The 57,442-nt window shown below is 49.2% G+C and carries 51 protein-coding genes, 3 tRNA genes and 9 pseudogenes (2 of these 63 cut by a window edge); 43 read left to right on the forward strand and 20 right to left on the reverse strand.

The window, feature by feature from the left end:
- From ACH0WD_RS15255 to ldtA, 21 genes are all read left to right on the forward strand, one after another.
- Window positions 1–989 carry the 3' portion of a cobyrinate a,c-diamide synthase gene (locus ACH0WD_RS15255; RefSeq protein ID WP_000741255.1) on the forward strand. It extends 391 nt beyond the left edge of the window, so the window shows 989 of its 1,380 coding nt (coding positions 392–1,380); its start codon lies beyond the left edge, outside the window; its stop codon occupies window positions 987–989.
- Window positions 986–1,945, forward strand: coding sequence for an adenosylcobinamide-phosphate synthase CbiB (gene cbiB / locus ACH0WD_RS15260; protein WP_000153653.1), 960 nt, complete (start codon window positions 986–988; stop codon window positions 1,943–1,945). The genes ACH0WD_RS15255 and cbiB overlap by 4 nt, the downstream gene beginning before the upstream one ends.
- Window positions 1,946–1,955: 10 nt before the next feature.
- Window positions 1,956–2,588, forward strand: coding sequence for a cobalt-precorrin-8 methylmutase (locus ACH0WD_RS15265; RefSeq protein WP_000558987.1), 633 nt, complete (start codon window positions 1,956–1,958; stop codon window positions 2,586–2,588).
- On the forward strand, window positions 2,588–3,727 hold the full coding sequence (gene cbiD / locus ACH0WD_RS15270; RefSeq protein WP_000504293.1) for a cobalt-precorrin-5B (C(1))-methyltransferase CbiD: 1,140 nt from the start codon (window positions 2,588–2,590) through the stop codon (window positions 3,725–3,727). The genes ACH0WD_RS15265 and cbiD overlap by 1 nt, the downstream gene beginning before the upstream one ends.
- Window positions 3,721–4,326, forward strand: coding sequence for a cobalt-precorrin-7 (C(5))-methyltransferase (locus ACH0WD_RS15275; RefSeq protein ID WP_000958847.1), 606 nt, complete (start codon window positions 3,721–3,723; stop codon window positions 4,324–4,326). Before cbiD ends, ACH0WD_RS15275 begins: the two co-directional genes overlap by 7 nt.
- Complete coding sequence (locus ACH0WD_RS15280) at window positions 4,316–4,894, forward strand: decarboxylating cobalt-precorrin-6B (C(15))-methyltransferase (RefSeq protein ID WP_000650985.1); 579 nt, start codon at window positions 4,316–4,318, stop codon at window positions 4,892–4,894. The genes ACH0WD_RS15275 and ACH0WD_RS15280 overlap by 11 nt, the downstream gene beginning before the upstream one ends.
- Complete coding sequence (locus ACH0WD_RS15285) at window positions 4,878–5,651, forward strand: cobalt-precorrin-4 methyltransferase (RefSeq protein ID WP_000004860.1); 774 nt, start codon at window positions 4,878–4,880, stop codon at window positions 5,649–5,651. Before ACH0WD_RS15280 ends, ACH0WD_RS15285 begins: the two co-directional genes overlap by 17 nt.
- On the forward strand, window positions 5,632–6,687 hold the full coding sequence (gene cbiG / locus ACH0WD_RS15290) for a cobalt-precorrin 5A hydrolase (RefSeq protein WP_001098923.1): 1,056 nt from the start codon (window positions 5,632–5,634) through the stop codon (window positions 6,685–6,687). The genes ACH0WD_RS15285 and cbiG overlap by 20 nt, the downstream gene beginning before the upstream one ends.
- Window positions 6,687–7,412 carry a precorrin-3B C(17)-methyltransferase gene (locus ACH0WD_RS15295; RefSeq protein WP_000953639.1) on the forward strand — a complete coding sequence of 242 codons (726 nt, stop codon included), beginning with the start codon at window positions 6,687–6,689 and terminating at the stop codon, window positions 7,410–7,412. The genes cbiG and ACH0WD_RS15295 overlap by 1 nt, the downstream gene beginning before the upstream one ends.
- Window positions 7,409–8,200, forward strand: a complete 792-nt coding sequence (locus tag ACH0WD_RS15300; RefSeq protein ID WP_001001990.1) for a cobalt-precorrin-6A reductase — start codon at window positions 7,409–7,411, stop codon at window positions 8,198–8,200. The genes ACH0WD_RS15295 and ACH0WD_RS15300 overlap by 4 nt, the downstream gene beginning before the upstream one ends.
- A 2-nt stretch (window positions 8,201–8,202) precedes the next feature.
- Complete coding sequence (locus ACH0WD_RS15305) at window positions 8,203–8,997, forward strand: sirohydrochlorin cobaltochelatase (protein WP_000709775.1); 795 nt, start codon at window positions 8,203–8,205, stop codon at window positions 8,995–8,997.
- Window positions 8,994–9,707 carry a cobalt-factor II C(20)-methyltransferase gene (locus tag ACH0WD_RS15310; protein WP_001013548.1) on the forward strand — a complete coding sequence of 238 codons (714 nt, stop codon included), beginning with the start codon at window positions 8,994–8,996 and terminating at the stop codon, window positions 9,705–9,707. Before ACH0WD_RS15305 ends, ACH0WD_RS15310 begins: the two co-directional genes overlap by 4 nt.
- Window positions 9,704–10,441, forward strand: coding sequence for a cobalt ECF transporter S component CbiM (cbiM, locus tag ACH0WD_RS15315; RefSeq protein ID WP_000764336.1), 738 nt, complete (start codon window positions 9,704–9,706; stop codon window positions 10,439–10,441). The genes ACH0WD_RS15310 and cbiM overlap by 4 nt, the downstream gene beginning before the upstream one ends.
- 1 nt (window position 10,442) lies before the next feature.
- Window positions 10,443–10,724 (forward strand): energy-coupling factor ABC transporter substrate-binding protein, encoded by a 282-nt coding sequence (locus ACH0WD_RS15320; RefSeq protein ID WP_000753212.1) that lies wholly within the window; start codon window positions 10,443–10,445, stop codon window positions 10,722–10,724.
- Window positions 10,711–11,388 carry an energy-coupling factor ABC transporter transmembrane protein gene (locus ACH0WD_RS15325; RefSeq protein ID WP_000147126.1) on the forward strand — a complete coding sequence of 226 codons (678 nt, stop codon included), beginning with the start codon at window positions 10,711–10,713 and terminating at the stop codon, window positions 11,386–11,388. The genes ACH0WD_RS15320 and ACH0WD_RS15325 overlap by 14 nt, the downstream gene beginning before the upstream one ends.
- 8 nt (window positions 11,389–11,396) lie before the next feature.
- A complete protein-coding gene (locus ACH0WD_RS15330) occupies window positions 11,397–12,212 on the forward strand; it encodes an energy-coupling factor ABC transporter ATP-binding protein (protein WP_000881543.1) in 816 nt (271 codons plus the stop codon).
- Complete coding sequence (locus ACH0WD_RS15335; RefSeq protein WP_000189654.1) at window positions 12,209–13,729, forward strand: cobyric acid synthase; 1,521 nt, start codon at window positions 12,209–12,211, stop codon at window positions 13,727–13,729. Before ACH0WD_RS15330 ends, ACH0WD_RS15335 begins: the two co-directional genes overlap by 4 nt.
- Entirely contained in the window at window positions 13,726–14,271 is a 546-nt protein-coding gene (cobU, locus tag ACH0WD_RS15340; RefSeq protein WP_000973193.1) for a bifunctional adenosylcobinamide kinase/adenosylcobinamide-phosphate guanylyltransferase, read from the forward strand. Before ACH0WD_RS15335 ends, cobU begins: the two co-directional genes overlap by 4 nt.
- The gene (gene cobS / locus ACH0WD_RS15345; RefSeq protein ID WP_000040012.1) at window positions 14,268–15,011 is read left to right on the forward strand and encodes an adenosylcobinamide-GDP ribazoletransferase; all 744 of its coding nucleotides are present in this window, start codon (window positions 14,268–14,270) and stop codon (window positions 15,009–15,011) included. Before cobU ends, cobS begins: the two co-directional genes overlap by 4 nt.
- A gap of 26 nt (window positions 15,012–15,037) precedes the next feature.
- Window positions 15,038–16,108, forward strand: a complete 1,071-nt coding sequence (gene cobT / locus ACH0WD_RS15350) for a nicotinate-nucleotide--dimethylbenzimidazole phosphoribosyltransferase (RefSeq protein WP_001193986.1) — start codon at window positions 15,038–15,040, stop codon at window positions 16,106–16,108.
- Between the two features lie 77 nt (window positions 16,109–16,185).
- Window positions 16,186–17,115 carry a L,D-transpeptidase gene (gene ldtA / locus ACH0WD_RS15355; RefSeq protein ID WP_001252817.1) on the forward strand — a complete coding sequence of 310 codons (930 nt, stop codon included), beginning with the start codon at window positions 16,186–16,188 and terminating at the stop codon, window positions 17,113–17,115.
- 191 nt (window positions 17,116–17,306) lie between these two features.
- Here the strand turns inward: ldtA and ACH0WD_RS15360 are convergent.
- Window positions 17,307–17,450, reverse strand: a pseudogene (locus ACH0WD_RS15360) (Arm DNA-binding domain-containing protein); the annotation flags it as partial.
- A 100-nt stretch (window positions 17,451–17,550) separates the two neighbouring features.
- Between ACH0WD_RS15360 and ACH0WD_RS15365 the strand changes: the two are divergent.
- From ACH0WD_RS15365 to gapA, 5 genes and pseudogenes are all read left to right on the forward strand, one after another.
- Window positions 17,551–17,814 (forward strand): annotated as a pseudogene (locus ACH0WD_RS15365) (integrase domain-containing protein); the annotation flags it as partial.
- Between the two features lie 456 nt (window positions 17,815–18,270).
- Complete coding sequence (locus ACH0WD_RS15370) at window positions 18,271–19,653, forward strand: aminotransferase class I/II-fold pyridoxal phosphate-dependent enzyme (protein WP_000992186.1); 1,383 nt, start codon at window positions 18,271–18,273, stop codon at window positions 19,651–19,653.
- Between the two features lie 34 nt (window positions 19,654–19,687).
- Window positions 19,688–21,184 (forward strand): class I adenylate-forming enzyme family protein, encoded by a 1,497-nt coding sequence (locus tag ACH0WD_RS15375; RefSeq protein WP_000631807.1) that lies wholly within the window; start codon window positions 19,688–19,690, stop codon window positions 21,182–21,184.
- Window positions 21,185–21,334: 150 nt separating this feature from the next.
- Window positions 21,335–22,267, forward strand: coding sequence for a DMT family transporter (locus ACH0WD_RS15380; protein ID WP_223601996.1), 933 nt, complete (start codon window positions 21,335–21,337; stop codon window positions 22,265–22,267).
- Window positions 22,268–22,354: 87 nt separating this feature from the next.
- Window positions 22,355–23,350 carry a glyceraldehyde-3-phosphate dehydrogenase gene (gene gapA, locus ACH0WD_RS15385; RefSeq protein WP_000985847.1) on the forward strand — a complete coding sequence of 332 codons (996 nt, stop codon included), beginning with the start codon at window positions 22,355–22,357 and terminating at the stop codon, window positions 23,348–23,350.
- Window positions 23,351–23,499: 149 nt separating this feature from the next.
- Here gapA and ACH0WD_RS15390 read toward each other — a convergent pair whose 3' ends face one another.
- Entirely contained in the window at window positions 23,500–24,378 is an 879-nt protein-coding gene (locus ACH0WD_RS15390; RefSeq protein WP_000365361.1) for a LysR family transcriptional regulator, read from the reverse strand.
- A 700-nt stretch (window positions 24,379–25,078) separates the two neighbouring features.
- Window positions 25,079–26,334 (reverse strand): annotated as a pseudogene (locus ACH0WD_RS15395) (tyrosine-type recombinase/integrase).
- Between the two features lie 413 nt (window positions 26,335–26,747).
- On the opposite strand from ACH0WD_RS15395, the gene ACH0WD_RS15400 reads away from it, so the two are divergent.
- The 5 genes and pseudogenes from ACH0WD_RS15400 (at window position 26,748) to arsB (ending at window position 30,855) form a co-directional block, all read left to right on the forward strand.
- Window positions 26,748–27,122, forward strand: a complete 375-nt coding sequence (locus tag ACH0WD_RS15400; protein ID WP_001041816.1) for a helix-turn-helix transcriptional regulator — start codon at window positions 26,748–26,750, stop codon at window positions 27,120–27,122.
- On the forward strand, window positions 27,119–27,595 hold the full coding sequence (locus ACH0WD_RS15405) for an arsenate reductase ArsC (RefSeq protein WP_001101537.1): 477 nt from the start codon (window positions 27,119–27,121) through the stop codon (window positions 27,593–27,595). Before ACH0WD_RS15400 ends, ACH0WD_RS15405 begins: the two co-directional genes overlap by 4 nt.
- 33 nt (window positions 27,596–27,628) lie before the next feature.
- On the forward strand, window positions 27,629–27,991 hold the full coding sequence (gene arsD, locus ACH0WD_RS15410) for an arsenite efflux transporter metallochaperone ArsD (protein WP_000849418.1): 363 nt from the start codon (window positions 27,629–27,631) through the stop codon (window positions 27,989–27,991).
- A 43-nt stretch (window positions 27,992–28,034) separates the two neighbouring features.
- Entirely contained in the window at window positions 28,035–29,795 is a 1,761-nt protein-coding gene (gene arsA, locus ACH0WD_RS15415; RefSeq protein WP_000928878.1) for an arsenical pump-driving ATPase, read from the forward strand.
- 17 nt (window positions 29,796–29,812) lie between these two features.
- Window positions 29,813–30,855, forward strand: a pseudogene (gene arsB / locus ACH0WD_RS15420) (ACR3 family arsenite efflux transporter).
- Window positions 30,856–30,873: 18 nt separating this feature from the next.
- On the opposite strand, the gene ACH0WD_RS15425 reads toward arsB, so the two are convergent.
- Window positions 30,874–31,176, reverse strand: a complete 303-nt coding sequence (locus tag ACH0WD_RS15425; protein WP_001219034.1) for an Arm DNA-binding domain-containing protein — start codon at window positions 31,174–31,176, stop codon at window positions 30,874–30,876.
- A gap of 165 nt (window positions 31,177–31,341) precedes the next feature.
- Window positions 31,342–31,417 (reverse strand) — tRNA-Asn (locus ACH0WD_RS15430).
- 159 nt (window positions 31,418–31,576) lie between these two features.
- Here ACH0WD_RS15430 and ACH0WD_RS15435 point away from each other — a divergent pair.
- The 4 genes from ACH0WD_RS15435 (at window position 31,577) to ACH0WD_RS15450 (ending at window position 34,455) form a co-directional block, all read left to right on the forward strand.
- A complete protein-coding gene (locus ACH0WD_RS15435; RefSeq protein WP_001538409.1) occupies window positions 31,577–33,034 on the forward strand; it encodes an EmmdR/YeeO family multidrug/toxin efflux MATE transporter in 1,458 nt (485 codons plus the stop codon).
- A 140-nt stretch (window positions 33,035–33,174) separates the two neighbouring features.
- Window positions 33,175–33,250 (forward strand) — tRNA-Asn (locus tag ACH0WD_RS15440).
- 420 nt (window positions 33,251–33,670) lie between these two features.
- A complete protein-coding gene (locus ACH0WD_RS15445) occupies window positions 33,671–34,135 on the forward strand; it encodes an STM2901 family protein (RefSeq protein WP_000381833.1) in 465 nt (154 codons plus the stop codon).
- Window positions 34,129–34,455: a DUF1493 family protein gene (locus ACH0WD_RS15450; protein WP_000228158.1), complete on the forward strand. Its 327-nt coding sequence runs from the start codon at window positions 34,129–34,131 to the stop codon at window positions 34,453–34,455. The genes ACH0WD_RS15445 and ACH0WD_RS15450 overlap by 7 nt, the downstream gene beginning before the upstream one ends.
- Here ACH0WD_RS15450 and ACH0WD_RS15455 read toward each other — a convergent pair.
- Window positions 34,444–34,605 carry a hypothetical protein gene (locus ACH0WD_RS15455; protein ID WP_031602446.1) on the reverse strand — a complete coding sequence of 54 codons (162 nt, stop codon included), beginning with the start codon at window positions 34,603–34,605 and terminating at the stop codon, window positions 34,444–34,446. The two genes, ACH0WD_RS15450 and ACH0WD_RS15455, sit on opposite strands and share 12 nt — an antisense overlap.
- Window positions 34,606–34,650: 45 nt before the next feature.
- Here ACH0WD_RS15455 and ACH0WD_RS15460 point away from each other — a divergent pair, with 45 nt between their 5' ends.
- Window positions 34,651–36,105 (forward strand): AMP nucleosidase, encoded by a 1,455-nt coding sequence (locus ACH0WD_RS15460; RefSeq protein ID WP_000428200.1) that lies wholly within the window; start codon window positions 34,651–34,653, stop codon window positions 36,103–36,105.
- 526 nt (window positions 36,106–36,631) lie between these two features.
- Here ACH0WD_RS15460 and ACH0WD_RS15465 read toward each other — a convergent pair.
- On the reverse strand, window positions 36,632–36,805 hold the full coding sequence (locus tag ACH0WD_RS15465) for a hypothetical protein (protein WP_000957535.1): 174 nt from the start codon (window positions 36,803–36,805) through the stop codon (window positions 36,632–36,634).
- Between the two features lie 47 nt (window positions 36,806–36,852).
- Here ACH0WD_RS15465 and ACH0WD_RS15470 point away from each other — a divergent pair.
- Window positions 36,853–36,957: pseudogene (locus ACH0WD_RS15470) on the forward strand (DUF520 family protein); the annotation flags it as partial.
- Window positions 36,958–37,014: 57 nt separating this feature from the next.
- On the opposite strand, the gene ACH0WD_RS15475 reads toward ACH0WD_RS15470, so the two are convergent.
- The 7 genes and pseudogenes from ACH0WD_RS15475 to ACH0WD_RS15505 form a co-directional block, all read right to left on the reverse strand.
- On the reverse strand, window positions 37,015–38,745 hold the full coding sequence (locus ACH0WD_RS15475) for a hypothetical protein (protein WP_000669115.1): 1,731 nt from the start codon (window positions 38,743–38,745) through the stop codon (window positions 37,015–37,017).
- A gap of 56 nt (window positions 38,746–38,801) precedes the next feature.
- Window positions 38,802–40,496: an SEL1-like repeat protein gene (locus tag ACH0WD_RS15480; RefSeq protein ID WP_077905768.1), complete on the reverse strand. Its 1,695-nt coding sequence runs from the start codon at window positions 40,494–40,496 to the stop codon at window positions 38,802–38,804.
- A gap of 681 nt (window positions 40,497–41,177) precedes the next feature.
- Window positions 41,178–41,456: pseudogene (locus ACH0WD_RS15485) on the reverse strand (transposase); the annotation flags it as partial.
- Window positions 41,457–41,479: 23 nt separating this feature from the next.
- Window positions 41,480–42,351: pseudogene (locus tag ACH0WD_RS15490) on the reverse strand (integrase domain-containing protein).
- 474 nt (window positions 42,352–42,825) lie between these two features.
- Window positions 42,826–43,350, reverse strand: coding sequence for a peptidase (locus tag ACH0WD_RS15495; protein ID WP_001219022.1), 525 nt, complete (start codon window positions 43,348–43,350; stop codon window positions 42,826–42,828).
- A gap of 163 nt (window positions 43,351–43,513) precedes the next feature.
- Window positions 43,514–43,589: transfer RNA gene (locus ACH0WD_RS15500), tRNA-Asn, on the reverse strand.
- Between the two features lie 421 nt (window positions 43,590–44,010).
- Window positions 44,011–44,316: pseudogene (locus tag ACH0WD_RS15505) on the reverse strand (Arm DNA-binding domain-containing protein); the annotation flags it as partial.
- A gap of 455 nt (window positions 44,317–44,771) precedes the next feature.
- Between ACH0WD_RS15505 and ACH0WD_RS15510 the strand changes: the two are divergent.
- Window positions 44,772–48,632 carry a hypothetical protein gene (locus ACH0WD_RS15510; RefSeq protein ID WP_000963921.1) on the forward strand — a complete coding sequence of 1,287 codons (3,861 nt, stop codon included), beginning with the start codon at window positions 44,772–44,774 and terminating at the stop codon, window positions 48,630–48,632.
- 126 nt (window positions 48,633–48,758) lie between these two features.
- The gene (locus ACH0WD_RS15515; RefSeq protein ID WP_000385043.1) at window positions 48,759–50,720 is read left to right on the forward strand and encodes a tetratricopeptide repeat protein; all 1,962 of its coding nucleotides are present in this window, start codon (window positions 48,759–48,761) and stop codon (window positions 50,718–50,720) included.
- Window positions 50,721–50,932: 212 nt separating this feature from the next.
- Here the strand turns inward: ACH0WD_RS15515 and ACH0WD_RS15520 are convergent, their stop codons facing one another.
- The 3 genes and pseudogenes from ACH0WD_RS15520 to ACH0WD_RS15530 all read right to left on the reverse strand — a co-directional run.
- Window positions 50,933–51,727, reverse strand: coding sequence for an RES domain-containing protein (locus tag ACH0WD_RS15520; protein ID WP_001747606.1), 795 nt, complete (start codon window positions 51,725–51,727; stop codon window positions 50,933–50,935).
- A 209-nt stretch (window positions 51,728–51,936) separates the two neighbouring features.
- On the reverse strand, window positions 51,937–52,809 hold the full coding sequence (locus ACH0WD_RS15525) for an integrase domain-containing protein (RefSeq protein ID WP_000517119.1): 873 nt from the start codon (window positions 52,807–52,809) through the stop codon (window positions 51,937–51,939).
- Between the two features lie 193 nt (window positions 52,810–53,002).
- Window positions 53,003–53,281: pseudogene (locus tag ACH0WD_RS15530) on the reverse strand (Arm DNA-binding domain-containing protein); the annotation flags it as partial.
- Window positions 53,282–53,823: 542 nt separating this feature from the next.
- Between ACH0WD_RS15530 and ACH0WD_RS15535 the strand changes: the two are divergent.
- From ACH0WD_RS15535 to ACH0WD_RS15550, 4 genes are all read left to right on the forward strand, one after another.
- Complete coding sequence (locus tag ACH0WD_RS15535) at window positions 53,824–54,699, forward strand: DUF6387 family protein (protein WP_000166882.1); 876 nt, start codon at window positions 53,824–53,826, stop codon at window positions 54,697–54,699.
- Window positions 54,700–54,849: 150 nt separating this feature from the next.
- Complete coding sequence (locus ACH0WD_RS15540; RefSeq protein ID WP_000240779.1) at window positions 54,850–55,068, forward strand: AlpA family transcriptional regulator; 219 nt, start codon at window positions 54,850–54,852, stop codon at window positions 55,066–55,068.
- A gap of 81 nt (window positions 55,069–55,149) precedes the next feature.
- Window positions 55,150–55,440 (forward strand): hypothetical protein, encoded by a 291-nt coding sequence (locus ACH0WD_RS15545; RefSeq protein WP_000687682.1) that lies wholly within the window; start codon window positions 55,150–55,152, stop codon window positions 55,438–55,440.
- A gap of 52 nt (window positions 55,441–55,492) precedes the next feature.
- The gene (locus ACH0WD_RS15550; protein ID WP_001091325.1) at window positions 55,493–55,789 is read left to right on the forward strand and encodes a hypothetical protein; all 297 of its coding nucleotides are present in this window, start codon (window positions 55,493–55,495) and stop codon (window positions 55,787–55,789) included.
- Between the two features lie 48 nt (window positions 55,790–55,837).
- On the opposite strand, the gene ACH0WD_RS15555 is transcribed toward ACH0WD_RS15550, so the two are convergent.
- The 3 genes from ACH0WD_RS15555 to ACH0WD_RS15565 form a co-directional block, all read right to left on the reverse strand.
- Window positions 55,838–56,320, reverse strand: a complete 483-nt coding sequence (locus ACH0WD_RS15555) for a DUF4756 family protein (protein ID WP_001747607.1) — start codon at window positions 56,318–56,320, stop codon at window positions 55,838–55,840.
- 78 nt (window positions 56,321–56,398) lie between these two features.
- Window positions 56,399–57,199: a hypothetical protein gene (locus tag ACH0WD_RS15560; protein ID WP_000735920.1), complete on the reverse strand. Its 801-nt coding sequence runs from the start codon at window positions 57,197–57,199 to the stop codon at window positions 56,399–56,401.
- A gap of 27 nt (window positions 57,200–57,226) precedes the next feature.
- Window positions 57,227–57,442, reverse strand: the final stretch of a protein-coding gene (locus ACH0WD_RS15565) for a replication/maintenance protein RepL (RefSeq protein WP_001095254.1). It continues 519 nt past the right edge of the window; only the last 216 of its 735 coding nucleotides appear in the window; the start codon falls outside the window, past its right edge; its stop codon occupies window positions 57,227–57,229.

Consider the following 57,442-nt stretch of genomic DNA (forward strand, 5'->3'; position numbering starts at 1 on the left):
CGCTTGCGGCTACCGTTATGGGATTTCAGCACTTCGACCCGACCCTCAACCTCGCGGGCGTGATTGTGAATCGCGTCACTAGCGACGCCCACTATCAGCTCCTCAAAAATGCCATTGAACATTATTGCTCACTGCCGGTACTGGGGTATGTCCCTCCTTGCGACGGCGTCGCATTACCTGAACGCCACCTGGGGTTGATTACCGCCAGAGAATCCCTCGTCAATCAGCAATCATGGCATGATTTTGCCGCCTCGCTGGAACAAACAGTGGATGTGGATGCGCTACTCTCGCTGAGCGTGTTATCAGCGCTTCCGACGGGAATGTGGCCTGAGCGCCCCGATAACACAGCGGGGGCAGGGCTGACGCTTGCTCTGGCGGATGATGAGGCCTTTAACTTTTATTACCCCGATAACATCGATTTGCTGGAGCGCGCCGGCGTTAACATTGTGCGTTTTAGCCCACTGCATGACCGCGCATTGCCTGATTGTCAGATGATCTGGCTGGGCGGTGGATATCCTGAATTATACGCCGCGGATCTGGCGGCAAATACGGCGATGTTAAAACATTTGCGGGCGGCGCATCAGCGCGGCGTGGCGATTTACGCGGAGTGTGGTGGTCTGATGTATCTGGGGAGCACTCTGGAGGATAGCGGTGGGGAAATTCATCAGATGGCGAATATTATCCCCGGTCACAGCAAAATGGGTAAGCGACTTACCCGCTTTGGTTACTGTGAGGCGCAGGCTATGCAGCCAACGCTATTGGCGGTGCCTGGCGAGATAGTGCGCGGCCATGAATTTCACTACTCAGATTTTATTCCCGAAACACCCGCCGTTATGGCCTGTCGTAAGGTTCGCGATGGTCGCGTGTTACAGGAATGGGCTGGCGGCTGGCAGACAGGCAACACGTTTGCCAGCTATCTGCACGTCCATTTCGCCCAGCGTCCGGAAATGTTGCAGCACTGGCTGGCGGCGGCGAGGCGCGTATTATGACGATTCTTGCCTGGTGTATCGCCTGGGTGCTGGATTTTATCATCGGCGACCCTCAACACTGGCCCCATCCGGTACGCTGGATAGGTCGTTTAATCACGTTTGTGCAGCGTATTGTGCGTCGCTATTGTCCCGGCGATAAAGCGCTGCGGATTGGCGGCGGCGTAATGTGGGTTGTGGTTGTCGGGGCGACCTGGGGCGTGGCATGGGGCGTACTGGCGCTGGCGCAGCGGATTCACCCCTGGTTTGGCTGGAGCGTCGAAGTCTGGATGATCTTTACCACGCTGGCCGGACGCTCTCTGGCCCGTGCCGCGCAGGAGGTTGAACGACCGTTACGGGAGAACGACCTTGCGGAAAGCCGAATAAAACTCTCCTGGATCGTCGGGCGCGATACGTCGCAACTTCAGCCAGCGCAGATCAATCGCGCCGTGGTGGAAACGGTTGCAGAAAACACCGTTGACGGCATTATCGCGCCGCTCTTTTTCCTCTTTCTCGGCGGCGCGCCGCTGGCGATGGCCTACAAAGCCGTCAATACCCTGGATTCAATGGTGGGCTACAAACATGAAAAATACCGGGCGATTGGTATGGTCAGCGCCCGTATGGACGACGTAGCGAACTATCTTCCTGCCCGACTGAGCTGGCTGTTGCTGGGCATTGCGGCAGGACTGTGTCGCCTGAGTGGTTGGCGGGCGCTGCGTATTGGCTGGCGTGACCGTTATAACCACAGTAGCCCAAATTGCGCCTGGTCGGAAGCGTGTGTGGCCGGCGCCTTAGGTATCCAGCTCGGTGGCCCAAATAACTACTTTGGCGAGCGTGTGGACAAGCCCTGGATAGGCGACGCGCAGCGCGATATTTCCGTGGACGATATTTCCCTAACGATTCGATTGATGTGGGTCGCTTCAACCCTGGCGCTGGCGCTGTTTATTGCGGCGCGGTGCGGGTTATCTGGCGTGGCCTGAGGACGACAGTATGCATTATATCCAGCAGCCCCAAACCATTGAGGCCAACAGTTTCACCATTATTAGCGACATTATTCGCGAAACGCGTCCTGATTACCGTTTCGCCAGTCCGCTCCATGAGGCCATTATCAAGCGGGTTATTCATACCACCGCCGATTTCGACTGGCTGGACATTTTGTGGTTCTCTGCCGATGCCCTGGAGCAGCTTTGTGATGCGTTACGCCATCCGTGCATTATTTATACCGATACCACGATGGCGCTGTCCGGCATTAATAAAAGATTACTGGCGACGTTTGGCGGCGAGTGTCGCTGTTATATCAGCGATCCGCGCGTGGTGCGTGCCGCAAAAACGCAGGGGATTACCCGTTCAATGGCCGCCGTCGATATCGCTATCGCCGAGGAGGAGAAAAACAAGCTCTTTGTTTTCGGTAATGCGCCGACGGCCCTGTTCCGTTTGCTTGAACATAACGTGACGGTGAGCGGCGTGGTGGGCGTACCGGTAGGCTTTGTCGGCGCGGCAGAGTCCAAAGAGGCGCTCACCCATAGTCATTTTCCCGCGGTTGCCGCGTTAGGGCGTAAAGGCGGCAGTAACGTGGCTGCCGCTATCGTCAATGCGCTGCTCTATCACCTCCGGGAGGCCTGATGGGCGAGCTTTCTTTTGACGCGCCGGTCTGGCACCACGGTAAAGCGTTACGTAAAGGATATACCACCGGTTCCTGCGCGACGGCGGCGGCAAAAGTCGCCGCGCTGATGGTATTGCGTCAACATCTGATTCATCAGGTCTCCATCGTCACGCCGTCGGGCGTCACGCTATGCCTGAACGTGGAGTCGCCGCACATTGAAGGCCAGCAGGCGATAGCCGCAATTCGTAAAGATGGCGGCGATGACGTGGATGCCACGCACGGAATGCTGATTTTTGCCCGCGTTACGCTCAACGACAGCGGTGAGATTACGCTCACTGGCGGCGAAGGTATTGGTACGGTAACGCGTAAAGGGATTGGACTGCCGCTCGGGAGCGCCGCCATCAATCGTACGCCGCGCCATACCATTGAGTCAGCGGTGCGCGAAGCGATAGGCCCGGCGCGTGGGGCCGATGTGGAGATTTTTGCCCCGGAAGGCGAAGCGCGGGCGCAAAAAACGTATAACTCGCGGCTTGGCATTCTTGGCGGCATTTCCATTATTGGCACTACCGGCATTGTGACGCCGATGTCGGAAGAAAGCTGGAAACGCTCGCTATCGCTGGAACTGGAGATCAAACGGGCGTCAGGATTAACGCGGGTGATACTCGTGCCGGGCAACCACGGCGAACGGTTTGTTCGCGAACAAATGGGCGTCGACACACAGGCAGTCGTCACCATGAGCAATTTTGTCGGCTACATGATTGAAGAGGCGGTACGGCTGGGATTTTGCCAGATAGTGCTGGTGGGTCATCCTGGAAAATTGATCAAAATCGCCGCCGGGATCTTTCATACCCATAGCCATATTGCCGATGCGCGCATGGAAACGCTGGTCGCGCATTTAGCTTTACTGGGCGCGCCGCTGGAGTTACTCACCCTGGTCAGCGATTGCGATACCACCGAAGCGGCAATGGAGCACATTGAAGCATATGGCTTCGGGCATATCTATAACCATCTTGCCAGGCGTATTTGTTTGCGAGTCATGCAGATGCTGCGTTTTACCAAAACGCCGCCTGTCTGCGACGCCATCCTGTTTTCTTTTGATAACCATATTCTCGGCAGTAATCGTCCCGTCGACGAGATTGCTAAGGAGCTGCAATGCTAACGGTCGTGGGAATGGGGCCCGCTGGACGGCATTTGATGACGCCTGCGGCGCTGGAAGCGATAGACCACGCCGATGCGCTGGCAGGCGGTAAACGCCATTTGGAGCAGTTTCCGGCGTTTGGCGGCGAACGATTTACGCTGGGCGCGGATATTGGCGCGTTGTTGTCATGGATTGCCGCCCGTCGGGATAAAGGGATCGTGGTGCTGGCCTCCGGCGATCCGCTGTTTTATGGCATCGGTACACGCCTGGTGGCGCATTTTGGTATCGAACAGGTTCGCATTATCCCTGGCATCAGCGCCGTACAGTATCTGTGCGCACAGGCTGGAATTGATATGAATGACATGTGGTTGACCAGTAGCCACGGTCGTTGCGTCAGCTTCGAGCAGGTAGCGAACCATCGCAAAGTGGCGATGGTCACGGATGCCCGCTGCGGGCCGCGAGAAATCGCGCGGGAACTGGTCGCGCGCGGTAAAGGGCATCGCTTAATGGTGATTGGTGAAAATCTGGCGATGGAAAATGAGCGGATCCACTGGCTACCCGTCAGTGCGGTCAACGCCGACTATGAAATGAATGCAGTGGTGATCCTGGATGAAAGATGAGCTTTTTCTGCGCGGCGAGAACGTGCCAATGACCAAAGAGGCGGTACGGGCGCTGGCACTGTCGAAACTTGAGCTCCACCGCGCCAGTCACCTGATTGACGTCGGGGCGGGAACGGGAAGCGTCTCAATTGAAGCGGCGCTGCAATTTCCTTCGTTGCAGGTGACGGCTATCGAGCGTAATCCTGCCGCGCTACGGCTGCTTGATGAGAATCGTCAGCGCTTTGCCTGCGGCAATATCGATATTCTCCCCGGCGAGGCGCCAATGACCATAACCGGGAAAGCCGATGCGGTGTTTATGGGCGGCAGCGGCGGGCATCTGACGGCGCTGATTGACTGGGCGATGGGCCATCTGCATCCCGGTGGCCGTCTGGTGATGACCTTTATCTTGCAGGAAAACCTCCATAGCGCGCTGGCGCATCTTGCGCACATCGGCGCATGCCGAATGGACTGTGTACAGCTTCAGCTTTCATCGTTAACGCCGCTGGGGGCGGGACACTATTTCAAACCGAACAACCCTGTTTTTGTTATCGCCTGTCAGAAGGAAGAAAACCATGTCAGAGACATTTGATCCACGCTGTGTATGGTTCGTCGGCGCCGGGCCGGGCGATCGCGAGCTGATCACGCTTAAAGGCTACCGCCTGCTGCAACAGGCGCAGATAGTTATCTATGCCGGTTCGCTGATCAATACCGAACTGCTGGATTACTGCCCCGCGCAGGCAGAACGCTACGACAGCGCCGAACTGCATCTTGAGCAGATTATCGAGCTGATGGCTGCGGGCGTGAAAGCGGGAAAAACGGTGGTGCGGTTGCAAACGGGCGATGTCTCGCTGTACGGCTCCGTACGTGAGCAAGGCGAAGAGTTAACCCGCCGTGGTATCGACTGGCAGGTAGTGCCTGGCGTCAGCGCGTTTCTCGGCGCTGCGGCGGAGCTGGGTGTGGAGTATACCGTACCGGAGGTATCGCAGAGTCTCATTATTACCCGTCTGGAAGGGCGCACGCCAGTACCGGCGCGCGAACAACTGGAGGCGTTCGCCAGTCACCAGACGTCAATGGCGATTTATCTTTCCGTTCAGCGTATTCATCGGGTGGCGGAACGTCTCATTGCCGGCGGTTATCCGGCAACTACGCCTGTCGCAGTCATCTATAAGGCTACCTGGCCGGAAAGCCAGACCGTTCGCGGCACGTTAGCGGATATTAGCGACAAAGTACGTGATACTGGCATCCGTAAGACGGCGCTAATCCTGGTCGGGAATTTTCTGGGTAAGGAGTATCACTACTCAAGACTTTATGCAGCGGACTTTAGCCATGAATACCGTAAAGCCTGAATCCATTGCGTTGTTTTGCCTGACGCCCGGCGGTGTGGCGCTGGCAAAGAGACTCGCCGCGATGCTGCCGTTAACCTGCTTTACCAGTGAAAAACTGCGGGAAGAGGGATTTATTCCCTTCGATGGCGGATTCGCTAATACCGCCCGGCAGGCTTTTACCACTTATACCGCGCTTATTTTTATCGGCGCGACCGGCATTGCCGTTCGTGTCCTGGCGCCGTTAGTGAACGACAAGTTCAGCGATCCGGCGGTGGTCGTCATTGATGAACGTGGTCAGCATGTCATTAGCCTGCTTTCCGGTCATGCGGGCGGGGCCAATGCCTTGACGCGCTACCTGGCAGGAATGTTAGGCGCCGATCCGGTGATTACCACGGCAACGGATGTCAATGAGATGTCCGCGTTGGACACCTTAGCTTTCCAGCTTAACGCCCGCATGACCGATCTTCGCACGGCGGTAAAAACCGTTAACCAGATGTTGGTCAGTCATCAACGTGTAGGGTTATGGTGGGATGCCGAACTAACGGAAGAGATCGGCCAGTGTGATATTCGCGGTTTTATCCCTGTTGATGATTTGCAGCGGCTGCCTGAACTGGATGCGCTTATCTGCGTCTCTTTGCGTAATGACCTCCCTGAGCTTCCCGTACCGCACTGGAAACTGGTGCCCCAGCGTGTGGTGGCGGGAATTGGCTGTCGCCGCGATACGCCATTTCCCCTGTTAGCGACATTACTGGCGCGCCAGCTTGAAGCGCAGAAACTCGATCCGCTGGCGTTAAAAGCGATTGGCAGCGTCACGCTCAAAAAAGGGGAGCCGGGGCTTATTCAGCTCGCCTCCTGCTGCCGCGTGCCTTTTAAAACCTTTACCGCCGAAGCGTTGCGCGAATTCGAACACCATTTTCCCGGTTCTGGCTTCGTCAGAAAAACGGTGGGCGTTGGCAGCGTATCCGGCCCGGCTGCGTGGTTATTAAGCCAGGGACAATTGTTAGGCGAGACCCTGCGAGAACAGGGCGTCACTATTACTTTAGGAGTTGCACACTGATGTTGAGCGTAATTGGTATTGGCCCCGGTTCGCAGGCAATGATGACGATGGAGGCGATTGAGGCGCTTCAGGCGGCGGAAATCGTTGTGGGCTACAAAACCTATACCCATCTGGTTAAAGCATTCACCGGCGACAAACAGGTGATCAAGACCGGCATGTGTAAGGAAATTGAACGCTGCCAGGCGGCTATTGAACTGGCGCAGGCCGGGCATAACGTAGCGCTCATCAGCAGCGGCGACGCCGGTATTTACGGCATGGCGGGTCTGGTGCTGGAACTGGTCGGCAAGCAAAAACTGGACGTCGAGGTGCGGCTCATTCCTGGCATGACCGCCAGCATCGCCGCCGCCTCGCTGCTGGGCGCGCCGCTGATGCATGACTTCTGCCATATCAGCCTCAGCGACCTGCTGACCCCGTGGCCGGTGATTGAAAAACGCATCGTTGCCGCCGGAGAGGCAGACTTTGTTATCTGTTTTTACAACCCGCGCAGCCGCGGGCGCGAAGGGCATCTGGCGCGCGCGTTTGACCTGCTTGCCGCCAGTAAAAGCGCGCAAACGCCGGTTGGCGTGGTGAAATCCGCCGGGCGTAAGAAAGAGGAAAAATGGCTGACCACCCTGGGGGAGATGGATTTTGAACCCGTCGATATGACCAGTCTGGTCATCGTTGGTAATAAAACGACCTATGTTCAGGATGGGCTGATGATCACGCCGCGAGGTTACACGCTGTGAATGAGGGGGAGGTGCTGGTGGTGGGCGGCACCAGCGATGCGCGCGCGTTATGCCGACAACTGGATGCGGCGAACGTCGCGTACACCTTATCCGTGGCGACGCCGACCGGCCAGCAGCTGGCTGGCGACATTAAAGGACAGGTGCGCTGTGGTCGTCTGGAGTACGGGCAGATGGTCGCCTGGCTAAAAGAAAATCGTACTCGCTGGGTAATAGATGCATCGCATCCTTATGCAGAAATGGTCAGCCATAACCTCCTTCGCGCCTGTGAAACGGCGGGCGTGTTGTTAAGTCGTTATCAGCGCCCGGAGCAGCTTAGCAATCTGACACATCCGCTTCTCTATACGGCGCGTAGTATTGCCGATGCCTGCGAGATAGCGAGGCATTTTGGTCCGCGCGTGTTACTGACGACCGGCAGTAAAGATCTGGCCGTCTGGCGTGCCGGGCTGGCGGAAAAAACGTTGCTGGCGCGCGTACTGCCCGTGGCGGATGTGATTCAACGCTGCAGCGAACTGGGGTTCGGCGTTGGAGAAATTTTCGCACTGTGTGGGCCGTTCAGCGCTGATTTTAACGCCGCGTTTTACCACCAGTGCCGGGCCGACGTGGTCATTACCAAAGCGTCCGGCGCGGAGGGGGGATATCAGGAAAAAGTTCAGCCCTGTCTGGATGCGGGCATTCCCTGCATCGTTATTGCGCGCCCGACGCCGCTTGTGACGGGTGATGAGTTACTGGAAAGCCAGGCCGCCTTTGCGCAGCGTTTATCGCGCTGGCTGGCCGCAGCTAAGGAGTAAAAATGAAAAAAGCGCTTCTGGTAGTCAGTTTTGGCACCAGCTATCACGACACCTGTGAAAAAAACATTGTGGCGTGCGAACGTGATCTGGCGGCGTCCTGTCCCGATCGCGACCTGTTTCGCGCCTTCACTTCCGGAATGATCATTCGCAAGCTTCGCCAGCGTGACGGTATCGACATCGATACGCCATTACAGGCTTTGCAAAAGCTTGCCGCACAGGGATATCAGGACGTGGCGATTCAGTCGTTGCACATTATTAACGGCGACGAATATGAAAAAATTATCCGTGAAGTACAACTCTTGCGTCCGTTATTCACTCGCCTGACGCTGGGCGTGCCGCTGTTGAGCAGCCATAACGATTATGTGCAGCTAATGCAGGCGTTGCGACAACAGATGCCATCGCTCAGACAAACGGAGAAAGTCGTTTTTATGGGCCACGGCGCCAGCCATCACGCATTCGCAGCTTATGCCTGTCTCGATCATATGATGACCGCGCAGCGCTTTCCGGCGCGCGTCGGCGCCGTAGAAAGCTACCCGGAGGTCGACATCCTGATCGACAGCCTGCGTGACGAAGGCGTCACCGGCGTACATTTGATGCCATTAATGCTGGTGGCGGGCGATCACGCCATTAATGATATGGCTTCAGACGACGGCGACTCATGGAAAATGCGCTTTAACGCGGCGGGCATTCCGGCGACGCCGTGGCTGAGCGGGCTGGGAGAAAACCCGGCTATCCGGGCGATGTTTGTCGCGCATTTGCACCAGGCGCTGAACATGGCGGTAGAGGAGGCGGCATGAACGGTAAATTATACGCATTAAGTACCGGGCCAGGCGCGCCCGACCTGATAACCGTCCGCGCAGCGCGGATTCTTGGCTCGCTGGACATTCTGTATGCGCCCGCCGGTCGTAAGGGGGGCGATAGTCTGGCGCTGTCGATTGTGCGCGACTATCTCGGCGAGCAGACGGAAGTACGTTGTTGCCATTTCCCTATGAGCGCTGACGGCGCCGAGAAAGAAGCGGTCTGGAACGAGGTTGCCGCCGCGCTTACCGCAGAGGTGGAAGCGGGTAAACAGGTCGGTTTTATTACCCTGGGCGATGCGATGCTATTCAGTACCTGGATTTTTTTACTCCAGCGAATCGGCTGCCCGGAGTGGCTGGAGATTGTCCCCGGCGTCACGTCCTTCGCCGCGATAGCCGCCCGCGCGAAAATGCCGCTCGCCATAGAACAGCAATCGCTGGCGGTTATTTCTTGTACCGCGCCGGAAGCGGAAATAGCCCAGGCGCTACAACAGCATGATAGCCTGGTGTTGATGAAAGTGTATGGCCGGTTCGCCCGTATTAAAGCTTTGCTGGCGCAGGCTGGTCTGCTGGAATGCGCCTTAATGATGTCCGAGGCCACACTGCCCGGCGAGCAGTGCTGGCGCCATCTCCACGAGGTCAACGATGATCGACCGTTGCCCTATTTTTCGACCATTCTGGTCAATAAACAGTGGGAGTATGCAGAATGAAACTTGAACAGCAGCTTCGACAGTTGTCTTTCAGTGGACTGGCTGCAGCGCTATTGCTGATGGTTGTCCCGCAACAGGCGTTTGCGATGCATATCATGGAGGGCTTTTTACCGCCAGTGTGGGCGCTGGCCTGGTGGTTACTGTTTTTACCCTGCTTGTGGTATGGGCTGGTGCGCTTACGGCGTATTGTGCAGGAGGATAATCATCAGAAGGTACTGCTGGCGCTGTGCGGCGCGTTTATTTTTGTCCTGTCCGCGCTCAAAATTCCGTCGGTAACGGGGAGTTGTTCACATCCGACCGGCGTTGGTCTGGCGGTTATCTTGTTCGGGCCCGGGGTGGTGGCGATTCTCGGCGCGGTTGTGCTGTTGTTTCAGGCGCTATTGCTGGCGCACGGCGGCCTGACGACGCTTGGCGCAAATGGAATGTCGATGGCGGTGATTGGCCCGGTTGTCGGTTATCTGGTGTGGAAAATGGCCTGCCGTGCCGGACTGCGCCGTGATGTCGCCGTTTTTCTGTGCGCGATGCTGGCGGATTTGGCGACCTATTTTGTGACTTCAGTCCAGCTTGGCGTTGCGTTTCCCGATCCCCATGCCGGAGCGACAGGGTCTGTTGTGAAGTTTATGGGGATTTTCTGCCTCACACAGATTCCTGTCGCCATTGCCGAAGGTTTATTAACCGTCATGATTTATGACCAGTTAACCAAACGGCAAGTGATTACCGTACAAGGACATTAAAATGAAAAAAACGTTGATGTTGTTAGCGATGGTGGTGGCGCTGGTGATTCTGCCGTTTTTTATTAACCATGGCGGTGAATATGGCGGTTCAGACGGCGAAGCGGAAAGCCAGATTCAGGCTATTGCGCCGCAGTATAAACCCTGGTTTCAGCCGTTATATGAACCTGCCAGCGGTGAAATTGAAAGCCTGCTGTTTACCCTTCAGGGCTCTCTTGGCGCGGCGGTGATTTTTTATATCCTGGGGTATTGCAAAGGTAAACAACGCCGTGATGACCGGGCTTGATCGACTCAGTTATCAAAGCCGCTGGGCACACGTTGCGCCGCAGCGCAAGTTTTTGCTGTGGCTGGCGATGATGATACTGGCGTTTGCTCTGCCGCCTGTAGGGCAGGGCATTGAGCTGCTGATCATTGCCGGATTGAGCTGTTGGCTATTGCGCATATCCCTCTGGCGCTGGTGTCGATGGATGGCGATACCTTTTGGATTTTTGTTGGTCGGCGTGATAACGATTATCTTCAGCATCAGCCGCGAGCCGCAAATGCTGCTGGCTGGCATCTCTGTCGGGCCGTACTGGATCGGGATTACCCGTGCGGGCGTGGTTACGGCGAATGAAACGTTCTGGCGTAGCCTGACGGCGCTGTCCGCGACGTTGTGGCTGGTGATGAACCTACCGTTTCCGCAGTTAATTAGCTTGCTTAAGCGCGCGCATATTCCACGCCTGCTTACCGAGCAAATCCTGTTAACGTGGCGCTTTCTCTTTATTCTTCTGGATGAGGCGGCGGCAATTCGTCGCGCGCAAACGCTGCGTTTTGGTTATTGCAGCCTGCCGAACGGCTATCGATCTCTGGCAATGCTGACTGGACTCCTGTTTACGCGGGTGTTAATGCGTTATCAGCAAATGACTACCACGCTGGATATCAAACTGTATCAGGGTGATTTTCACCTGTAAGGACTATTATGCTTGCCACTTCAGACCTGTGGTTTCGTTATCAGGATGAGCCGGTACTTAAAGGGTTAAATCTGGATTTTTCGCTTTCGCCTGTTACCGGTTTGGTGGGCGCGAACGGCTGTGGGAAGTCTACGCTTTTTATGAACCTGAGCGGCCTGTTGCGTCCGCAAAAAGGGGCCGTGTTGTGGCAGGGAAAACCGCTGGATTACAGCAAGCGCGGACTACTGGCGCTGCGCCAGCAAGTTGCGACGGTTTTTCAGGACCCTGAACAGCAGATTTTTTATACTGATATCGATAGCGACATTGCGTTTAGTTTACGTAATTTGGGGGTGCCGGAGGCGGAAATCACGCGCCGCGTCGACGAGGCGCTAACGCTGGTTGACGCCCAACATTTTCGCCATCAGCCCATTCAGTGTTTGAGTCATGGGCAAAAAAAACGTGTGGCTATCGCCGGAGCGCTGGTGCTACAGGCGCGCTATCTATTGCTGGATGAACCCACTGCTGGTCTCGATCCCGCAGGGCGCACTCAGATGCTTGCTATCATCAGGCGGATTGTGGCGCAGGGAAATCATGTCATTATCTCCAGCCATGATATCGATCTTATTTATGAAATTAGCGATGCCGTATACGTGTTACGCCAGGGCCAGATCCTGACGCATGGCGCGCCTGGCGAGGTTTTCGCGTGTACGGAAGCGATGGAACAAGCGGGGCTAACCCAGCCCTGGCTGGTCAAACTTCATACTCAACTGGGACTGCCGCTGTGTAAAACAGAAACGGAGTTTTTTCATCGAATGCAAAAGTGCGTATTCAGGGAGGCGTCATGACGCAGGCAGTTATGTTGCAGGGGACGGCATCCGACGTCGGCAAAAGTGTGCTGGCGGCGGGTTTATGCCGCATTTTTTATCAGGATGGTCTGCGTACCGCGCCGTTTAAATCGCAAAATATGGCGCTTAATTCTGGTATTACGCCGGATGGTAAAGAGATGGGGCGGGCGCAGATTTTTCAGGCGGAAGCCGCGGGGATCACGCCAGATGTGCGTATGAACCCGGTGCTGCTCAAACCGACCAGCGATCGCCAGGCGCAGGTCGTGCTGATGGGGAAAGTGGCGACCAATATGGATGCGGTGAGTTACCATGACTATAAACCGCGTTTGCGTGAGCAAATCCTTGCGGTCTATAACAGCCTGGCGCAGGAATATGACGTTATTGTGCTGGAAGGCGCCGGAAGCCCGGCGGAAATCAATCTGCGCGATCGCGATATCGTCAATATGGGAATGGCGGAAATGGCCCAGTGTCCGGTTATTCTGGTGGCGGATATCGACCGGGGCGGCGTATTCGCCGCTATTTATGGCACGCTGGCGCTGCTGCATAAACAGGAGCGTGACAGAGTAAAGGGCGTCATTATCAACAAATTCCGCGGCGACGTGGCGCTACTCTATTCCGGTATCGAACAAATCGAATCGCTTACTGGCGTCCCGGTCCTGGGAGTGATGCCATGGCTGGATGTGGATCTGGAAGATGAAGATGGCGTCGCGCTGCAAAACGATAAATATCGCGGTAACGCCCCCCGTGATATCACTATTGCCATTGTGCAACTGCCACATATTTCTAACTTTACGGATTTTAACGCTCTGGCGGCGCAGCCGGATGTGCGCATACGCTATATTCGCCGCCCGGAAGCGTTGACTGACGCTGATCTGGTGATCCTGCCGGGCAGTAAGAATACGCTGAGCGACCTCGCCTGGCTGCGCGAAAGCGGGATGGCGGATGCGGTATTGCAGACACATCGGCAGGGCGTGCCGGTGATGGGAATTTGCGGCGGCTACCAGATGCTGGGCGACACCATTGTGGATGAGGTGGAGTCGGGGCTGGGTACGCAGCCGGGCCTGGGGCTGCTTAATGCGATCACTCGCTTTGCACAGGATAAAACCACGACGCAGGTTAACGCGACAATGTCAGGCGAGCTGCCCGGCTGGCTGGCTGCCGCGGCGGGGCTACCGGTACGCGGTTATGAAATTCACATGGGGGAAACGGTGCTACAGGAAGGTTGCTGTACGGCGATGACGTTACAGAAAAATGGATGCTCTGTGGCGGATGGCGCGGTCACCGCCGACGGACTGGCGTTTGGCACTTACCTTCATGGCCTGTTTGACAGCGATGCGTTTACCCGTGCGGTGGTCAATGGGTTACGGGCACGAAAAGGACTTACGCCGTGGGAAACGACTTTTTGTTATGCGGAGCATAAAGCGCGGCAATTTGATCTGCTGGCGGAAGCGATGCGGCAACATATTGATATTGATAAAATTTATACCATCATGCAACAACATCAGGAGCCGGTATGATGATTCTGGTGACGGGCGGGGCGCGTAGTGGTAAAAGCCGTCATGCTGAAACCTTAATTGGCGATGCGCCGCAGGTACTGTATATCGCCACCTCGCAGATTCTTGATGACGAGATGGCGGCGAGAATTCAGCATCATAAAGATGGCAGGCCGGCACACTGGCGGACCGCAGAATGCTGGCGGCATCTTGATACGTTGATTACCGCGGATCTTGCCCCTGACGACGCGATTTTGCTGGAATGTATTACCACCATGGTGACGAATCTGCTGTTTGCGCTGGGAGGCGAAAACGATCCCGAACAGTGGGATTATGCGGCGATGGAGCGCGCCATTGACGATGAAATTCAGATTTTAATTGCAGCCTGCCAGCGCTGCCCGGCGAAAGTGGTACTGGTGACAAATGAGGTGGGAATGGGGATCGTCCCGGAAAACCGTCTGGCGCGCCATTTTCGTGATATTGCCGGTCGGGTCAACCAACGACTGGCGGCAGCGGCGGATGAGGTCTGGCTGGTGGTCTCAGGTATTGGAGTCAAAATTAAATGAGTAAGCTGTTTTGGGGCATGCTCGCTTTTATTAGCCGCTTGCCCGTGCCGTCACGCTGGTCGCAGGGACTGGATTTCGAGCAGTATTCGCGTGGGATCGTGATGTTTCCCTTTATCGGGTTGATTCTGGGAGGGGTAAGCGGCCTGATTTTCATCCTCCTGCAACCCTGGTGTGGTATTCCGCTAGCGGCGTTGTTCTGTATTCTGGCGCTGGCGCTGCTGACCGGTGGTTTTCACCTGGATGGGTTGGCCGATACCTGCGATGGTATTTTTTCCGCGCGCCGCCGTGAGCGAATGCTGGAGATTATGCGTGATAGTCGTCTGGGAACCCATGGCGGGCTGGCGCTTATTTTTGTGCTACTGGCAAAAATTCTGGTGGTCAGCGAACTGGCGTTACGTGGAACGCCAATGTTGGCGGCGTTGGCGGCGGCCTGTGCGGCCGGACGCGGCAGCGCCGTTTTATTGATGTACCGTCATCGCTACGCCCGTGAAGAGGGGCTTGGCAATGTATTTATCGGTAAAGTCAGCGGACGGCAAACCTGCATTACTCTGGGATTGGCGGTAATCGTCGCCACGGTATTACTGCCTGGTATGCAAGGACTGGCCGCAATGGTGGTCACATGCGCGGCGATTTTCATCCTTGGCCAGTTGCTTAAACGTACGCTTGGCGGTCAAACCGGCGATACGCTGGGCGCGGCGATCGAACTTGGCGAACTGATCTTTCTGCTGGCTCTATTATGAGCCGATTATTACGGACGAGACATCTTATGCAGACACTACACGCTTTACTCCGTGACATTCCTGCGCCGGACGCCGAGGCGATGGCGCGTGCGCAGCAACATATTGACGGCCTGCTCAAACCGCCGGGCAGCCTGGGCAGACTGGAAACCTTAGCCGTTCAGCTCGCGGGAATGCCGGGTCTTAACGGTACGCCGCAGGTAGGTGAAAAGGCGGTGCTGGTGATGTGCGCCGACCATGGCGTCTGGGATGAAGGCGTAGCGGTTTCGCCCAAAATCGTGACGGCGATTCAGGCGGCGAATATGACGCGGGGAACAACCGGCGTATGCGTGCTTGCCGCTCAGGCCGGTGCGAAGGTGTATGTCATTGATGTCGGTATTGATGCCGAACCTATTCCTGGCGTAGTTGATATGCGCGTCGCGCGCGGCTGCGGAAATATTGCCGTTGGCCCGGCGATGAGTCGCTCGCAGGCTGAAGCGCTTTTGTTGGAGGTTTCCCGCTACACCTGCGACCTGGCGCAACGCGGCGTGACCTTATTTGGCGTAGGGGAGCTGGGAATGGCGAACACTACGCCAGCCGCCGCGATGGTCAGCGTTTTTACAGGAAGTGATGCAAAAGAGGTGGTGGGGATTGGCGCGAATCTTCCGCCTTCCCGCATCGATAATAAAGTGGACGTCGTGCGGCGGGCGATTGCGATTAATCAGCCCAATCCGCGCGATGGCATTGATGTGTTGTCGAAGGTGGGTGGTTTCGATCTGGTCGGGATGACCGGCGTGATACTTGGCGCGGCAAGGTGTGGCTTACCCGTATTGCTGGATGGTTTTCTTTCCTACTCGGCAGCGCTGGCGGCCTGTCAGATTGCGCCTGCGGTGAGACCTTATCTGATCCCGTCGCACTTTTCGGCGGAAAAGGGCGCTCGCATCGCGCTCGCGCATTTGTCTATGGAACCCTATTTGCATATGGCGATGCGGTTAGGTGAAGGAAGCGGCGCGGCGCTGGCGATGCCGATCGTGGAAGCCGCGTGCGCCATGTTCCACAATATGGGGGAGTTAGCGGCCAGTAATATTGTCCTGCCGGAGGGGAACGCAAACGCAACATAACCCGGGCGCACAACACCAGCCATGTGAGAAAAAAGCTATACTTAACGCACACCTGCCGCGACAAAGGAAGGGATATAATGCGTCGTATCACACCTTTTTTTCCGTTTTTCGTCTTGTTGGTAAGCCATTTCTCGCTGGCTATAAGCTATCCGTTGCCGCCCGAAGGCAGTCGTCTGGTAGGACAGCCTGTCACAATCGCTGTACCACAGAACAATACTCAGCCCTTAGAGTCATTTGCCGCCCGCTACGGTCAGGGGCTGAGTAATATGCTTGAAGCGAATCCCGGCGTGGATGTGTTTTTACCTCAGTCTGGTTCCACACTGGTAGTGCCGCAGCAGTTGATTCTGCCTGACACCGTTCGTGAAGGTATTGTGGTAAACGTCGCCGAGATGCGCCTTTATTATTATCCCGCAGGCACGAATACGGTTGAGGTGCTACCCATTGGTATTGGTCAGGCTGGCCGTGAAACGCCGCGCAACTGGGTAACTGCGGTTGAACGCAAACAAGATGGCCCGGTTTGGGTGCCAACGGCTAATACGCGTCGGGAATATGCTAAAGAGGGAAAAACGCTGCCCGCGATGGTGCCTGCGGGGCCGGATAACCCTATGGGGCTATACGCAATATATATCGGCAGGTTATATGCCATCCATGGCACTAATGCTAACTTTGGCATTGGCCTTCGCGTCAGTCAGGGCTGTATCCGTTTACGCAATGACGATATTAAATATTTATTCGACCATGTTCCTGTAGGAACCCGCGTTCAGATTATCGACAGGCCCGTTAAATTTTCGGTAGAGCCGGATGGAAGTCGTTGGCTGGAGGTACACGAACCGCTTTCTCGTAACCGTGCTGAATTTGAGTCAGACAAAAAAGTTCCATTGCCCGTTACGCCAGTGCTGCGCACGTTTATCAAAGGGGACGACGTTGATACTTCGCGGGTTAATGAGGTGCTGGAGCGCCGTTCCGGAATGCCGGTCAACATTAGCGCGGGCAGGTCTGGCCTTTAAATATCCTGCCACATTGCTGGTTTTCATGGGCTGGAACATCTGTATTAGTAGTGAGTGTCATGGCAGGGGCTTCATTTTCTCAACGAACCGCGAGCCCTCCGATTAAGCTCAAAGTCATAAATCTTTTCTCCGGCATCGCCGGAGGTTTTTCATATGCGTCTGCAAGGCTCTCTTATCCACCGCGCCGAGTATTCTTTTCGGTCGAAATGATATTTGAGATACCAGAGGCGGGAACCGCCCGGACTGACAAGCAGATACAGACCGTGAGAAGCGGTCAGTTTAAAAGGGTTATCAGCAGGCTTAATACTGCGGCTTTGTGCGTCGGTTAGAGATACAGGATGGTCCCTCCATTATCGAACTGAAATGACCCTAAGTTTCGCCGGATGTGCAGGGAAAACCAGATGCACATCGGGAGAGATCTTCACGCTAACATCTGTCACAGAAAACCATCATGACAGGCTGCTCGATAAACCGGATCTCAGAAGTGCGATGAAATATTGGCACAGGCAGGCGTCATGTATCGATTTAAGGGGCGTGTATTCCCCCATTCGTTACGCTATGCGTGGGCACAGGATGCAATAAACCATTATCTGGCGCAGGGATTCAGCGAGAAAGAGGCGTTGGCGCAGACAGCAATATGACGACGGACGCGGGCGTTATGTGGCACAGGTTTATGGATGGAAAGGGAATGACTATTGATAATGCGGGTATCCGTCCTTTTCTGGCGTAGAGAATTTCTACGTAGAAATTTTTTGCCCCATTTCCTGTTGATTCAGAGCTATTCATCGATTTAACCAATCCAAATCTTTGCAGGGGCACATGGCATCTGTCATCTATTCTTGTTACTGCGTAACAGTTCCAGCGTTAACGCCAGATATCTATCGCATACTTTATCGTCCATAAGCTGCCACAAGAGATCCTCTACCAGCATGTTGATCTGGTCCCGAGTGTAGCGACTTTGTGCGGTTATGCTGGTATTAATGCACATATATGAGAGCTTTTTGGGATAAGCCCTGCCGACTATATATATGGTCTTAGCGGGTTGTATCAATGGATATCATTTATGCTGATAGCTGAATCAAAAAATACAAATATTCATCCGGGAAAGCTGATGGCATATTGAAGTTGCATATAATATTCTATGAGGAAACTTTAATGAATGCCAAAATTGTTAAAATGAAAGAGAATACACCTGTTCTGGCAGGGCTGAAAAGACTTTGCCATAGGAAAATGTATTCATTCCACGCTTTGCCTATTTCGAGTCATGGTCAGAGTGATATTGTTGGCGATACCAGAGAATTTCTTTCTGAATGTCTGGAGGGGTCAGCAACTGGTGAACTCTTCGATAATTTCTTTTTCCCTCATGGGATTATTGCTGAATCACAAAAATTGACAGCAAAGCTTTATAATGCTGACGCATCATTTTACATCACCAGTGGAACAAGTACATCTAACCAAATAGCGATCACTGCTCTTTTTGAAAAGGGTCAACGCATTTTGATTGATAAAAATTGTCACCAATCAATTCATTTTCATGCACAAGCAATTGGTGCTGAAGTTCGTTATCTTTGTCCTGATTTGCAGACAATGGATCAGGAAATAAGTGCATGGTCATATGCACACTTAGAAAATACACTCTTATCATTACAGAATGAAGGTAAAGGGTGTGATATTGTGATTCTTACAGCACAGTCCTATGAGGGCATCATTTATGATATTCCACAGGTATTGGCCCATCTTTTGTCAGCTGGTGTGCAGGCTCGAAAATTTTTTATTGATGAGGCATGGGGGAGTCTGAATTATTTTAGTGAAGATACGAGACAGCTAACAGCAATGAATATAGACTCATTGCTCGAGTTATATCCTGACCTCGAAGTGATTTGTACACACTCAGCCCATAAATCTCTCTTTTGCCTTCGTCAGGCCTCAATAATTCATTGTCGTGGAAAAAAAGAACTGGCAGAGAAGATAGAAACAGCTAAATATAGAATCCATACAACTTCTCCTAGTTACCCAATACTGGCTTCTTTGGATGCTGCGCAAGCAATGATGTCAGTAAAGGGGGAAATACTTGCTACACATACTCGCGAGTTAGTTCATGAATTTATTATGGGGGTATCTGATATTGCTGGCCTGGGTGAAAAATCAATTTGCAGGGAGGTATTCAATACACACTGGCATATTCAGTATGACCCAACCAAAATTATGATCGATGTCAGCGCGTTAGGGACAGGTCAAGAAATAAAAACATTGCTCAGCGAACATGATATATATCTAAAGAGATTCATCAATAATTTCATTCTTTTGAATTTTCATATTGGTATTAATAGAGAAGCAATCCGCTGTCTTCTTTCTTCGCTAACAAAAATTAGCAAAGATAATAAGAATAATAAAGAAGAGAACGCAGTTGCCAATAAATTCATTATATCTTACCCACCAGGTGTTCCTCTTGTTTTTCCTGGGGATGTTATTAGCAAAGACGTTAGAAATAAAATAAATGAATGTAAACGGAATGGCTGCCTAATTATTGCTGCCTGATTATATAATTTATACTATCTAAGGAATATCTAAAATGATTACTCTTCGCAGACTGAATGAAATAGCCATTACTCGAGGTAATGATATTTGCATTATTGATAAAGAACGACAATATACGTGGTATGATATTATTCGCCGTACTGAGTCTCGCATTGTCTTTCTCCGTCGGGCATTTAACCCTGAGCAGTTACGGTCTGTTTGCTATTTATCAAAAAATAGTGTCGATCTAATTTGTTGGTTGGCTGCTTTTGCTACTTTAGGAATTCCTGCAAACGGTCTTGACTACTCATTACCTATTGAGACCTTGAGGGGGTTGCTAATTAAAATTAATCCTGGACTAATGTTAGTCTCTTTTAGCCTTTACTCTCCGGATGAACTCAATAAGTTGCATGTCCGTACTATAACCATGCTGGCAGTCGATGCTCCAACTGATCCAGTTATTGGCAGTATAGGTGAATTTCATCACCCTGAATTGGAAAGTCTACTTGCGACACATATTCCTGCACCATTTCGCTCAGTTTCACTAACTTCAGGAACCAGTTCAGCACCTAAAATCGTATTACGCTACAACTCTTTTGATGCCCGGCGTTTCGACTGGTTTACTCAGCGATTCAACTTCACGCACCACGATGGTTTCCTGCTTATCTTACCCCTTTATCATGCAGCAGGAAATGGCTGGGCAAGGATGTTTATGGGGCTTGGGGCTTCTTTACATTTGGTGGATCAGGATGATGAATCTGCTCTTATTCAGGCACTTTCTCTCAACTCCGTAAAGGCTACAGTGATGACACCTAATCTGGTTTCCCGTCTCACTAAACTCGCCAGTGAAACAGTTTTACATCATTACTTGCGTTGGGTTTTGGTTGGTGGAAGCTATTTTCCAGTAAAAAGCAAAATAGCTGCATATACCCACTTGGGACATATTTTTAACGAGTATTACGGGTGTACCGAAACTGGGGTGAACGTTCTTTCTGAGTCTTCAGATATGTTTGAGTGTCCAGGTAGCGTGGGGAGAGCCTTTGACGGTAATAAAATCAGAATCCTGGATGAGGATAATGTACCACTGAAAGCAGGCAATAGGGGAAGAATAGCTGTAGCCAGTTATATGCTTATGGATGAATACGGTGATGGCAGTAGGCCTTTCATTGAAATAGACAGTGAACGCTATTTTTTGATGGCTGACTACGGATATCTTGACGATAATGGACGACTATTCTTGATGAATCGTAATAGTGAAATAAAGTGTGAGCAAGACATTTATCATATTGAGGAACATTTACGTGCACTCCCCTGTATTACAGATGTGGCACTCATACCAATAAGACAACAAAATAAAGATCATATCAGGTGCATATTTAGCGCTAAATATATAAATGAAGATGATGTTTCTTTTATTATGGATGAAATAAAAAATAAAATTAATCATATCGGGGTGACTGATTTCACCGCACATATGGTTGATAAAATACCTTATAGCCCGAGTGGGAAAGTCCGTTTCAGCGAGATAGTCCAAACTCTGACAGCAGCATAAGTATGCGATATCATAATTTCTTATATAGATATCAATATTAACGAATGGCTATTTTTGAAGTGTTGTGAAAATGTAAGATACAACATCCATGATAACTATCTTTTTAATGTAAGGTGAAAATATGAATTCATATCTGAAAGGGTTACTCTGTTGCTTATTAGCTACAGTGTCATGGGGGGGATGTTCCCGGTAATGACACATGCTCTAACTTATATTGATCCGTTTAATTTTACTACTTTTCGCTATGGGATTGCGGGTATTGCCTTTGCATTGTTATTGCTATTTCGTGAAGGCCAAAATTCATTCCGGTTAAAAGGAGAGCGCTGGGGTTTGGCTTGGTTGTTTGGTACGCTGGGTTTTGCTGGTTTTGGTTTTCTGGTCTTTCTGGGCCAGTCGCTTGCGGGGCCCGGGGGGGCACTTACTGCATCCATTATGATGGCTACTATGCCGATGTTAGGGCTTCTGACTATCTGGGCTCTGAAGAAAGTACGCCCTCACGCCAGTACTATGTCTTTTATCCTGCTGTCTTTTAGTGGTGTCGTCCTGGTTATTACCAATGGTGATGTCTTTGCCGTCCTTAATTCACCTATTAGCCTTGCTGCAAATCTGCTACTTATCGCTGGAGCATTGTGTTGGGTACTGTATACCATTGGTGGAAGCTATTTTCCGGGCTGGAGCCCGTTACGTTATACAACTATGACCACGCTGTTGGGGATGATTAGTGTTGTATTAATTGATTTGTTTCTGGTTGGATCGGGTGCAATTTCTGTACCGAGTGCAGCGTCGATAATAACTATTGTTCCTCATCTATTGTATATGGCTCTGGTTGCTGGTCTGGTGGCCGTGCTGTGCTGGAATGTTGGTAATCGCATAATTACTCCAACAAATGGTGTGCTCTTTATGGATGTTGTTCCCATTACCGCTTTTATTGTTTCAGCTCTAAATGGCGTTGTGCCAACAAACATGCAAATTACCGGGGCCGTAATCACAGCTATGGCTCTTGTACTCAACAACCTGAACCAACGTAAACTCGCGATGTTGGCAACCCAGGCTAATACCCTGAAGGCATCGACTAGTCACTAATAGAGATATTGCACCTTTTTTTGAAGAGCTGGTGCAATTATAAGTCTACAGATGATATTTGATTTACTGATAAGTAATGGATGAATTATGGCTATTAAAGTAGGTATTAATGGTTTTGGGCGTATCGGTCGCACGGTTTTTCGTGAAGCGCAAAAACGCTCTGATATAGAAATTGTGGCAATTAACGATCTGTTAGATGTTAACTATATGGCGTATATGCTGAAGTATGACTCCACTCATGGTCGCTTTGATGGCACTATTGAAGTAGATAATGGTCAGTTAATTGTTAACGGTAAAATAATCCGTGTTACCACTGAACGCGATCCGAATAACCTGAAATGGGGTGAGATCGGTGTTGATGTTGTTGCTGAAGCAACCGGTATTTTCCTGACCGATGAAACTGCTCGCAAGCATATCACTTCTGGTGCAAGGAAAGTTGTTCTGACTGGTCCGTCAAAAGACAATACTCCAATGTTTGTGAAGGGAGTAAACTTTGACAAGTATAGAGGGCAGGATATTGTTTCGAATACATCATGTACAACTAACTGTTTGGCTCCACTGGCCAAAGTCATCAACGACAACTTTGGAATCATTGAGGGGTTAATGACCACCGTCCACGCAACCACGGCGACCCAGAAAACCGTTGACGGCCCGTCTCATAAAGACTGGCGTGGTGGTCGCGGTGCGGCTCAGAACATCATCCCTTCCTCTACTGGTGCAGCTAAAGCCGTAGGTAAAGTTCTACCGGAACTGAACGGAAAATTGACGGGCATGGCGTTCCGCATTCCGACTCCTAACGTTTCTGTTGTTGATCTGACTGTTCGCCTGGAAAAAGCGGCTTCTTATGAAGATATTAAGAAAGTAATCAAGGCTGCTTCTGAAGGCTCAATGAAAGGCACTCTGGGTTACACTGAAGATGACGTTGTTTCTACAGACTTCAATGGTGAAGTTTGTACTTCCGTGTTCGATGCAAAAGCAAGTATTGCTTTGAACGACAACTTCGTAAAACTGGTTTCCTGGTATGATAATGAAACTGGTTACTCAAATAAGGTTCTGGACTTAATCACCCATATTGCCAGATAAGCTAAGATAACCAACGGTTCTAAAAAGGCAGCTTCGGCCGCCTTTTTAGATCTTATAATATAATTCATACTCCTGAGAGTCAGACTACTTTCTCTTACCCTGGCTTGATGTTGCAATGTTATCTTCAATATGAATTGAAGTTATGATAATCAAGCTGGCACTTGCCAGATATCTTTCACCGTTGCAATTAGTGCAGATAAGACAGAAGATTTCTCTTTTTCACGATCCCAAAGGAAACAAAGCTGGCTCACTGTCTTTTCTCCCGGCCAGATATAAATCTCCTCATTATCCTGAAGAGCTAGAGCGATATCTTCTCTCATCAGAGTTATCCCTGCTCCCATTGCTACCAATTCAGCTAGCGTTTTTTCCTGATCAACTATAATGGATGCCTTTACAGTGACATCATGTCGTTCAAAGAAAGACTTTGTTATAGCAGTAAAGGAGCATTTTTCTGGAGTAGCAATCCAGGGTAACTCCTGTAGTTGCTCCCAACCTGCTTTTTCAAGCTGGGATTTCCAGGCCCATGGACCTACAAGGCAGAGCGTTACAGAAGAAACAGGAATAATCCCTAACTGAGAGTCATTAACTTCCCCAATGACAAAGCCAGCATCGAGCTTACCGTTCTTAATGTCTTCAATAATATACCCCGAAATATTCTGCTGGATCGTCAAACTGACATTCTGGTGCCGCAGCCGTAGTTGTGATAGTACTAATGGTAGATTAAGGATTACTGGAACTGAAATAGTGCCTAAGGCACAGTTCTCTATATTATGAAGTGTACGGGCTTTATTTACAAATTTGTTTGCGGCATCAAGTGCAAGACGTGCTTCATCTCTCATGATGAGACCTGTAGAGGTCAGTTCCATGCCTCTGGGGGTGCGTTTGAATAGCTTTACATTGAACTCGGTTTCAAGTTGCTTTATATGGGCGCTTACCGCTGGTTGACTTAGGTAGAGAAGTCCTGCTGCGCGAGTCAGGCTGGCGGTTTCCGCAACGGTAACAAATGTTTTAAGCTGGTTAAGATCCATTGTATCCTCCGTTTTAATCGGCAGGAAAAATTACTGCTTCTTATTAATATGGATTTTATAGTAATCTTTATTTATCGGCTTTCCTATATCTTCGTTAAAATTTATATAACTATTTGAATTTGTTAAAAAATAGTGTCTAATGACTAGGGTGATGCAATACGCAATCGTTTAATTCGATCGTTTCCTTAGATCGTCGCTTATATATTTATATGATTTATATTTTATATAGTTTATATTTTCTGTGATTAAATAAATCACATGTATTTATTTAAAGTTATAGAGAAGACCAGATTTTAGGCAGATCTCATTCCTCTCTAATATTGGGTGTAATCTGGTGCAAAAAAACCGTATTGATAGATAAACACCTGAAAATATTCTACCAGAATAATTTTAGGCATCTACTGACTAATTTATACGAGAATAATTGGCGAAGGCTATTTTTGCCGTAGGATGCAGACTGGCATACGTCAGGAAAAAGGCCAGGAATCTAAAAGGCTAAAAGCTAAAAGGTCAGAACTGGCGCAGTTCAGTGATGTTGATTCATCGTTAAAACCTCAGATTATTACCGCTGTAATAATCTGAGGTTTTGACTGTCAATAAGTGTACTTCCGGAGGCAGTCTGCAAAAAAGCCACCTGAGTGTTGAGCACAGGTGACTTTGTTTTCAGTAAGTTAACGATTACACCGTAATCGCCACTATATTATGACTCCCGCTTTTGTTGTCGGGCATAGATATAGGGTGCAACACAGCCTTCACGATTAGCGTCCAGGTAATCCGACCACCATTGCATCATCACCTTACGTGCATCGAGGTGTTCCGCTTTGTGAATATAGGCCGCCCTGACGCTGCTACGCTCCTGGTGGCTCATCTGCCTCTCCACTGCGTCGCGCGACCATCGCTCAGATTCCACCAGTGCGCTGCAGGCCATAGCCCGCAAACCATACCCGCAGATATCAGTTTTTGTGTCATAACCCATCAGACGCAATGCCTGGTTGATGGTGTTTTCACTCATTGGTTTATGCGGGTTATGGTCGCCGGAAAACACCAGATCCAGATGGCCGGAGATTTCCTTTATCTGCTTCAGAATGGCAAGCGCCTGCCGGGACAGCGGCATAATATGCGGAGTACGCATTTTTGCGCCACGCCCGGTGTAACGTACTTTGTCGATCGCCTCACGGGTGGCAGGGATGGTCCAGATTTTGTTTCTGAAATCAAGCTCACCTCAGCGGGCAAAACGCAGCTCGCTGGAGCGGATAAACAGATGCAGAGTCAGCTTCACTGCCAGCTGGGTTAATTCCCGGCCCTGCTGATAACCATCAATGCACAGGAGCAGTTCAGATAACGGCTCCAGCGGCAGAGCGGGATAGTGATTTTTAACCGGAGGAGTGGTGACGCCTTCCAGATTCAGAGCTGGATTGTTTTCAGTCAGCCCCTGCTGCACGGCGTAACGCATGATGTTACAAAGTTGCTGCCGGGTACGGGACGCGACTTCCAGAAAGCCTTTATCATCGATAATTCTCAGTAACGCAGTGAAATGCTGAGTTTTCAGTAGAGTGGTGGGCAGATGGCCGATAGCCAGAAAAATGTGGTTGTTCATGCTGGCGAGCAGACGGGCGGCATGATCCGCCGACTATTTTTTATTGCTCTTATGCCAGGCCAACGCCACGGCTTTAAAACATTTATCCGGGGAGCTGGCAATCCGTTCGTCGGTTCGTTGCTGAGCGGGGTTAATTTTCCGGGCCAGAAGTTTACGGATACCTTCGCGCCGTTGTCGGGCATCGGAAAGGGAAGCCTGAGGGTACGGGCCTAACGCAATGCGGGATTCTTTTCGATTTTGAGATACCAGAGGCGGGAACCGCCCGGATTGATAAGCAGATACAGACTGTGAGAAGCGGTCAGTTTAAAGGGAGTTGGTGAAGGTTTAGTAGCGCGGATTTTACTGTCAGTAAGGGGCATATGGTGATCACTCCTTTATCTAACTGAAATGACCCCAAAGCAGACCACCAATTTGTCCCGATGCGGAGAGATAAATCAATATGCACTGAGACAGTTTTCTACGCTAACTCTCTGAATCAAAATACTATTGAGACATGCTGAGATGCCTGAAAACAGGAATTTGGCTCCTCTGACTGGATGCGTTTTTTATCTCATTGAATAATAAAATATTTATTTTCTAAATTCAAAATAAGGCCCTTATAAAAGCCCCGATCGTAATGATGCACTAAGAATGTGATTTTTATCACATTTTAAAAGTGGGATTATTTCCCCCCATCTTGCCATTTCCACTAGATATTATTAACGGATACTTGAATTAATTCGATTATTCAATAATGATTGAAATATTGAATCATAGAGGGCCGCCCCACATTATGAACAAACAAACTGCCACAACCATCTTTGAATCCCTCTCCTCCGGCGTGCGTCTGGATGTATATCGCCTACTGATCAAAATGGGTACCGAGGGCATGGTTGCCGGGGAGATCGCTTCAACGCTGGATATCCCGCCGACTAACTTATCGTTTCATTTAAAGGCGCTGACGCAAGCCGGGATGCTGACGGTAGAACAGGAAGGTCGTTACCAGCGTTATCGTGCCAACATCCCACTGATGCTGGATTTAATCGGCTGGCTGACCGAGGAGTGTTGTTCAGGCCACCCGGAACAATGCGCAGATTTTCGTTCGGCTTCTTCCTGCTCAGAAGCCGTTTTACCCCCACTCAACACCACGAAAAAGAGTAAATCATGAACGTACTTTTTCTCTGTACCGGCAACTCCTGCCGTTCCGTGCTGGCCGAAGCCACGTTTAACCATCTGGCTCTTGCCGGATGGCGCGCCATGAGCGCAGGCAGTCACCCGGCGGGTTACGTACATCCCCGAGCACTGGCGTTGTTGGCGCGGGAAGGAATTTCAACAGAAGGCTATTTCAGCAAATCGTGGGATGGCCTACCGCAGACGCCGGATATTGTCGTGACAGTCTGTTCAAACGCTGCCGGAGAAACCTGTCCGGCCTGGCTTGGTAACGTGATGCGTACCCATTGGGGCGTTGACGATCCGGCTCATGCTACCGGTAGCGATGCCGAAATCGATGCGGCTTTTGTCACTGCTTACCAGACATTACGTGCGCGTATTGAAGCTTTTCTGGCGCTGCCGCTGAATGAATTGCTGCACGATCGCGCTCGTCTGAAAGTCGAACTGGATCGTATTGGTGAAATTTTTTAACGACCTGTATTTCAATAATTGATGGAGAGTCAAATGAAGACGATTCAGATTTTCGATCCCGCTTTATGCTGTTCTTCCGGTGTCTGTGGCCCGGAAACCGATCCGGCGCTGGTCGCGTTCGCCGCTGATTTTGAGTGGGCCAGAACGCAGGGCGTCAATATTGAGCGTTTCAATCTGGCACAGCAACCATTGCTCTTCGCACAGAACGAAATCGTTAAAGGCTTTCTGGCCCGTTCCGGCAAAGAGGCGCTACCGCTGATTCTGGTGGATGGTGAAGTCGCACTGGCTGGTCGTTACCCTCGCAGAGAGGAACTGGCGCGCTGGATGGGGCTTACCGTCTATTCGAGTTTTACGCCAGCGACTTCCTCCTGTTGCGGCGGCGATAAGTGCTGCTGATGGACTGATTTCCCGCTTTATTTAATTTAAAGGAGTCTTTTTTATGCTGATGCTTCGGCAGGTGCCCCCCTTTTTGTTTTTTACCGGTAAAGGCGGTGTGGGTAAAACATCGCTGGCCTGTGCTACCGCGATTCATCTGACCGCCTCTGGCAAACGTGTACTGTTGGTCAGCACCGATCCGGCTTCCAATGTCGCGCAGGTGTTTGAACAGACCATCGGCCATCAGATAACCTCGGTTGCAGCGGTTAACAGACTGTCCGCGCTGGAAGTCGATCCATCTGCTGCCGCAGCGGCATACCGTGAACGCATTGTCGGGCCGGTACGGGGGATCCTGCCAGACGATATCATGGCGGGTATTGAGGAACAGCTCTCCGGTGCCTGTACCACCGAGATTGCCGCCTTTGACGAATTCACCGCGCTGCTGACTAATCAGCAACTGCGCGATGAGTACGATCATATTGTGTTCGACACCGCGCCAACCGGGCATACGCTACGAATGCTGCAACTGCCCGGCGCGTGGAGCGGTTATCTCGACAACAGCCAGCACGGTGCGTCCTGTCTCGGCCCTCTGGTCGGGCTGGAAAAACAGCGCAGCCAGTATCGCGCCGCCGTAGACGCACTGGCGAATGCGGAACTGACGCGGATGGTGCTGGTCGCCAGAGCACAAACCGCAACGCTGAAAGAAGTATCGCGTACCTATGACGAACTGGCCGCCATCGGTCTGACGCAGCAGTATCTGGTCATTAACGGCCTGTTGCCTGAGCAGGAAACCGTACGCGATAAGCTGGCGCAGGCACTGTATCAGCGTGAACAACAGGCGCTGCAACATTTACCTGATAACCTGCGCGCATTGCCCTGCGATCGCCTGCCGTTAAAACCGTTCAATATGGTAGGGCTGGCGGCATTACGGGGTCTGTTGGACGACAGTTCAACTGGCTCCCCGGCGGAAGTCGGACATATCTCCCCCGTAGATCTTCCTTCATTGTCATCACTGATCGACGGATTCGCGTCGCAGGGACATGGCCTGATCATGCTGATGGGCAAAGGCGGCGTGGGGAAAACTACGCTGGCAGCGGCGATTGCCGTTGAACTGGCTCGTCGCGGCTATCCTGTTCACCTGTCCACATCCGATCCGGCGGCGCACCTGACTGACACGCTGGACGGCTCATTCGACGGTCTGAGCGTCAGCCGTATCGACCCGCAGGCTGAAACCGAGCGTTACCGGCAGCAGGTGATGGCTGAGCAGGGTAAAAACCTCGACGAACAGGGGCGTGCCGTTCTTGAAGAAGATCTGCGTTCTCCCTGTACGGAAGAAATTGCCGTGTTTCAGGCTTTTTCACGCATCATTCAGGAGGCAGGTAAGCAGTTTGTCGTTATGGATACAGCGCCAACCGGCCATACATTGCTACTGCTTGACGCCACCGGCGCTTACCACCGTGAGATTGCCCGACTGGCCGGTGAGCACGGTCAGCCTGTACTGACGCCCATGATGCGTCTACAGGACAGCGAACAGACAAAAGTTCTCATCGCCACGCTGGCGGAAACCACACCGGTACTGGAAGCCGCTCATTTGCAGGACGATCTGCGCCGTGCAGGGATTGAACCGTGGGGCTGGGTAATCAACAACAGCCTGATCAATACGCCGACTACATCGCCGCTGCTGCGCCAGCGTGCTGAACGTGAACGGTCGCAGATTGATGCCGTTTGTACCCACCATGCCCGCCGCTGCGCGCTGGTGCCGTTACAGGCCGAAGAGCCTGTTGGTGTCGAACGTTTGCTACAACTGAGCACAACGGGAAAATAAACCCAAAGGAGTCTGCTATGTCCGCACAAACCCAGGCCGCTCCGGCCATGAACCTGTTTGAACGTTACCTGAGCGTCTGGGTTGCGCTCTGCATCGCCATCGGCATTTTGCTCGGACAGGTGGTACCAGGCGTCTTTCGCGTTATCGGCGGTCTGGAGATCGCCCGCGTTAATTTGCCGGTCGGTTTACTTATCTGGGTAATGATTATTCCTATGCTGCTGCGCATTGATTTCGGGGCGCTGGGTCAGGTCAAAGCGCACTGGCGCGGGATCGGCGTGACATTGTTTATCAACTGGCTGGTTAAGCCGTTCTCAATGGCCTTGCTTGGCTGGTTGTTTATCCGTTACCTGTTTGCGCCGTGGCTGCCAACCGATCAGCTTGACAGCTACATTGCCGGGCTTATTCTGCTGGCCGCCGCACCCTGTACGGCAATGGTGTTTGTCTGGAGCCGACTCACCAACGGCGACCCTTATTTCACGCTGTCGCAGGTGGCGCTGAACGATGCCATCATGATTTTCGCCTTTGCGCCGATTGTTGGGCTGCTGCTCGGCTTGTCCTCAATCATCGTGCCGTGGGCCACCCTGTTAACCTCCGTGGTACTGTACATCGTTGTGCCGGTTATTCTGGCCCAGCTCTGGCGTAAGGCCCTGCTACGCAAGGGGCATTCGATAATGCGCTGACGAAAATCGGCCCGTGGTCAATGGCGGCATTACTGGCAACGCTGGTGTTACTGTTTGCGTTTCAGGGCGAAGCCATTCTGCAACAGCCGCTGGTCATTGCCCTGCTGGCGGTGCCGATTCTGATTCAGGTGCTGTTTAACTCGGCACTGGCCTATGGGTTGAATCGACTGGTGGGCGAAAAGCACAATATTGCCTGTCCATCCAGCCTGATCGGCGCATCGAACTTCTTTGAACTGGCTGTCGCAGCGGCAATCAGCCTGTTTGGTTTTCATTCCGGTGCGGCGCTGGCGACCGTGGTTGGGGTGCTCATTGAGGTGCCGGTGATGCTGCTGGTTGTGCGGGTGGTGAATCGTTCGAAAGGGTGGTATGAGAGAGCTTAGCGGAGATATTATCCCTCTCTAATTATCCGTTCGCGGCAAACATTCAGACAGTTTCTCAAGGGGCAGGGCCGGGTAATGCTGTGTTTCAGGCGGCGTGAACTCACCATCCAGATTTTGCGCAGGGTTCGACCTGATTAACTGTTTTTTCACCGCATAGGGGCCAAAAGCCAGCTTCTTCTCTTTCTCGTCAATGCGGTACTTCATGTACCAGAGTTTCGAGCCGTTGGGTTTGATCAGCAGGTAGGGTCCTGAACTGTCGGTAATCTTGAAGGATTTCTCGGTGGGTTTGATCTTGCGGATAGCGGTATCGGTTAATGCCATCGGCGGGGGCTTCATTTTCTCAAAGAACCGTGAGGCCCCCGATTAAGTCCCCAAAAACTATGGGTGTCAAAAAACCCGGCAAACCTTATCAGGTCAACCGGGTAAAGATAACTTCTTGTTTTTTAAACGTCTCCGGACTCACCAGGATGTCCCGAAACTAAAATCTGGCTCCTCTGACTGGACTCGAACCAGTGACATACGGATTAACAGTCCGCCGTTCTACCGACTGAACTACAGAGGAATCGTGTGGGGTCGTATATTAGCGGCGGAAAAATTTTTGTCAAACCCCATTTAACCTCTTACAGATTCGATTGCGGGTTATCTCATCACTTTGTTGCATTTGCAGACATTTTTTCTGCAAAAAGCTTTGCAGCCTTACGATTTCTCGCTCATTATTGAAATGTGGTTTCAACTCTCTTCTTTAAGGTCCATTTTGAACGTCTCCACTGCCTTACGCCAGGCTGTCGTCCGTACGCCCTGGTATGCCAAACGCAAGAGCTACAAAGTGTTGTTCTGGCGTGAAATCACCCCACTTGCTATCCCCATTTTTCTGGAAAATACCTGTGTTTTGCTAATGGGCGTGCTCAGTACTTTTCTCGTCAGTTGGCTGGGCAAGGAAGCAATGGCGGGCGTGGGGCTTGCCGACAGTTTTAATATGGTAATTATGGCTTTTTTTGCGGCTATCGATCTTGGTACTACGGTGGTGGTTGCCTTTAGCCTGGGCAAGCGCGACAGGCGACGCGCAAGGGCGGCGGCGCGCCAGTCGCTGGTGATTATGACGCTATTTGCCGTTGTGCTGGCAGTGGTCATTCATTATTTCGGCAGTGAAATTATTAATATTGTCGCAGGCGAGGCGACGCCAGAAGTAAAGGGGCTGGCGTTAACGTACCTTGAACTGACGGTGCTGAGTTATCCGGCTGCGGCAATTGCGCTAATCGGTAGCGGCGCGCTGCGTGGGGCAGGGAATACGAAAATCCCGTTGATGATTAACGGCGGGATGAACATTCTCAATATTATCATCAGCAGCATCCTGATTTACGGAGCTTTCTCCTGGCAAGGGCTGGGTTTTGCCGGCGCGGGGCTGGGATTAACCATTTCGCGCTACATCGGCGCGGTAGCGATTATTTGGGTGCTGATGATTGGTTTTAATCCGGCGCTGCGCATTCCGCTGAAAAGCTATCTGAAGCCGCTGAATTTCGGCATTATCTGGGAAGTGATGGGTATCGGTATTCCGGCGAGCATTGAATCAGTGCTGTTCAACGGTGGCAAGCTACTGACGCAAATGTTTGTCGCAGGAATGGGCACTAACGTTATTGCGGGCAACTTTATTGCCTTTTCCGTGGCGGCGCTTATCAACCTGCCGGGTAACGCCCTTGGTTCGGCGTCGACTATTATCACCGGTAAGCGTCTTGGTACCGGGCAAATTGGTCAGGCAGAGCGTCAATTGCGCCATGTATTCTGGATGTCGACTATCGTACTTACGGCAATCGCCTGGGGGACAGCGCCGTTCGCGGGTCTGTTTGCCTCATTTTATACCCAGGAGCAGGACGTAAAAGAGGTAGTTAAAGTTCTGCTCTGGCTTAATGCTGCCTTTATGCCAATTTGGGCGGCCGCGTGGGTGCTGCCGTCGGGTTTTAAAGGCGCGCGCGATGTGCGATTTGCGATGTGGGTATCGATGCTGGGGATGTGGGGCTGTCGCGTTGTGGCAGGGTATACGCTTGGTATTGTGCTGGGTATGGGGGTTGTAGGGGTTTGGCTGGGGATGTTTCTTGACTGGGCCGTGCGCGGCGCGCTGTTTTACTGGCGTCTGGTAAGCGGGCGCTGGCTGTGGAGATACCCGCGCGTAAAGAGGGAGTAAGCGCTTTTTGCTGTGAAAATCATCAGGAAACGGTGAATTTTAACCGAAGTGTGGAATAAAGCAGCAAACGAACTTTTTTTGTGAAAACAGGCTTTGACAAGCCAGGGGCACCTCGTTAATATTCGCCCCGTTCACACGATTCCTCTGTAGTTCAGTCGGTAGAACGGCGGACTGTTAATCCGTATGTCACTGGTTCGAGTCCAGTCAGAGGAGCCAAATTTTAGTTTCGGGATATCCCAGCGAGTCCGGAGACGTTTAAAAAAACAATAACTTATCTTTACCCGGTTGACCTGAGAAGGTTTGCCGGGTTTTTTGATATCCATAGTTTTTGGGGCTTAATCGGAGGCTTCACGGTTCGTTGGAAAAATAGAGCCCCCACGTATGGCATTAACCGATACCGCTATCCGCAAGATCAAACCCGTATCAGTATGCTGACATATAGATGTGTTCGGTTCAAACGGAGCGATCACACAAGCTTGCCAGGTGATGCCCCTGGTGGGAATCGCGACTGTCTCTTTCATCTGATTTCAGATATTTCCCGTGATCTTGATCCGTTCTTTCCCAAAAGATTGATTTCTTTCATTCGAAACAAGGCTGTACAATAAGTAAACCAAAATAGCAACTATAGAGTTTCTAATGGATACAGTAGAAGAACTAAATGGAACATACTTCTATGCAGGAAAATTCAATCTGACTGCTGCCGAACTTCTGTTTATGATTTTTTGTGAGAATACCGCAAGCCAGTTTGGGATTGGTGTTGCAGATTTCGGGGCCGTTGTTGCTCTGGTATCAGGTCGTAATAATCTCTGGACAAGGGCGAAACCCGCTGGAGCGACTAAAGGCACATCATACGCGTCCAGGGCTGCACGTGCAGTGTTTAAAAAGTCAAAATTTCCCTTTGGAATATCCCTTCCGACATGGTTAGGCGGTTACACCCCATGGACAGCCAGACGTGTTATGGTTCGTAACATTGCGCCGTTTGTTGGACGTTCCATTCCTTTGATCGGGGAAATTATCCTTGCCGCAGATGTGTCACAAATAACATATCGCACTATACGCGACTACAATACCATTGCTCGGGGCAATGATAAGTTATGGTAGACAATATTGAACAGCAAGTTTACGAGCTTGTACGGCCTTATGCTGGCACATATCTGTTCAACATTAAGCAAGTGGAACTAACACCAGAGATTGACCTTGATACTGATCTGAGCATTGATGAACTTGAAGCCGAAGATCTCATGAATAAATTCTTCGAGGAACTCAATGTCGAGCGAGGTAACTTCAGAATAGAAACCTATTTTCCTAATCACCCTTTTTCATGGCATCCGTTCAAGAAAACGGAGCCTGTACCCGTCCCAGATTTCACTATCAGCATGCTGATCGAGTCAGCAAAAGCCGGGAAATGGTTATATGACTAATTGTAATGAACTTAACAAATGGCTGTACCAGTACCCTTCTTTTTGAGCGATGATGGTGGCGCTAAGATAGCTCTCTTTTCTTTTTAAAGGGTTCATGTTTACTGCCGCCACCCTTACGCTAACCCCTTTAGTTTCCTCCTTTGCTGTCATACTATCGAATGACGTGCCTCACCTGTGAACGCTAAGGAGAATAATATGGAAAATAAAGGCACAAACCTGACGCCCGAGCAGGCGCTGGAGCGCCTGGAGGAGCTGTACGAGCAGTCGGTTAACGCGCTCCGTGAAGCCATCGCTGACTATGTTGATAACGGTACGCTGCCCGATCCCCACGCCAGGCTTAACGGACTGTTTGTTTATCCTTCGCTGTCTGTAAGCTGGGATGGCGCGACACCGAACCCGCCTAAAACACGCGCTTTTGGACGCTTTACTCATCCCGGCTGTTATACCACTACCGTTACGCGGCCTGCGCTATTTCGCGCTTATCTTCTGGAACAGCTTAACCTCGTTTACCATGATTATGGCGCGCATATTGCGGTGGAGGCCTCGCACCATGAGATCCCGTATCCTTACGTGATCGATGGCTCGGCTCTGACGCTGGATCGTTCTATGAGCGCTGGGCTAACGCGCCATTTTCCTACCACAGAACTGGCGCAGATTGGCGATGAGACAGCAGACGGTCTGTTCCACCCCGGCGAATTCTATCCGTTATCGCACTTCGACGCGCGTCGTGTTGACTTCTCGTTGGCCCGGTTACGGCACTATACCGGTACGCCGGTTGAACATTTTCAGCCCTTCGTTTTGTTTACCAACTACACCCGCTATGTCGATGAGTTTGTGCGCTGGGGATGCAGCCAAATTCTTGATCCTGACAGTCCCTATGTCGCGCTTTCCTGTGCTGGCGGAATTTGGATCACGGCAGAAACGGAAGCGCCGGAAGAGGCTATTTCCGATCTGGCCTGGAAGAAACATCAGATGCCCGCCTGGCACCTGGTAACGGCAGATGGGCAGGGGATTACGCTGGTAAATATCGGTGTTGGCCCTTCAAATGCTAAAACGATTTGCGACCATTTGGCCGTGTTGCGGCCTGACGTCTGGCTTATGATTGGGCACTGTGGAGGGTTACGAGAAAGTCAGGCGATTGGCGATTATGTGCTGGCCCATGCCTACTTACGCGATGATCATGTGCTGGATGCCGTTCTGCCGCCTGATATTCCTATTCCAAGCATTGCGGAAGTACAGCGTGCGCTGTACGACGCTACCAAAGCGGTTAGCGGAATGCCCGGCGAAGAGGTGAAACAGCGACTGCGCACGGGAACCGTCGTCACCACGGATGACCGTAACTGGGAGCTTCGTTATTCCGCATCGGCGCTGCGATTCAACCTTAGCCGCGCGGTTGCGATTGATATGGAGAGCGCGACGATTGCAGCCCAGGGCTATCGCTTTCGTGTGCCTTACGGCACGCTGCTTTGTGTTTCTGACAAACCTTTACACGGTGAAATTAAACTGCCCGGGCAGGCAAACCGGTTTTATGAGGGGGCTATTTCAGAACATTTGCAAATTGGTATTCGTGCTATTGATTTGCTACGCGCAGAAGGTGATCGTTTGCACTCACGTAAATTACGCACGTTTAATGAGCCACCGTTTCGCTAACGAAATGAGCTGTCGCCTGCTGTTGGACAGGAGTGGAAGAGGCGTATTTATGTGATATGAAAAGCGGCTGAATGAAGCCTTAGCGGGAGGCGATTTTGCATCCCGCTAAGGCCTTATTGTGCCGCGAGCTTCATCACCATCACCATCGCCGGAGATCTGTCGCCGATAATCGCGTCTACGTCAGGAAACGCGCCGGAAGGCGAAAATATTGCGTCGCACTTCACGCTCCTTGAGCGCCTGACCCACAAGCCCGGATTAACAAGCAGATACCGACCGTGAGAAGCGGTCAGCTTAAAGGGGGGTCTGAAGGCTTGATACTGAGGATTTTCGCGTTGGACAGGGATATAGAGTGGTCACGCCATTATCGAACTCATAGCGCCACGAGTGGCGCGGAAAGCCTTCATCATCATAGTGGCGCACGTCGGTAAAGCGCACCAGCCGGTGCTCGCCGTTCCATTCAAATCGGTGCTCCCGGCACTGCGCCTTGCCCCAGCGGTCAGCGATGGGATTGCCGAACTCGTCGTACTCATAGTGGTGGTCTGCCCTGTAGCAGCAGGCGGTCGCCTTTGACTTTCGCCTGATGCTCGCCACCTTCGGGCGGCATGTTCATGCCCAGCAGGTTGTCGTCGTCGTCAAAGCTGAACTCCTCGTGCAGGGCGTTCCAGCGCGGGTCTTCCGGCAGGCGGTGTTGGGTCAACATTAATATCTTGCGGTAATCTCTGTGGGTTTGGATTCGAATTTACGTTAGTGCGTGTGACCGGTAAATCCCGCGACGATCTGCAGGCAGCGATGGCGCTGGTGCGCGGCGGCAATTTGGGCCAGCCGTTCCAGTTCAAAAACTTCCGCGATTGATTTTTCCCGCCCGCCGCCTTCCCGCATGTGAGAAAGGTGGCCGGGCGGGTAAATCGATTAAGGCGTGGCTTTTTTAATCTCTGCGGCCTTGTTATACAACGCCTGAATCAGCGCCTGCTGCTCCGCTCCCGGTATGATACCCAATCTGTGAAAAATATTCCCAATCTGATAAAGCTGCTGATTACCGGTGTCGTCCTGGCGGGTAATCGACGCCTGCGTGGTTAATTTTTTCAGCGTAAAGGTAATATGTTCCTGACACTCGGGCGTGTTTTCAGAACAAATCTGGCGTAACAGCATCAGGTTTTTATTATCGACCCTATCTGCGTTAATCATCAATTCCCTTGCCTGACTCCACTGTTTTGCATTCATGTAGTGGTCGATCATCGCCTCCTCTTCGAGAGAGGGAACGTGCTGGTGTAACACCCGTTTGGCATTCACCGTGTCGTTGCCATAGCCGTAAAGCTCCGCAAGTCTTTGAAAGGAACGCGACATATCTTCATCAGGCCAGGCTTTTGCCTGGCTGAGGTAAATCGCCTCGGCGCTGACGGCTAATTTTTGCGCTGCCTCAGGATGACCAATTTCTTCGAGTACTTCACCCATTTCATTTGTTGCATCTTCCCATTCGGCGAACGTCAGGGTTTGCGCCTCGGCGGAGAGGGTTGCGATATGCTTTTCCGCCACAGCATTCTGCTTATGCTGAAAGAGATTCTTCAGCGCTTTGATTTTGTACTCGTAGCAATACCTGTCGTCGTAGCAGGTATATTCCGGCGCGCTCATCAGCAAATCGATACGCTTATTCATCAGCGCAACATCATCAAGCTTGCTTAATAAATCAATCAGCTCCATTTCAATGCGCGGTGAAGGGGCAAAATTGAATATTTTATCGACCTGCGTCACATAGGTTGAAAGCGTCTCTTGATAATTCTGTGTCAGCTCGTTTTTCTTATAAAAAGAGAGCAATCCCGATAATGAATACTGGAAATAGCTTCCTTTATTGCCGGTTGCTTTGCGCAATCTCGCAGACAACGCCATCGCCTTCTCTTTATTACCCGTGGCGTAATAGATCTCCATCAGGTCGAGATACTCCTGATAACGGTAGGCTTCAGCACTCGGTTGTTGAGCAATAGCCGTATCAAACATTTTCAGCGCGCTATCTGCGTAAACCAACGCCTTTGCGGTGTCGCCCTTGGCATGGTACTGCTTCGCAATAATAAGCAGCATTTTTAGCTGAGTATAAGGAACAACAATTTTATCAGCGTAATTTTCATTATAAATAGCGGCGGTTTTATCAGGCTCTGAGCGCCAGGATTCTAAAACCGTGGCTAAATAAAAATTCCTCGCGTCGGCATTTTTGCTAAGAAGGGCTAAGGCTTTTTCAGGCTGTTTGCGATTAACCCAGCCATCAACGTAGCTCTCGTAGGCGGTAATGCTCGACGGTTTATCGAGACCAATTTTGGACAGGAAAACCATCGCGGCATCCGGGCTATTATTTTCAGCGATCCACGAGGCCTCATGGTTTAGCGAAAACTTCGCATCATTCGATTGTGTGTCCAGCTTTTTCAGTAATGCATCCGCACGGCTCATCGGGCCGTACATAAACAGTTCCCTGTGTAATTCAAACCAAGCTGCCTGCGATTTAAAAGTGGTGTTTTCATTTAAAGGGACGGCATTTTGCAGTTTCTGTTCGACAACTGACCAGACATCAGGCGATTGCTGACTTTGTGCAACGCTCTGATAAGAGTAAAAAACCGTGGCGGCTGTGAGTAATGTGGCGAATTTAAATTTCATAGCAACGTGTATCCTTTCAGTTCCGTTTGAATAGCCTCTTTACAGCAAAGTCATATTTACTTAGTTTGAGGCGTTAATTCCTTTAAGGCTGCCAGTGCAGGTTTGACGCCGCCTTTTACCGCCGCTGTAAGATGAAGTTTGGCTTTGTTGAGGTCTTTCTCAACGCCATCACCATTCCTGTACATGAGTCCAAGGTTATAGTGCGCCTGAGCATTTCCCTGGTCAGCGGATTTTTTAATCCACTTATAGGCTTCCGGCAGGTTTTTCGGCATTCCTTCGCCGATAAGATTTAAATATCCCACTTCTAACTGCGCATAACTTTCGCCAAGCTCTGCCGCTTTGAATAAATAGGAGAGATATTTTTTGCTGTCTTGCGCTACGCCATCACCGTCGTTGTACGCATAGGCCAAAAAGAGAAGCGCGCCGGGATGATTTTGCTCTGCGGACTGAGTTAACCATTTCATCGCCGCATCGTAGTTTGTGCATTCAAACTCATACTTACCTAAATGATATTGCGCAGTGCTGTCACCCTGCTTTGCCTTATTGGTGACGTCAGTCGGCGCATATAGCTCTGAAAGCTCTTTATCGTTGTGGTAACAACGGATGTATTTTATGCCGTCTTCATCATAGGCTTCTTCTGTACCTTCCTTGTCGCCATCGACATAGGGCAGCGCACTTAAGACCTTACCCGTACGATCGTTAAACTCTCTTTTCAGGCCGTTTCTTTCATCATTAGCAAACATAACCTCTTCAACAAGTTTACCGGTACGTTCGCTCCAGCGGCGATCGGCTCCCTGCTTTTTATCGTCTTTATATTCGGTGGTATAGGTGAGTTTGCCCTGTTCATTCCAGTGCTTAGCGTCCCCATTTAGCATACCGTTTTTATAGGGATAGACTGATTCGCGGTGACCATTTTCGTACCACTTTTCGGAATCCCCGTCTAACACATCATGTTTATACATTTTGGATGAGGCAGGCTTTCCGTTGCTGAACCATTCTTTGACCGCACCATGTTTACGGCCTTCACTATCAAAAGAGGATTCTTCTTTGGGATGCCCATTCCCATACCAGCTCTGAGCAGAAAGCTGTTTGCCATTTTTATAGGTCGCTTTAGAAAGGAGTTTGCCTTCTTCACTGTATTGTTCGAACGTTCCGTCGTTTTCACCTTGGTTATTTCTGTGGTAAACACCACGAATTTTACCGGTAGAATAATATTCCGTACTGGTGCCGACAATGGTGCCTTTACTGTATGAATATTTCTCCTTTATTTTCCCATCAGGGAAATATTCAAATGCCGGGCCTTCCAGTTTCTGATTTAAATAGCTGTGTTTTTGTTTTAAAACGCCGTTATCATAAAAATGTGGGCATTCGCCATCTTTAATTTTACCTTGGGCAAAGTAACGTTTACTTTCAACGGCTCCGTTTTCATGGTATACGATGTATTCCCCTTCGGGTTGACCATCTTTAAACGTCAGCGTTTCCGCTATTTTGTCTTTTTCATCAAAGTAAGTTTCAGCTTTTCCGTCACGCTTATTTTGCGCATTATAATGATAAATACTTTTGAGATTGCTGCTTTCATAGAAAGATTTAAATACAGAAACACGTTGTCGGTTAGCGAAGTTTTCTTCGTTGGTATAGCCTTCAAAGGCTATCTGTTTACTCTGCATCACTTCCCCTGTTTCTTCTGAGGATTCCAGATACCAGCCGGTGACTTTCCATAATTTTTTCTCTTTGTCATAGGGGAGAGGCATATGGACTACTGTTGTTGCCTGACGTTTAACCGTCGGTTGCAGTTCATCATCCAGCCACAAGTCAGACGATCTTTTCATGTATTCGACACCGCACAGCGCTTCGGTACATAGCTCGATTCCAGTCAGCATGGGCGTGCCGCCAGCATCGCACTGATCGACCGTCAGGTAAAAATAACGGTCATCGAGAATAGCCGGTCTTAAACTGCGTATTTTATTAATATATTCCTCTGTCGTCAGTCCCATTGATTCTGCGCGCGCAGAAAGGGTATTAGTATTACAGGGTGTTTTATCTTTAAAATAATAACGGTCGGCGAGTAAAAGTTTCAGGTCACTGCTAATGGCGGTTTTATTAAAATCGATATTTCCAATTTGGGCGATGAAATTAACGGGTTTGGATTCTGTACTGGGGGATTGTTTTGCACATATATTCGCGCAATATAATGAAACTATAATTGTTATGAATATTTTCTTCAAGATGTTCTCCTTGTATGAATAATAACTCCCTGAAACTTATTTCATGCTATAGAAACAAAGAGTTAATGTAAAGGATGCGAGGAGCATATTCTGGCAGGAGAGTTTGCTTCAGTTACCAGTAAGAATAATTTAAGTATTACGAGCGCGTTGTTTTTAATTTGATAATAACGCGCTGATGATTATTAACGATTATATACCCAATAAACCTCAAGATGCGGGAGTGAGCACCTGAAAGTGATCTTTAATTCGGGATGCCAGTGAGTCCGCTATATCCGGCAGCGTCTGGTTAAAAAAGACAGATATTGCGTCCCTGAACTCTCGCGTACTGCTGAAGTAGCGATTATTCCGGGCATGTTCGTTCATTAATTTCCACATTCGTTCTATCGGATTCAGGTTTGGACTGTAAGGGGGAAGGTAATGCAGCCTGATATTTACCACCTCCGCCCAGTCTTTCACTAACTGTGAACTGTGGTAACCAGCTCCATCCGCTGCTCGCTCTTAGCCAACTGTCAAATTTGCCCATACACCTGCGCCACATACCGCCCACGCCCGTCTCCATGCCCCAGATCCATCGCCACAATTGCCAGCGCTTCTTTCCTGTTGAACCCCTGCGCCAGATAGTGACTAATGGCATCCTGCGCCCACGCATAACGCAGGGAATGCGGAGAATATGCGCCGGTCAGACCAATACGCGCCGCCTGGTTGTGCCAGTAGTCCATCGCGCTTTTCAGATCCGGTTTGTCGATCAGTCGGCCATGACGGCTTTCTGCAATAGCCAGCGCATTATCCAGCGCTTTTCTGACAGCTATAGTATCCAGAATCACCGTTTCGCGGGCCGTCCGCCTTTGGTGCCGAACACCACGGTTAAGCGCGTATCGCTGCGTTCAATGGCCTGTTTCCACGTTTTCAGCGATTGCACGCTCTGCACCGCTTCCTGTGAACGTAAGCCCATCAGCCTCGCCAGTTCCAGCGCCGCCGCCAGTCCCGGATCTTTCATGCGGGCCGTCTCCAGCACATGATGATAATGTTCCGGCGTGATCGCCTGTCGCGTCCCGCTGCGCGATGCACCAGACAAACCCAGCGATTTATTAGTCAGCCGCTCATGCTCTGCCACCTGTTTACGCCCGGCCTGTTGCAGAACAGCGCGCAGCGAGGCCATTTCATTTTGCAGCGTGCGTTTGCCGATCCCCTGCGCCAACCTTTCATGAATATAGCTTTCAATGTGGCGCACCTTAATCTGCGCAACCCGCTGGATATGGACGTTCAAAGCCCGTAAGTGGTGATCGAAACGCTGCACGATATGAATGCGATCGTTCACCGTTTTATGGCTACCACCACAGTGCTTTGCCAGTGCCTTCATTTCACCACCTAACTTGCCCATACACTTCTCCTGTGATTTTGAGAACACAAACAGTCTCCGGCGTATGCTCTTTGGCTGCGCCAGAACGATACCTTTACGCCGGAGTGGCAGTTTGTTGAGGTATAGGGAGTTTCAGACTGTACGCGGTACAGGCTGCCTGCGTGAGCAGGAATTCTCCGGGGCATCATGCCCCCCCTCGGTATCGATCTTTTTCTCTTCTTTCTTGCTGACAGCGGCCCCAAAAAGGCGTGTCAGATTCGGGAATGAACGCCGGAACCCCGAAAACAGGGGCATGGCGCGGTGTAGTGGTTGTGCGTCACTTTGTCGCTTTGCGCGACGAAAGCGACGCACTGGTCGAGTGCAGTACGCGAAAGATCGCAGACTCTGGTGTTGTTTTACGGTCACGCGGCAGCAAAGCCGGACGTCTTTGCAGGCCGCAGCCCGTAAAGTAAAAGGCGTTGATGTGGTAACGGGTGCCGGGTGGAATCGCTTCCGTCACGGTGCAGTATTGACCAGAGATCTGGCGCAGGTACCATCGAGATACTTTTTCAGTTCTTTGGTACCGAACGTGTCGATAGCCCGCTGAGCTGCGCCGAGATTAGACGCCAGCTTGTCACCGCCAATGTCTTTATCGGCTTTAACTGCCGCAGCCCAGTCTTCTGTTTGCTTCTGCCATGACTCCGCTTGCTGTTGTTGCACTCCCGCCAGCACTTTCGGATAAACGTCCACCAGCTTCTGCGCCTGCTCTTGCGTCAGGTTCAGTTCACGCGCCACTGGTTCGAACTGCGCCAGCGCGCTGGTATCGAGTTCCTGACCTTCAGGGGCGGTGAACGCGTATTTCTCCGGCGCGCCGGGCGGCGTTTCTTCTTTCGGTGGAGTGGGCTTATTGGGAGCGGCGGGTGGGTCGTGTGGTTTTTCAGAAGCGGGACCATCTGACGGTGGATCGGCGGGTGGATTTTCTGACGGTTTTCCTGTACCCGGATCGGTCTGCGTGCCGCCAGCGGTATCGGTTAATGCCATAGGAGGGGGCTCTATTTACTCAACGAACCGTGAGGCCCCGATTAAGCCCCAAAAACTATGGATGTCAAAAAAACCGGCAAACCTTATCAGATCAACCGGGTAAAGATAACTTCTTGTTTTTTAAATGTCTCCGGACTCGCCAGGATGTCCCGAAACTAAAATCTGGCTCCTCTGACTGGACTCGAACCAGTGACATACGGATTAACAGTCCGCCGTTCTACCGACTGAACTACAGAGGAATCGTGTGAACGGGGCGCATAGTAACGATGTGCGATCGGCTTGTCAAAGGGGGAAATAAGATTGCGCGTTTGTTTGCTGACAAAAACAACAAAACGTTGAAGTTTTGATCTAATCCCTGCTTTGCCCCGGCATGGCGCAACTTTGTCTGTAATTGCACAAGTCAAATGCTGTGACCTTACCGCAATGGCTATGTACCAGCGTCTGATGAAACGTGAAAAACTGGCAGGCACTTGGCAAATAATTCTGAGACATAACGCCGTAGAGATTAAGGGCAGGGGGTAGAATGAACTTTAGACGTGAAATATTTTGTGAAAATGGTTGATACAGGCAGTCTGACGCCGGTAGCGGAAATGGCAGATAAATTTCTGGTGAAGGCGAAAAGATTTCCGTCAATATCATAGGCAGAATTATGGCGCATCAGCTTTTGGCGACGACACGGGACGAGCGGGTTTTATCGCGCTTTTCCTGAAGGATTTTTTCATCAGCCTGTTTTTTGCGTTCGGGTCAATCCCCTGAGCCAGCAGCCTTTTGGCCTCGTCACGGCGTTGTCTGGCATCAGCAAGCGATATAGCAAGGTAAACCCCAATAGAAAACACCTTCTGTTTGCCATCGAAGCGATAGCCTGACTGCCAGTATTTTGAATCGATAGAGGCCAAACCCGTCAGCGAGCTTGACGGCCTTTTCCGCTGGTCTGGCATTTTTTACTTTGGTATCAGTCAGTGACATGACGGTTCCCTCCGCGTGCTGGTAAAACGCAAATCGAACCAGCTTTACCAGCAAAAGGGTATGGCTGCGAGTGGTTTTTAGTGAACGAGAGTGAACCTGAAGAAAGGGATAATCGATTGATATAAATGCAGAAAGCAGACGTCAGTAAACGTCTGCTTTCTGTATTTGGCTCCTCTGACTGGATACGATTTATTCTCTATCCAACTGAATTTTATTGCTTTTATTTTAAAAATTAAAAGTGAGGCCCTCAATAAGGCCCCAAATGTTATTGCTGCTTTGAAATGTGATATTTGTCGTACTTTAGATTGCTATTCTGACTGTCGAGCTATATGGAAGTCGGTTTTGTGCCAAAAATGAATGTTACTAACATGGTAGGATGTTGGGATGGGAAACAGGTCAATTAGGCTATAAGTCATCTTTGATGGTGACAGCAAGATTTTTACTAAGGTTGAAGCGTGGCAATCTTTGATATTGAGAAAGATGAATTACTCCGACTGTCCGATGCTCAACTGGAAGAGCTGATCGCTCGCCTCGCTGAGGCTGAAATTGCCGCTCTTGGCCATAGCCCTGCATGGGTAAGTTGGTCCGGTTCAATCAATGCTCCTGATGGGGGAATTGATATTCACGTTCGGGTTCCTGCTGATAAACTGAGTACTGGGTTTCTCGAAAGGCCTGACACTATCCTCCAAGCCAAGAAGCATTCGATGCCAAGGGCGTCTATAAAGAAGGAAATGCTCACTGGGAGAAGGTTATCATCAACACTCGCTGAGCAGGCAAAAAAAGGTGGAAGTTATATCATCGTTAGCCTTGGTGATGATTGCTCTCCTGTTATGCAAAAGGATCGTCTCAAAGCAATGCAGGATGCAGTGGAGAATGATCCAAATAGTGGCAATATCCATCTGAATTTCTATGACCGCTCAAAATTAGCTCAGTGGCTGCGTCAGCATCCGTCAATCATGCTGTGGGTAAAGGATAAACTCGGCCAGGGATACTCCGGTTGGCAACCATATGGAGCATGGAGTAATCCGCCACAAGGTGCCGTGGATACCTTTATTTCCGCGCCAGGCGTAACGGTTACATTGCCGTCAGGAAAAGGTACGAAGCTTAACCTTGAAGATGCTATTAATCCTATGCGAGACCTTATTCGCTCAACAGCAAAGGCTGTTCGCATTACGGGGTTGTCCGGCGTAGGAAAGACCAGGATCGTGCAAGCGCTTTTCGACGAAACGATTGGAACCGGTGCTCTCGATCGGACTGTCGTAATCTATGTCGATACGGGGGCTGAACCGACGCCTTCGGCAACAGCAATGCTGGACAGACTTATTGCTGAAGGTCGATACGCCATCATGATCCTTGATAATTGTCCATCTGAATTGCATTCTTTGTTGGCTAGCAAGGTATCAACTTCAGGCAACAAGGTTAGCCTTGTCACGATTGAGTACGATATCAGAGACGATAAACCTCAAACAACTGAGGTAATCCACATAGAAGCTATCGGTCCGGGAGTTGCTGAACAGCTGCTGCTTCGACGTTTCCCCTGCATCGGTCAGAATAATGCCCATCGGATTGCAGAGTTTGCTGATGGAAATGCAAGGGTATCCCTGGCTATCGCTGAGAGAGTAGAAGAAGGCGAGAGTTTGGCCCAGCTTTCTGATGCTCAGTTGTTTAATCGATTGTTTGAGCAGCGCAATCATTCAGATGAGAATTTGCGGGAACAGGCTGAAATATTGTCCCTCGTATATTCATTCTCGGTCTCGGCTCCTGATATGGGATACAGCGAACTGGAAGTCCTGGGGTCGCTCTCGGGGCATACGCAAAACCAATTATTTAGAGCAGTTAAGAACCTGCTGGATCGCCACATCGTACAGAAAAGATCTCATTGGAGGGCTATTCTGCCCCATGCTATCGCGAACAAGCTGGCTTCATCAGCACTTGATAGTATTCCGGTCGAGCAACTCAGAGCCACCTTTGAAGCCTCCGGCCATCAACGTTTGTTAATGTCATTTGCGCATCGGCTGGGGCTTTTGCACAATCATCCTGTGGCGAAAGAGATCGTTAAAGCCTGGCTTCAGCCAAATGGGCTATTGGGACAAATAACAGAACTGGACGATATGCTAGCACGAATGCTGAACTATATCGGACCGGTTGCACCCGAAGCCCTACTCAACAGACTTGAGGAAGAACTTACTGCGCCCGATTTTAAATATATGGAACCGAGTTACGATCCACGGCGGAGAACTGTTCTCAATCTTTTACAATTATTGGCATATGAACCAAATGCTTTTGACCGGTGTGTAAGGCTCCAGGCCCGTATGGCAGACTACGAAGATGAGGGTACGGATAACAACCTCGATACAGCTCGCAATAAAATCGCAAAGTTTTTCCAGGCATACCTTTCAGGCACACATGCCTCTCTAGGCCAGCGCATTGCATTCATGAACGAATGTCTTTCATCAGTAGTAGCTGGACGCAGGTCTCTGGGCTTCAAAATACTCTCGACTGCTTTAGATGGCCCGCCGTGGACAGGGTTTGGGATAAATGAATTCGGTGCTCGTCCGCGCGATTTTGGATTTCAACCTACTCACAATGAACTTGTGGAATGGCGTAGTGCCTTTATCGACGTTGCTGTGCAATTAGGGACCTCTGGTAATCCAGAGCTTGAAGCCCCTGCGCGACTGCTGCTGGCAGACAAATTTCCAGGAATTTGGTATCAGGAAGCGATGAGGGACAAACTCATCGATGCAGCTCACCAGTTAAACGCCTACAGCCCTTGGGGTGAAGGCTGGAAAGCCGTCCGTTCAATCATCTATTTCGACTACACCAGACAAAAAGATGAGGATGATTTAGATCCGCTGCCGGATAACCTCGCTGCATTGGAGAGGGAATTGAAGCCTGACGACTTGATTGCAAAAATCATGACATATGTGTTGAGCAACGGGGCCGATCTTTGGGAGCTGGATGTCGATTTTTGCCATGATGACACCACTGCCTATAGTGAATCGGTGAAGCGGCTTGAATCCAAAGCGTTCCTGTTAGGTGAGGATTTGGCCGCTTCAGGCCATGAACTAAGGGAATTGGGCCCCAATCTGTTCTCCTACGGTGGGATGCCCTATCGTGTAGCATTCGGTCGAGGGTTAGCTAAAGGGGCGTGTAATCTGAGGGTTGGCTGGCAGCAACTTGTTGAACAAGTGGAAGTACAATCAGAAATTAACAAGGACTTTGCAGTTTTTGCTGGTTTCATCGAAGAAGTTGACTCTATTGATCCAGTATTAGCACAAGAGTTACTTGATCAGTGTTCACAGCATCCTGAGCTTCGGCAGGTATTAGTCGGCTTGCATCCCCGGCAGAAATTTACAGACAGCGATTTGGATCGTTGCATGGCACTTCTGGATGCCCCGGATATTCGGCCATTTATGTATGGACCAATCTTGTGGAAAGAGCAATATGCTCATTTGCCGAAAGGTCGTGTTCTTGACCTTGCTCAGCGGCTTCTGAAGAAGCCAAACGGCGATGATGTCATTTTGGAAGCTCTGAGCCTGAGGCTACATAATAAAGATAAAGCTGTGGATACACTTGGTTGCGACCTTAGACAGACTGGTCTTAAGGCCGCAACCCTGAGATTCTACAGGAATGACTCTGACCGAGGTGGTTCTACGGATTATAAGATGGAACGCGTCGTTGATGCTGCGTTACGCTTCGGTGGCAACGAGGTTGAAAAGCAGCTGTGGCTGGATACGATTTTTTCTGTTGTTGATAAGCACTATGGTTATATTAATACGTTTGAAAATACCATTGGGACAACAGCTGCATTGGTGCCTGAAGCATTTCTCAATCGCATTTTTGAGGGCTCTGAAGAACAACAACAACGAAGATTATTTTTCATTCGTCATGGCGGTTTACGCCGATTACCACTTAGTAAAATCAATGCGGACGTATTGATTGAATGGTGCAGAAACAAAAGTGATCCCGGTGCATGGTCCACTATCGCATCAGGTATAGGTCTTTGGCCAAAAAATATGAATCAGCAGGACGGCATTAATTTATGGGACGCTGCTCTCAGGTTCCTTGAGAATTCACCTGAGCCAAAAGCTGTCCTTGAGTCTTTCTCTGAACAAGTCAGACCTTCATCATGGTCTGGTAGTCTAGCGAATGTGATGCAATCTAGAGCGGATGTCATTGGCAAATTAGTCGAACACGAACGCACAGATATTTCTGGGGCGGCCAGAGCAGTATATGCAGAATTGACTAAATTGATTGAGCGTGAAAAGGTGCGTGAACAGCGGGAAGATGAGGAACGTGAACAACGGTTTGAATGATGGCAAGTGGTAGTGACCAAGTCCCGGCAGACAGCCCCTGTCCTCACTGCAGGTATAATAGTTATGCGCGTGTATAATCTGGAATGAAATAGCTTAGATATTCTTTTACACTGATGGGAACCAATTATGGATTATCTCGACGATTTTCCCAAGCGCGATCAAAATCATGTCAACGATACAATGGCCAAGACTGCGTTTGAGGCTTTTATCGCTTCGTCGGACGTGGTCCTCAAACAAGGTTCAGATGATAATGATTACGGCAGCGATTACCAGCTTGAAATAGTACACGATGGGATGGCTACTAATGTTCGGCTTCAAGTGCAGTTAAAAGGAACTGCTGCAGATTTGAATGCTGATGGGTCTGTCAGTATTTCAGTTAAACGTTCAAATCTGAATTACCTTCTGATGAGTCCTGGTTCCCTTTATGTCTGTTTCCATATTCCTACAAACACGCTGAAGGTTACCTCTGCTCAGAGTGTTCTGGCACAATACCGAAATACAGGCAAAGATTGGCAATCTCAGAAATCTGTTACCGTCAATTTCACTGAAACTTTGACCGATCAGCGCCTTATCAGGGTTGTCTCGCTAATTCGGCTTAGCTCTCTTGATGCGAGAAATCGCCGTGTCGCTCATAGTAATATCGATGATAATAACATGGTAGACTATGCTAGGGCTTCGCAAACTATTTATGAAGTTTCTGAAGATATTGATTCTGCGACTAAACAGCTTGTGAATCTCTACCGTAGTAACCAGACTGAAATTATCAGTACTGCATATGAACGATTCAAAGCAATATTAGGAGAAGAACATCCAGCAATGATTTATTGCTGGATGGCTGAGATTGACCTTGCAAGTGCCAATAAAATTTTCGACCATCATCGTATTGAATTGGGTATTCTGAAAATGAAGGCACTTTCACTTATTAATGGTAAGGAGGATGCTGGTTTGCATTACTCCATTGGCAACGGTTTTGCTGCTCTGAATGATTTTAACGGCGCGTTGAACGAATATGAGATAGCATGTGAGCTTAATAAACAGAGCATTAATGATGAGCTTATGGCGATGATTTACAAGAATATGGGGGGGAGCTACGCTGCGCTAGAAAATGAAAAGCAGGCAGTTGAATGCTATTTATTAGCATTAGAGCATAATCCTCATCTGGCCGAAGCACATTATGCTTTAGGTCTTTATTATCACAATACGAGCCAGTTCGAAATGGCCTTGGAGCATCTGGATAAAACAATTTTTTCTAAAAATACGCAAGGAAACCTGATTAATCTACAGGGCTGGCGTATATCGACTCTCTTCAATGTTGGAGAAGGTAGGTCTGCGTTTAGAGAGATTAATACTCTACTGAGCCAGGCAGATAAAGCGCAGTGGATATGGTCATGGTGTTTAAAAATCGTCGCACAGTTTGGCCGTAAATCAATTGAGAATGCAAAACTCAGCCTCCCATTTTGGGAGTCAGTTTTGCGCCATTTCCCTAATAACTCAGACGTTCAACGAGAATCGCTGCTGGCTATAATCTACCTACAAAACCGCAATATGAATAGTCATAAAACTTATTCCCAGTTTAAAAATGATCTTGAGTCATACTCAGATAATATAGGGTCAGATGCAGCGAGTCTGCTCTGGGACCTGTTGGGCCATTGGGCGGAAGATGAAGATCGCGGAGATGAAGCTATATTATGCTTTGAAAAAGCCTATTCTCTTCAGAAAGGTGATTACGGATTATGTTTTTCAATCGCACTGAACAACCAACAACGCTATGAAGAAAGTGAAAAATTGATGAAATCCTATATATCAGTTTTTCCTGATGATGCTCAAGGTTGGTATCAGTTGGCTAGTACCTATGACTTGATGGGGCAACTGGAGAAGTGCATCGCATCCTATCGTCAAAGTTTGTCTCTAAATGTCGATAACGACCATGCTTGGTTTAATCTTGGGGGAGCATTTTTCAATATGGGTAATTACTCCGAAGCACGACAAATCTGGAAAGAAGCAGTAAACAGATACCCAGACCATGAATTGACCGCAAAACTCAGAGCTGATATACCTTTCATACTTAGCGATGAGCCACTCCCATAAAAATTGACACAAACCAACACGATTTTTTAATATAAGAAAGACTGTTACCATGGCTATGCAGGTGAAGATATATAATTCCAGTTTCTCAATTTTATAAGATGGACATAATTAATTCTCCCGCATTATCGGAGGTTCTATTATTATAACGCTGGCATAAAATATTTTCCAACTAATAACGACTAATTTAACATGAGTAGTCATCAGGATACTTATTACTTCCAAATAATCATGTCACCATCATAATGGTCTCTTTGCCGAAGTACGGTCCATTCATAAAAACCATAAGGATACTTGTTTTTTATTTCAAGAAGATATATGTCGGGGATGTTAAATTTAATCAACGAATCAGCGTGTATAGCGTAATTTTTTGCCCCTACAGATTCAACTCCAGGATATACAATCGCATCCAGTTTATTCTTACCATTCCTTATAACATCTGCAAGAGTTGTCGTGTGCAGATATTCATTTATGTTAGCATAATTATCGGCGAGTATTTCTGCGATAAAACTATCAATCAAGAAAATACTGGTTTTTTGCTCTTCAGTAAATGGTTCCAGTGTTTTCTGGACGAGAGTAAAATCTTCACTATTCCATTTGTGCGCTTTAACAATGTCACCGACAAAGCCACAGTGCAATTTTTGCTCAGGTTTTAGGTCAAATGCAGATACCTGAACCTTATCTCCCGGTACGGCACCAATCTCAGCAAGACAACCATGATTGCTGATAGATGCGTACAATACAGGCATGCCTTCATTATTGAGTCGCCCGGTTTTGGCTGATTGTGCAGGAGGGCAGATAACATCCTTGATATAATCAAATCCTTCAGGATGGGCTTCATCTGTTTTTCTTGCCCGCCACAAAGTGGCCTCAGTAACATCATGAAATCCCATGGGCAGTTGGCTTAACAAAAACCGGAATCCTTTGGTAATAAAATCCCGGTCACACGAATTCCTTATCTTCCTGCAAATACTTACTGCTTCCTTAGGTGTAATAATATTTCTCGACATTATCCGAATAATCCTCACAATCAGTCTAAAAAATTCTTATAAAATTATACATAATATGACTAGGAGATATATCTAACTTTTTGATTAAAAATGAAAAACAATATTACATTGGTATCAATCTGTGATCGTTTTCTTCTGACTAATATGTTTGACCTCTGATCGTGCCAATAAGATTTTTCAGCCATAATCGTCGAATCTACGCTTTTCCCTCAGATTTTGGCATACACCTGCGCTACATACCGCCCACGCCCATCACCATGCCCCAGATCCATCGCCACCATAGCCAGCGCCTCTTTTCTGCTGAACTCCTGCGCCAGATAGTGACGGATGGCATCCTGCGCCCACGCATAACGCAGCGAATGCGGGGAATATGCGCCAGTGAGGCCAATACGCGTCGCCTGGTTGTGCCAGTAATCCATTGCACTTTTCAGATCGGGTTTGTCGATCAATCTGTGATTACGATTTTCTGCGACAGCTAACGCATTCTCCAGCGCTTTTTTGACTGCGCCAGCATCCAGAATTACCGTTTCCCGGGGGCGTCCGCCTTTGGTGCCGAAAACCACCGTCAGGCGCGTATCGCCACGTTCAATGGCCTGTTTCCACGTTTTCAGTGACTGCACACTTTGTACCGCTTCCTGTGAACGCAACCCCATCAACCGCGCCAACTCCAGTACTGCCGACAGTCCCGGATCTTTCGCGCGGGCCGTTTCCAGCACATGCCGATAACGATCCGGTGTAATGGCCTGGCGCGTACCGCTGCGGGATGCGCCAGAAATCCCCAGGGATTTATTGGTCAGTCGTTCATGCTCTGCCACCTGCTTACGCCCGGCCTGTTGCAGTACAACACGTAGTGAGGCCATTTCATTCTGTAGCGTGCGTTTGCCGATCCCCTGCGCCAGCCTTTCATGAATGTAGCTTTCAATGTGGCGAACCTTGATCTGCTCCACTCGCTGGATCTGGACGTTCAGCGCCCGTAAATGCTGATCAAAACGTTGCACGATATGAATGCGATCGTTCACCGTTTTATGGCTGCCGCCACAATGTTTTGCCAGCGCCTTCATTTCACCGCCTAACTTGCCCATACACTTCTCCCATGATTTTGCGAACACAAACGGTCTCCGGCGTATGCTTTTTGGCTGCGCCAGAACGATACCTTCACGCCGGAGTGGCAACTTGTTGAGGTATAGGGAGTTTCAGCCAGTACTGGGTACGGACTGCCTGCCAGAGCAGGAATTCTCCGGGGCATCATGCCCCCCTCGGTATCGATCTTTTTCTCCTCTTTTTCTGCTGAGCAATCTTCTTATCAGCGGCAGGATCGGCCCCTTCACGCACTCTGGCGCGTGCGGCATCACGTAGCTGACGCGCTTTGAACAGGGAAACATCCGGGTAGGGGCCAAAAGCCAGCTTTTTCTCTTTGCCATCGACGCGGTACTTCATGTACCAGAGTTTCGAGCCGTTGGGTTTGATCAGCAGGTAGAGTCCTGCACTGTCGGTAATCTTGAAGGATTTCTCGGTGGGTTTGATCTTGCGGATAGCGGTATCGGTTAATGCCATAGGAGGGGGCTCTATTTACTCAACGAACCGTGAGGCCCCGATTAAGCCCCAAAAACTATGGATATCAAAAAAACCGGCAAACCTTATCAGATCAACCGGGTAAAGATAAATTTTTGTTTTTTAAACGTCTCCGGACTCGCCAGGATGTCCCGAAACTAAAATCTGGCTCCTCTGACTGGACTCGAACTTCATCTATAGCTCCTGCTGTTAGTGGCTTTCAAAAAATGGTGTCTGTTTTTACCATCATATTTACCAGCATTTTTAATGCTGTATTACCATAAAGTCAATTACTATCAATTAGTTATGACAATACACTTCACTGAACCTTACTGAACGATCTTCCTGTGCTGCTACAAATTTTATCTCGTTTATTCAACAGATTACCGCTATTGCCCGATATGTTTCCTCCCGGAAAGATAAGTAAGGGTCGAAGAATACGTTATGACCAATGCTGAGATAGCCAGCCATCTTTATTCCCTTTCTCTATGCTGCTGGATGCGTTAACGTCAATGTAATGAACATCAACATTTTTAGGGAAAAGAATGACAAAAAGAATGCCTGTTGCGGAGATAGTGGAAGCATTAAGCAAATGGTTTGATGTTAGCCGCTATGATGCGCTGAAAAACCTCACTCTGGAACAAATTTATGCGGAACTGGAAAGGCGCATGTTTGCCTACAAAGCCAGACAGCAATGGGAAACACTGGATGATAAGCATCGTAATGCCGTTATTCACCATGATGCGATGATCCACTCTGGCAGGGTCTTGCTGGAGGATAAATGGATCTCTGATAGCCACATGCTGGCTCATAGCTATGCCGTCAGGCCAATGACAAGGGATTCACTGTTTAACTATGGACGGGCAATGTATCGACTGGAGAATACACCTCCAGAAGAAAATGTTTCAGTGAGTTCGGATTACATATCTGAATACCTGAAACAGGGAGGGCTGAATCCTGCGAACAAGATGCTGATTGAAATTGACTTGGAGGAAGCCAGCAGTGACGATCTGGCTGAACACCTGAAAGTGCTTATCAGTCAGTGGCAAAAGCACCTGAAAGTGCCGAAACCACCGGAAAAAGATTTCCGTTTTGGTCATAAAACATTCCAGAAGATACTCGATTACAAGATTATCCCTCTAATGGACCTCATCGCTTGGGAACAGCTCAACAATCAGAAAATCAAATACCCTGTATTGGCTGGTATCCTGCACCCTGATATGCGTTATGCCCGAGGTAGCGAGCAAATCAAAGACACTGATTATCCGCTTGCCCACGGTTTTTTAAACAATGACAATTATTTCAAGTCATTGAATGATTTTTTCATAAAAAATAATCTGGTGAAAAACTCGCCTATTCTTGATGTCATCGCAATGAATGACAAACCAGAAACAAAAAAGAAAACAAGGGACATCCACTAACCCTGAACTTCCCCTGTATTCATATCATATAAACATCCCCTAAATTCACTGGTCCTGAACATCCCTCCGGTTCAGGGCTGGTGAACCAACCTAGTTTTTTACAAGCGATCTCCATACAATTATCTCCATCGAATAACACAGGAGATAAATATGGTTAAAAGAGAAATAAAAGCAAAGACAACGTTTATCCGTTTGCCAGAAGTAATAAAACGCACCGGATTTGGTAAAACGTGGATTTACGAACTGATTAAGGCCGGGCGTTTTCCATCTCAGGTGAAAACAGGGATAAGAGCAGTGGCATTCATTGAAAGTGAGATTGATGAATGGATTGAAGCGACTATTCGAAACTCACGCCAGAACGCAGCATAAAAACAGAAATAGGATCTCGTGTCGAACAGATATCTGTTCGCACAGGGCATCTTATTACCCTTAACAATAATGGAGAAAAATATGAAGATAGAACTTATTACGACAAAACAGTTTATTGAACAAGCCGAATGTTATTTCAGGAACTATATGGACGGATTGCGGAGGAATGCACCAGAGGACTTTTATTATTTTCTTAACAATAAATATAATATGAATGATATTATGGAAAGTATCATTAAAAAAACGAGATATCATTTTTATGATGACACAGAAGAAGGTAAAAGGAATCGGATTTATGGAGAAGTAAGCCACTGTAAGGTAAAGCAACACCTTCGTCAGCTTTGGATTGTCTATAAGTGTGTATACCGCTAGTGCTCATACAAATATTTTTCTATTCCAATATTAAACTAAAGAGAAAATAAAAATGAATACATTTAAAAATAAATCTACTGAAATCTTTTATGTTGTGTCCTTGCATATCTATGCGGAGCTTTTTAACTCAAAGGATAAAACGACCAGTAATATGATTATAACGCATATAATGGATCATGAGTTTGTCTGTAGGCTAATCGATCTGGCGATGAGAAATGCTGAGAAGCATCTTCTGAAAAAAGCATGGAAAAAGAATGCTGCTGAAAAACTGTCTGTTGTGGATTTTAAAGAGGTTAAGCAGGCATTAGCTAAAATGCATTACACTGTTCTGGCGGAATCAATATGTTGATATGTTCTGACGTCTATCGGCCCCTTCTTGGGGCTGATAACCGGATGATTAAGGTGCTATTCTGCGGCGAGCTTTGTTTTGCTGCTGTTCAATGGTTGAGGCTATGGTTGATAGTTGGTCAAGACTATGCTCAATTGAACGCTGGAACTCAACAGCGGCTTCTGTACGCTGTTTTATGATTAGGGATATTATTTCTTCATCACTCTTTTCTGAAATGGCCTTACGGTATAATACACGTTCGTTGAACAGATCAAGATTACCTGATGATCTCGCTGATGTATTAGCTTTTGAACTGCTTATTGGGTTAAGCTCATCAATAAAGTATTCAATAAGAGACTCTCTCTTTTTTTCAAGTCTGCGAAGTTCGGTATGTGCAGATTCAAATTTCTGAGCTTTAATTAATGGAATATCATCGGAACGTAGTTTGCGATATTCATTTCTGTATTTTTCTATCGAAATATGATTTTTTAGTTCTTTGATTGTCTCTAAATATTGAATTAAATCACTGTTGTCTGTTTTTACTTTTCTCATATAAGACCTCGTTAATAAAAATAGTGGGTATATCATATATTACGAGGTATGGCATAAGTGTCAAATTCCGGAAGGGAATTAAATAAGGTGAAGTATTTTATATTGTTCAAAAATCAGTTCACCCATTTCAGTATAGATTTCGACCTTACCAACTTTACCATCTGGTCTTTTGATTGAATAGCGGATTAATCTTTCATTATAATATTTTTCTAACAAGTCAGGTCGTTCAGTAAAATATCTTGATTTTGTGGTGCGATCTTTCAGATAGTCGCAGCTTGAACAAACCTGCTTTTTGAAATCCTTCTCCGATAAGTCACTTTCTTTTATTTTTGAAGAAATAAAAGCCTTTAAAGGTCGTTCATATTCCTCTCTTTCTTTTTCTTTGCGTATTTGTTCCTCTTTCTTGCGTTGTTCTTCAATACGGTAAAGCCTGCCTTGTTCTTCCTGCGCTCGTATTATATCCTCGTGGATCATTTTACTGATGATTGAGGCCGGAACAACACTGATACCTTCAGACCAACCCTTATAAGGATTATTGTTTTGTATATTTCGGACTGTAGCAGATATTCTGTCTATATCCAGTTCTTTATCAAAGGAAACAATACGTTGTCCGTTTTCTTTTGATATGAGCTTAGCCGTGTTTACAGGGGATTCAAGACCCTTTAATTTGAATGTGGCTATGGCACTGTTGCGACTTCTATAATATAATGCTTGTTTCTTATCTCCAATGTAGCATTCAAGATAAGAGAAAATCTTAAACTCCTGAATGCCAAATGTTTCCTCAAGCATAGTCATCTGCTCAGCCAATATATTTAGTATATCACTCTTGGATAGTTTTTCGTGGAGCTTAATCTCAAGCGAACCGGGTAGTTTTTTCATTGTTATTTCCTTGTTGTTGTCATTTTATCAGGATACTTTCTGCATATGAGAGTCTGCGTCAACAGCGTTTCTTCTTGCTTCCTCATTTTCCTTTGTTCTTTTATATACTTTTCGTGGTTTATCAATATGTATGCTATTGTTGGTATTAGGAACAGCGTTATTCTTTTTCTTTTTACTGAAAACAAATGCGTCAGTGTAGATTTCTTTTGTTTCAGTTTCTAAGGATAGGGTTCTTCTTTCACT

The sequence above is a fragment of the Salmonella sp. 2020_1395 genome (assembly GCF_043848115.1).
Taxonomy (GTDB): Bacteria; Pseudomonadota; Gammaproteobacteria; order Enterobacterales; family Enterobacteriaceae; genus Salmonella; species Salmonella enterica.

Coding starts and splice junctions, on each gene's coding strand:
- ACH0WD_RS15305 (WP_000709775.1), top strand. CDS start 8,203: ATGAAAAAAGCGCTTCTGGTAGTCAGTTTTGGCACCAGCTATCACGAC.
- ACH0WD_RS15285 (WP_000004860.1), top strand. CDS start 4,878: ATGTCAGAGACATTTGATCCACGCTGTGTATGGTTCGTCGGCGCCGGG.
- ACH0WD_RS15325 (WP_000147126.1), top strand. CDS start 10,711: ATGACCGGGCTTGATCGACTCAGTTATCAAAGCCGCTGGGCACACGTT.
- ACH0WD_RS15295 (WP_000953639.1), top strand. CDS start 6,687: ATGTTGAGCGTAATTGGTATTGGCCCCGGTTCGCAGGCAATGATGACG.
- ACH0WD_RS15425 (WP_001219034.1), bottom strand. CDS start 31,176: ATGGCATTAACCGATACCGCTATCCGCAAGATCAAACCCACCGAGAAA.
- ACH0WD_RS15280 (WP_000650985.1), top strand. CDS start 4,316: ATGAAAGATGAGCTTTTTCTGCGCGGCGAGAACGTGCCAATGACCAAA.
- ACH0WD_RS15400 (WP_001041816.1), top strand. CDS start 26,748: ATGAACAAACAAACTGCCACAACCATCTTTGAATCCCTCTCCTCCGGC.
- cobU (WP_000973193.1), top strand. CDS start 13,726: ATGATGATTCTGGTGACGGGCGGGGCGCGTAGTGGTAAAAGCCGTCAT.
- ACH0WD_RS15370 (WP_000992186.1), top strand. CDS start 18,271: ATGAATGCCAAAATTGTTAAAATGAAAGAGAATACACCTGTTCTGGCA.
- ACH0WD_RS15310 (WP_001013548.1), top strand. CDS start 8,994: ATGAACGGTAAATTATACGCATTAAGTACCGGGCCAGGCGCGCCCGAC.
- ACH0WD_RS15520 (WP_001747606.1), bottom strand. CDS start 51,727: ATGTCGAGAAATATTATTACACCTAAGGAAGCAGTAAGTATTTGCAGG.
- ACH0WD_RS15480 (WP_077905768.1), bottom strand. CDS start 40,496: ATGCCTCTCCCCTATGACAAAGAGAAAAAATTATGGAAAGTCACCGGC.
- ACH0WD_RS15455 (WP_031602446.1), bottom strand. CDS start 34,605: ATGACAGCAAAGGAGGAAACTAAAGGGGTTAGCGTAAGGGTGGCGGCA.
- gapA (WP_000985847.1), top strand. CDS start 22,355: ATGGCTATTAAAGTAGGTATTAATGGTTTTGGGCGTATCGGTCGCACG.
- ACH0WD_RS15560 (WP_000735920.1), bottom strand. CDS start 57,199: ATGAAAAAACTACCCGGTTCGCTTGAGATTAAGCTCCACGAAAAACTA.
- ACH0WD_RS15320 (WP_000753212.1), top strand. CDS start 10,443: ATGAAAAAAACGTTGATGTTGTTAGCGATGGTGGTGGCGCTGGTGATT.
- ACH0WD_RS15460 (WP_000428200.1), top strand. CDS start 34,651: ATGGAAAATAAAGGCACAAACCTGACGCCCGAGCAGGCGCTGGAGCGC.
- cbiD (WP_000504293.1), top strand. CDS start 2,588: ATGGGCGAGCTTTCTTTTGACGCGCCGGTCTGGCACCACGGTAAAGCG.
- ACH0WD_RS15465 (WP_000957535.1), bottom strand. CDS start 36,805: ATGTTGACCCAACACCGCCTGCCGGAAGACCCGCGCTGGAACGCCCTG.
- ACH0WD_RS15330 (WP_000881543.1), top strand. CDS start 11,397: ATGCTTGCCACTTCAGACCTGTGGTTTCGTTATCAGGATGAGCCGGTA.
- ACH0WD_RS15445 (WP_000381833.1), top strand. CDS start 33,671: ATGGATACAGTAGAAGAACTAAATGGAACATACTTCTATGCAGGAAAA.
- arsD (WP_000849418.1), top strand. CDS start 27,629: ATGAAGACGATTCAGATTTTCGATCCCGCTTTATGCTGTTCTTCCGGT.
- cbiB (WP_000153653.1), top strand. CDS start 986: ATGACGATTCTTGCCTGGTGTATCGCCTGGGTGCTGGATTTTATCATC.
- ACH0WD_RS15275 (WP_000958847.1), top strand. CDS start 3,721: ATGCTAACGGTCGTGGGAATGGGGCCCGCTGGACGGCATTTGATGACG.
- ACH0WD_RS15540 (WP_000240779.1), top strand. CDS start 54,850: ATGGTTAAAAGAGAAATAAAAGCAAAGACAACGTTTATCCGTTTGCCA.
- ACH0WD_RS15405 (WP_001101537.1), top strand. CDS start 27,119: ATGAACGTACTTTTTCTCTGTACCGGCAACTCCTGCCGTTCCGTGCTG.
- ACH0WD_RS15335 (WP_000189654.1), top strand. CDS start 12,209: ATGACGCAGGCAGTTATGTTGCAGGGGACGGCATCCGACGTCGGCAAA.
- ldtA (WP_001252817.1), top strand. CDS start 16,186: ATGCGTCGTATCACACCTTTTTTTCCGTTTTTCGTCTTGTTGGTAAGC.
- ACH0WD_RS15450 (WP_000228158.1), top strand. CDS start 34,129: ATGGTAGACAATATTGAACAGCAAGTTTACGAGCTTGTACGGCCTTAT.
- ACH0WD_RS15535 (WP_000166882.1), top strand. CDS start 53,824: ATGACAAAAAGAATGCCTGTTGCGGAGATAGTGGAAGCATTAAGCAAA.
- ACH0WD_RS15545 (WP_000687682.1), top strand. CDS start 55,150: ATGAAGATAGAACTTATTACGACAAAACAGTTTATTGAACAAGCCGAA.
- arsA (WP_000928878.1), top strand. CDS start 28,035: ATGCTGATGCTTCGGCAGGTGCCCCCCTTTTTGTTTTTTACCGGTAAA.
- cbiG (WP_001098923.1), top strand. CDS start 5,632: ATGAATACCGTAAAGCCTGAATCCATTGCGTTGTTTTGCCTGACGCCC.
- cobS (WP_000040012.1), top strand. CDS start 14,268: ATGAGTAAGCTGTTTTGGGGCATGCTCGCTTTTATTAGCCGCTTGCCC.
- ACH0WD_RS15550 (WP_001091325.1), top strand. CDS start 55,493: ATGAATACATTTAAAAATAAATCTACTGAAATCTTTTATGTTGTGTCC.
- ACH0WD_RS15525 (WP_000517119.1), bottom strand. CDS start 52,809: ATGGGCAAGTTAGGCGGTGAAATGAAGGCGCTGGCAAAACATTGTGGC.
- ACH0WD_RS15515 (WP_000385043.1), top strand. CDS start 48,759: ATGGATTATCTCGACGATTTTCCCAAGCGCGATCAAAATCATGTCAAC.
- ACH0WD_RS15265 (WP_000558987.1), top strand. CDS start 1,956: ATGCATTATATCCAGCAGCCCCAAACCATTGAGGCCAACAGTTTCACC.
- ACH0WD_RS15475 (WP_000669115.1), bottom strand. CDS start 38,745: ATGAAATTTAAATTCGCCACATTACTCACAGCCGCCACGGTTTTTTAC.
- ACH0WD_RS15375 (WP_000631807.1), top strand. CDS start 19,688: ATGATTACTCTTCGCAGACTGAATGAAATAGCCATTACTCGAGGTAAT.
- ACH0WD_RS15390 (WP_000365361.1), bottom strand. CDS start 24,378: ATGGATCTTAACCAGCTTAAAACATTTGTTACCGTTGCGGAAACCGCC.
- cbiM (WP_000764336.1), top strand. CDS start 9,704: ATGAAACTTGAACAGCAGCTTCGACAGTTGTCTTTCAGTGGACTGGCT.
- ACH0WD_RS15495 (WP_001219022.1), bottom strand. CDS start 43,350: ATGGCATTAACCGATACCGCTGGCGGCACGCAGACCGATCCGGGTACA.
- ACH0WD_RS15555 (WP_001747607.1), bottom strand. CDS start 56,320: ATGAGAAAAGTAAAAACAGACAACAGTGATTTAATTCAATATTTAGAG.
- cobT (WP_001193986.1), top strand. CDS start 15,038: ATGCAGACACTACACGCTTTACTCCGTGACATTCCTGCGCCGGACGCC.
- ACH0WD_RS15435 (WP_001538409.1), top strand. CDS start 31,577: ATGTGGTTTCAACTCTCTTCTTTAAGGTCCATTTTGAACGTCTCCACT.